Origin of the sequence: Streptomyces sp. SJL17-4 (genome assembly GCF_036826855.1) — a bacterium.
Classification (GTDB): Bacteria; Actinomycetota; Actinomycetes; order Streptomycetales; family Streptomycetaceae; genus Streptomyces.
The window spans coordinates 7,088,304-7,145,546 of record NZ_CP104578.1 but is presented as its reverse complement, the minus strand read 5'-3'; the positions used below and the strand labels follow the sequence as shown (position 1 = coordinate 7,145,546).

Below are 57,243 nucleotides of genomic sequence, written 5' to 3'. Positions count from 1 at the left end.
ACCCGCCCCTGACGGTCGACTGTCAACACCCGCTTGACCTGCGGAGACTTCCCAAAAGGCCAGGCCGGAGGGGAAGATCCGCAGGTCGGGGACAAGCGTGCGGAACGGGTGTTCCGGGTGGGACATATCCCTACATCACTCGTTCGGCCGTACGAACACCGTCTGTCCGTGCACGACCGTCCGCAGACAGACGGGGAGATCGACCCCGGGGGACAGATCGGGCAGTCCGGGCGTTCCGGAGCGCGGGTCGGTGGACCAACGGGCCACCCTGCCGTCGGGGGCCTGGACGACGAGCTCCTCGGTGCGCCAGACCGCGTAGTCGGCGGGGGCGCCCGGTACCAGCGTCCCCGCGTCGTCCCGGCCCACGGCCCGCCAGCCGCCCCGGGTGTGGGCCGTGAAGGCGGCCCGGGCGGAGATCCGGTGCTCGGGGGTGCGGTGGAACGCGGCGGCCCGGACGGTGCCCCAGGGGTCGAGCGGCGTCACCGGGCTGTCCGAGCCGAAGGCCAGCGGCACACCGGCGCGCAGCAGCGCCGCGTACGGGTTGAGGGTACGGGCCCGCTCGGCGCCGAGCCGGTCGGCGTACATGCCCTCCTCGCCGCCCCAGAGCGCGTCGAAGGCGGGCTGGACGGAGGCGGTGAGGCCGAGTTCCGCAAAGGCGGCGATCGTCTCGGGGGTGAGCATCTCGACGTGCTCGACGCGGTGCCGGGCGGCCCGGACGCGGGCGAGGCCGAGCTTCTCGGCGGCGGCCCTGACGCCCTCCACGACGGCGGATACGGCGGCGTCCCCGATGGCGTGGAAACCGGCCTGGAGGCCCGCCTCGGTGCAGGCCACGACATGGAGGGCGATCGTGGCCGCGTCCAGGTGGGCGGCGCCCGTGTGGCCGGCGTCGGCGTGGTCGGCGTACGGCTCGTGGAGGCAGGCCGTGTGCGACCCGAGGGAACCGTCGGCGAACAGGTCTCCGGCCGCGCCCAGGGCTCCGAGGGCGCGGGCGCGCTCGACGTCGAGGTCCGCCCAGTAACCGACGACACGCGGCCCCGCCTCGTCGCGGGCCAGGTCCAGGAGGCCGGTGAAGTCGTCCTCGGAGGAGATCCGGGGGCCGCCGCACTCGTGCAGGGTGCCGATGCCGAGAGAGGCGGCCCGGCTCCGGGCGGCGCGCTGCGCCTCGGTGCGCTGGCGCGCGGAGACGGCGCCGAAGGCGGCGGCCCGCACCGCGTGGTGGGCGTCACCGGTGAGCGGCCGCTGACCGTCGTGGAAGCCGTCCAGGTCACGGACGCCGGGGACGAGGTCGAGGAGGGCGGTGGTGACGACGGCCGAGTGGACGTCGATGCGGGTGAGGTAGAGCGGCCGGCCGCCGGTGAGTCCGTCGAGTTCGGCGCGGGTGAGCGGCCGGCGCTCGGGCCAGCGGGAGGCGTCCCAGCCGTGGCCGATGAGGATGCGGTCCTCGGGGCGGTCGGCGGCGTGGGCGCGGATCAGCTCCGCCGCCTCGGCGAGCGAGGCGGCGGCGGACAGGTCGAGTCCGGTGAGGGCGAAGCCGGTCGCGGTCGTGTGGACATGCGCGTCGACGAACGCCGGGGTGACGAGCGCGCCCTCCAGGTCCACCACCTCGTCCACGCCGGTGGCGAAGGCGTCGGCCGCGCCCTCCGAGCCCACCCAGGCGACGTGCCCGCGCTCCACGACCATGGCGGTGGCGAAGGGGTCGGCGGGGCTGTGGACTTCTCCACCGCGCAGCAGGACGGTGCGGTGCTCGGCGGAAGACGCAGGAGGCATGGACTCACTCATGCGACCAGGCTAGGACCTACCCGGACCCGCTTTGTCCGGCAGGTCCCCCTTGAGGGACATCCACGCGGACTGTCAGATGCGCGGCGGTCTCGCCTCGTACGGGGTGGAGAGGACGACGGTGGTGCGGCTGGAGACACCGGCCTGGGAGCGGATGCGGCTGAGCAGGTGCTCCAGCTCCAGCGGGGTGGCGACGCGGACCTTGAGGATGTAGTTCTCGTCACCGGCGACGCTGTGGCACGCCTCGATCTCCGGGATGTCGGCGAGCCGGTCGGGGGTGTCGTCGGGGGCGCTGGGGTCGAAGGGTTTGACCGAGATGAAGGCGGTCAGCGGCAGGCCGACGGCCTCCGGGTCCACGACGGCGGCGTAGCCGCGGATGACTCCGCGCTGCTCCAGACGGCGGACGCGCTGATGCACCGCCGACGTGGACAGGCCCGTGGCCTTGCCCAGGTCGGTGTAGCTCATGCGCCCGTCCTTGACGAGCAACTCGACGATCTGACGATCCAGCTCCTCCATGCGGTGACCCTATTGCTCCCTGCGGGGCGCGGCATCGCCGAGGTCGACCGCAATCGGGCGGTATGGGTCATCCCGGGGCACCTGCGGCGGGCATGTGACGAACGCCACAGGTTTGCGTCCGGCCTGGGGTACTGCCACACGATTATGCGGACGGCCGTATGGGAAGTGCTTGCTGTGGTCGAGGCCGCACAGATCCGGCCGACCCACCCGAGGGGGAGATTCTCCATGCAGGAGCCTGTTGATTCGGTCGACACGTCCGAAGAGCTCGACGCGTACGACACCTTTGAGATGTTCCGGGTCATCTGCCCGGAGTGCGTGCAGCCGATCGCGCTGCTCGCGGACGAGGACGCGCTGCCGGAGCACGCGCTCTGCCCGACGCCGTGGAACCCCTTCGTCCTGACGGTCTGCCCGGGGACGGGCCTGTCGGCGACCGAGGCCCGGCCGGCCGACGACACCCTGGAGGTCCAGGAGCAGGACACCGCCCTGCTTCTGACGCTCCCCCAGGGTCTCGACTGGCGCACGCAGCCCTTCTCGCACGTCGGCGGACCGGGCTCGCGTCCGATCCGGGTGCCGCAGATGCGGCGCGCGGCCTAGGAACTGTCCGGACGGGGCCCGCGGGCCCCTCCGCTCACCAGTAGCTTCCCCGCACCATCGCCGCCAGGGTGGCGTGGTGCAGGATCAGGCCGTCGGGGTCCGCGGGTATCTCGACCTCGCCGAAGTGCGCCTGTCGGTACGCGATCCTGAGCATCACGATCGCGTGCCGCAGTGCCGCGTAGAGGGTGTGGAACTCCATGTCGCGCGGGGTGTGTCCGGTCAGCTCCGCGTAGCGCCGCTCGACCGCGTCTCGCCGCAGGAAACCGGGCAGCCCGGGCTGGCCGAAGCCGACGGTCAGGTCCTGGAAGAAGCGGTGCAGGTAGACCGTCCAGCCGAGGTCGACCTCGCGCGGGACGCAGGCCGCCATCTCCCAGTCGAGGACGGCGGCGGGGGTGAATCCGTCGTAGACGATGTTCCCGATGCGCGCGTCTCCCCAGCCGAGGACGGCCGGGCCCTCGTCGGCCGGCCAGTGCGCCTCCAGCCAGTCGAAGGCCGACTCGATGAGCGGCGAGGGCGCGAGCCCGTCCACCACCCAGGCGTAGTACGCGCGTTGGGCGTCGACATGACGGCGCAGTGGCGTCCCCGGCCCGTCCGGCAGCAGGAACTCCGCCTCCTTCGCGGGGAACTGGTCGTGCAGCCGGGCGAGAACGGAGACGGACTCGGCCTCCAGCAGGGCGCGTTCGTCGTCGGTGGCGGCGTGCAGCCAGTTCCCCTCGTACGTGTAGGGCATGACGTCCGGCGGGACACGGCCCTCGGCTCGGGCCATCACGAAGAAGGGCGCGCCGAGCGGCTCGGGGTCCTCTTCGAGCCACAGCACACGCGGTACGGGGATGTCGGTGTGCTCGCCGACCAGGCGCATGACCCGGTGCTGGCGGGCCATGTCATAGACGGGGAAGACGGTGTACGCCGCGGGGTCGGCGGCCAGTCGCAGGGCGCAGCCGCGTACCGGTGCGTCCGGGTGGTCCAGGTCGAAGAGCAGGGTCTCGCTGGACATGCCGTTGGAGCCGGGCACGGCGAGCCCGGTGACCCGGGCGCCGGGCAGCTGCCGGTCCAGCCAGGCGGTGAGCCGGCGCCCGAGTTCCTCGGGGTCGCGGGTGGTGGTGCGGGGGCGGGGTACGGAGGTCACGGAGGGCTCCTCAGCGGGCCGTTGACGTGTGGTCGGCGAAGCCGCTGGGGTCGTGGCGGCCGAACGAGCCGTGCTCGAAGATGCCGTAGCCGGTGTGACCGTCGAGGGTGAAGCGGGCGGCGTGGTCGGTGACGCCGTACGCCGCCATGGGGTGGGCGGCGGGATCCGTGAGGTCGTAGACGCGCCGGTCGGCCCAGCCGCGGCCCTGCCACGTGCCGTGCTGCCAGTCGGTGGCGGGCGGGTAGCCGGCGCCGACGGCGAGCGGGGAGGAGGCGAGGACGTCGACGCCGATCTCCAGGGGCTTGCCGGTCGGGTCCGTGAGGTGGACGGTGGCCCGTTCCGGGTGGCGGGTGCCCGGGTGGTACGTGATCTCGGTGCGGGGCCAGCCGAGTTGGGTGTCGCGGTGGCCGTTCCGTACGAGCAGGGCCTCGTTGAGGGTGCGGTAGCCGTCGGCGTCCTCCTGGGCGATGACCATGAGGAAGCGGTCCTCGAAGCGCATCGGTATCCAGAGCCAGTGGAAGCCCTCGGGGCGGAACTCGGCGCCGCGGCCCGGCTCCTCGCCGGGGATCGGGCGGACTCCCCAGCTGCGGTCGCGGGTGCCGGTCCACTCCCCCGGCGTGACCGCGAACTCCTCGCCACCGGCCCTGATCGTGCCCGAGCAGTGGCCCGCCTGGACGAAGCGACGGCCTTCGAGGGTGAGCCGGCCGCCGTGGCGCTGGGTGTGGTGGGGCTCCCAGACGGCGGGGAAGTCGCCGGTCCAGCTCAGGTCGTACGAGAGGCCCTCTGGCTCGTCCGGGTCGGCCGCGCAGCACAGGGAGAGCCGCTTGAGGGGCTCGTCCACGGTGATGGTGAACGGGCCGACGGAGAGGTTCATCCGGTCGTCGCCGAGCGCGTCGGAGGCCCGGACGGCGTGCAGCCGGTCACCGACGCGGAGGGTGGCGTAGGCGTCGACGACCCCGGTGTTCGGGTAGACCCCGAGACCGGCGATGAGCAGGGCGCGGCCGGTGTGGTCGAAGACGTGGAAGATGCACCGGTCGTAGGCGTTGCGGTCGCCGCTGACGTGGTGCTTCATCGAGAGCGGGGCCTGGTGCACGGGGTATTCGTCGAGTGCGACGGGCCGGTCGTCGACGTGCCGGTGCACGGACATGGCTGACCTCCTGGTCGGCGAGCGCGTGTCTTCCGCGAGAGGAACCTGACGGTACGTCAGGTGCGCGCCGGGGGGCCAGAGTCGTGCACCGGGTACCGGACGAACTGCCGCTCGAATCCGCTCGGCGGTGACCACGGCCGCCGGGGCGCGTTGGTCCGGGCATGACCACGCTGTACACCACGCCCAGCGGAATCGGTCGGCACCGGCAGGCCGAGCCGCGCATTGAAGAATCGGTTCCTCACCCGATGTCGACGCCGATGTCGACGCCGGCGCCGATGCCCGCGCCGACACCTGCGCCGTCGGCCACGCCGACGGCCACGCCGGTGCATCCACAGGCGCCGGTCCCCGTCCCCGTACCGGCGCAGGTGCCCACCCCGGCCCACCTCCCCGCCGACCCGCCCATCTACAAGGCCGTGCTCTCCCTCTGGGCGAGCCAGGGACGCACCCTCCCGGGCCACCGCGACCAGGAGTGGGCGCGGCTCGCCTCGGGTCCCGTCTGGGCGGACCGCACGGTACGCGTCAGCGGGACCCTGGTCCGACCGGGCGACGGGCGATGACCAGCCACCGTATGTGACGGCAGCCAGGCGGACGAACGGTGCGCGACCAGGTGGATCCGGCCTGCCCGGCGGGTGGATCCGGCGTGCCCGGCGCGTGACCCCGGCCGGCCCGGCGCGTGGATCCGGCATGCCCCAGATGGATCCGGCCTGCCCCGCGGATCCGGCCTGCCCCGCGTGGATCCGGCCTGCCTAGCGCGCCACGCGGTAGCGGAGGTGGACGACTCGGGGGCCGAACGTGCGGGTCTCGATGAGTTCGAGGTCCACCCGGCGCTCGTTCCGGGCGAAGAACGGAATGCCACCGCCGACCAGCACCGGGTAGACCATGACCTGGTATTCGTCGATCAGGCCCAGCTCGGCCGCCTCGGCGGCGAGCGTCGCACCGCCGATCGCGATGTCGCCCTCGCCCGGCTCGGCGCGCAAGCGCTCGATCTCCTCCGCCAACCCACCGGAGGCCAGGCGGGCATGCCCCTGCACCTCCGACAGCGTGCGGGAGAACACCACCTTCGGGAGCGGGTTCCAGAGCGCGGTCCACTCGCGCCCCGCGTCGTCGAGCGACGGATCCTGGTCGGCGGTCTCCCAGTACAGCATCGTCTCGTACAGCCGTCGCCCCAACAGGTGGACGCCGACGCCTCGGATCTCGTCGATCCAGAAACGGAAGGCCTCTGCGTCGGGAGCCCCCCAGTCGAAGCCGCCGTCCGGCCCGACGATGTAGCCGTCGAGCGAGACATTCATCGAGTACGTCACGCTGCGCATCAGAAGTCCTCCTCGGGAACGGGAGCCCCGCGCGGAGATCGTCGCGAAGGCGGGTCCGGCTGCCCTGCTACTTTCCCCCCTTCAGCAGCGCTCGGCTGATCACCACGCGCTGAATCTGATTCGTGCCCTCGACGATCTGGAGCATCTTCGCCTCCCGCATGTACCGCTCCACGGGGAAGTCCGCCGTGTACCCGTATCCGCCGAGCACCTGCACGGCGTCCGTCGTGATCCGCATGGCGGCGTCCGAGCAGAACAGCTTGGCCATCGCGGCGCGGCGGCCGAAGGGCCGCCCCTCGTCCCGGAGCCTCGCCGCCTCCAGGTAGAGCGCCCTGCCCGCCTCGATCCGGGTCGCCATGTCGGCGAGGAGGAAGCGGAGCCCCTGGAAGTCGGCGATCGGCCGGCCGAACTGGCGGCGCTCCACGGCGTACGCGACGGCCACGTCCAGAGCCGCCTGGCTGAGCCCGACCGCGCAGGCGGCGATGCCCAGCCGCCCCGAGTCCAGGGCGTCGAGCGCGATGGCGAAGCCCTGCCCCTCCGCGCCGAGGCGCCGCGCGTCGGGGACCCGTACCCCGTCGAAGTGGAGCTGTGCGGTGGGCGAGCCCTTCATGCCCATCTTGCGTTCGGGCGGAGCGGCGCTCAGTCCCGGCGCGTCCCCCGGCACCAGGAAGGCGGTGATTCCTCGCGGCCCGTCCTCACCGGTCCGGGCCATGACCGTGCAGAAGTCCGCGATCCCGCCGTGGGTGATCCACGCTTTGGTGCCGTCGATCACCCAGTCGCCGCCGCCTCCGTCCCGGACGGCCCGGGTGCGGAGCGCCGCGGCGTCCGATCCGGCGGAGGGTTCGGAGAGGCAGTACGCGCCGAGGAGTCCGCCGCCCAGCATCGAGGGCAGGTGGGCGGCACGCTGCTCGTCGGTGCCGTAGCGGGCGAGGGCGTGGCAGGAGAGGCTGTGGACGCTGACGCCGAGTCCGACGGTGAGCCGGGCCGCTGCGAGCTCTTCCAGGACCTGGAGGTACACCTCGTACGGCTGACCGCCCCCGCCGTGTTCGGGGTCGTAGGGCAGTCCGAGCAGCCCGGAGCGGGACAGCAGGGTGAAGAGCTCGCGGGGGAAGTGGCCGGCGTCCTCCTCTTCGGCGGCGCGCGGGGCGATCTCCCGCCGGGCGATGTCCCGCGTCAGGGCGAGCAGCTCGCGGGCCTCGTCGGTGGGCAGCCGGCGTTCGACGCCGTCCGGGGTGCTGTCGGCCATGGCCGGGCGCTCCTCCCTGCCGGGCGCGGGCACGGGCACGGGCGTGCGGGGCGCGCGCGGGGTCGCGGGGAGTATGCCCGTTCCGTCCCGGCAGATCACACGGCCGTCCTCACATGAGGCCCGCCCGGGTGACGAAGACAGCGAGCACGACGACCAGCGTCCAGCCGAGCACGTGCTCCAGGATCTTGGGCCCGTCGCCGTCCTTCGGACCGCCCGTGCGGGCGCGGGAGAGGAAGCGGGCGTAGGTGGCTGCGGTCATGGCCACCACAGTGCGGCACGGGGGTGGCCCCTTGGTAGAGACGGGGGTCACGTCCCCCGGGGCCGCCCGGCCCGGTCGGACGGTGCCGGCGGCCGCGTGGGCCTTGCGCCGAACGGGCAACGGCCGGTCCGGGACGGAGAGGGGACGACCCCCGCTGTGCCGGAGACCACTCGGGGGCGCAGGGGTTCACCACCGCTACTTGCGGCCGACGCCCGCGTACATCGCGACATCGGCGGAGGGCGTCTCCGGCCGCCAGGCGGAGCAGGACACCACGCCGGGCGGCAGCAGTTCCAGGCCGTCGAAGTAGCGCGCGACGGCGGTCGGGGTCCGCTGGGTGAGCCTCGGAGTGCCGTGCTCGTTCCAGAACGCCACGGCAGCGTCGACATCCGGCATGTCGGGATGGGTGACCGTGTGGGACAGGACGAGGTGGCTGCCAGGGGCCAGCGCGTCCAGGAGCCGGCGGACGATCGCGTACGACTCCTCGTCGTCCTCGATGAAGATGACGACCCCGAGCAGCATCAGCGCGACAGGCTGCGAGAGGTCCAGCGTCTTCGAGGCGGCGGCCAGGACCGTGTCGACGTCCCGCAGATCGGCGTCCAGGTAGTCGGTGCAACCCTCGGGCGTCCCGACCAGCAGGGCACGGGCGTGCGCGAGGACGAGCGGGTCGTTGTCCACGTACACGACCCGCGCGTCGGGGGCGACGCGCTGGGCGACCTCGTGGGTGTTGTCGGCGCTCGGCAGTCCCGTCCCGATGTCCAGGAACTGCCGGATGCCCTCCTGTTCGGCCAGGTGGCGCACCGCCCGCCCGAGGAACAGCCGGTCCGCCTTCGCGTACTCCCCGATCCCGGGATGCAGGTCCCGGATCCGGTCGCCGGCCTCCCGGTCAACGGGGTAATTGTCCTTCCCGCCGGTCCAATAGTTCCAGATCCGGGCGGTGTGGGGCCGCGAGGTGTCGATGCGCGATGCTATGTCGGTCACTCCCGCAACGTAGCGCAGCGCTCCGTCAACTCCCGCGGGGAGATGACACATTGCACCCGCCGTTCACCTTGTTCACACCCTGGGCTCCCCACTCCCGCACGGCGAGAGCGGCGCCTTCCGCGCGAGCCCGGATCTTGGCGAGCACTGCTCACACCAGACCGAGCGACCGCAGCACCCGGAGCCGGCTCCCCGACGGCTTGCCGGCCCAGGAGAGACAGCAGACACCACCCGTACCGCTCCCCGTGCCTGCCTGTGTCCCGGTCTCATGCTGCAGTGGTGCGCCGGCCTGGGATCGGCACACGAACCCCTATTGGGTGACGTCGGAAACCGGGCCTTCGAGATCGAAGATCGGGATTCTTCGCTCATCACCCGAACTCGAAATCGACAACAGCCATTCCCCGTAAGGGAAGTCGCTGAAGATTTCCAGGACTCGCCCTTCGCGGGTCACCACGTACAAGTCCTGCCTGAATTTGACCCCTTGGATGCCAACGTCGACCACTTCATCACCCACGAGATCTTCAAGGCCGTGGAACAACGACCCTTCTCTCGCCAGACTCGGCGAAATGGTGATCTGGCCGCCTTCAGTCACCCGCCAGGCGGTATTGATGCGCAGCCGCCAACGATCCCCTTGAAGGCAAATTCCATCGGTATCTGCTTCGACTACGGTGACACCGAGCGGAAGAAACCGCCGGATCTCCTCCAGTACCGACTCCATCACGGCCCCAATTCGACATGTGTACGCTCGCGGACGTACTGCTTAGGATTGACACCGCGGGGCGGTTGGACGGGCTTTCCAGTGAATGGACTGACAGGTGCATCCGAGCTGTTCGTAAATGACGCCCGAAGGCCGGCATTTCCATTGGCAGAGGGCTGCATGATGCGCACCCTGCTACCATCCGGCAGCTCGTATCCGACACCTGCCGAACGAGTCGGGAACGTACTGAATCCAGGCTCTCCGGAGTTGACCGCGGACTGCAAACCGGATTCCAATCTTGATGCGCTGGTAGGTACGGCGGTTCCGTTCGAGGCCACAACGAAGTCGCAATTGTGCACCAGGACCGACGTTGTCCCCGCCAGCACATAGTACGTATGCAGGTCATCGACCGTGAGGTTGTGGACCCGCTCGTGCTGGGTCCAAGTGCGCACAGCGCTCACCTGGGTGTAGGCGCCACTGCCGGTCCGCAGCAGCGTCCCGGGGACGATCTCCTTGGCGTACAGCCACTTGCCGAGTACGGGCGCCCAGAACGGGTGATTGTCCGTCGCGACGACCTTGCCCGGATTTCCGCCGGGGTTGGTGACGGTGATCTCGACCAGGTTCTTCTCACCTTCACCGGTGATGAGCGCGGTGACCGTGCGGGGGCCGGTTTCTCCGGTCACCGGGTCGGTGGCGGTGACCTTGTCGCCGATGCGCACCTGGCCTATGGGCTTGTTGCTGCCGTCGGCCATCACGACCATGGTGTCCGGGGTGAAGCTGTTGCCGGTGCCGCAGCTCCCTGCCCCGTTGTCGGCAGCCTTGGGGGCGGATCCGCTGTCGGCCGGTTTGGGGGCGGGAGGGCTGTCCGCCGCCTTCGGTACGGGTGCGGTGTCGGCCGCTTTGGCCGTGGTTGCCGCATCGGCGGCGTTGTCGGCGTTCTTGGCGGACTGTGCGGCGTCGAGTGCCTTGTTGCCGTACTTGGCGGCGTTCGCCGCGTAGCCCGCGCCCGGGATGGCCGAGGCGGCGGAGAGGCCTGCGTTGACGTAGTCGCCTTCCGCGGCGTACCAGCCCGCGTTGGCCAGGTCGCCGACCTCGCCGACGACCGGGACCATGCCGACGACGTCGAGGGTGGTGTGGCCGATCGTCTTCCACGACGGCATCTTCGGCCACTTGCCGGTCGGGTCGGTGAGCTTGACCGGGTTGTTGTGGGTGTAGGTGTAGGCGGCGAGGTTGCGCGGCTCGGCGATGCCGCCCGCCATGCCCCTGTCGAGATAGTCGGGCAGCGCCGGGTCGGCGCTCGCCCAGAGCTGGGTCCGCGGGTTGTAGTAGCGGGCTCCGTAGTAGTAGAGCCCGGTCTCCGCGTCGAGTTCCTTGCCGGTGAACTGGTAGGGCGTGTCCGCCTGTCCGGTCCTCTCCTCCACCCAGGTCTCCCCGTACGGGAAGTACTCCAGGTGCTCGGTGACCTTGCCCTGCTGGTCGGTGACGTAGCCGGAGGAGCCGATGTGGTCGGCGTGGAAGAACTGCTGAGCGTCCTCGGCACCGGTGGTCGCGACGGTCTTGGTCGTCACGCGGCTGTCGCCGACGAAGACGTGCTTGTAGCCGGTGGTGTCCCGTTCGCTGTAGTAGCGGTTCGGGTACAGCGAGAGCCCGTCCTCGCTCCGCTTGACGAGGCGGTCGCCCTTGTCGTCGTAGACGTAGGAGACGGTGGCGCCGGCGCAGCCGCTCGGGTCCTGCGTGAGGGTGCCGGTCGCTGCGTCCTGGTTGCAGACGAGGCGGTTCTCCTCGTCCCACACGTACTGCCGGCGCTTGTCGGTGGCGGCTGTGTTGACCGTGCCTGTCAGGTTGCCGTTGGCGTCGTAGGCATGGCTGACCGGACCGACCTTGGTCGGGGCGTGCGGTGCGGCGCCGTCGTAGGCGTACGTGTAGGCGTAGGTCGTCCGGTCCTGGACGTCGCTCGGGTTGGACGGGTCCTCGACCGGTTCGATCGGTCCGGCTCCGCCGCCTCCGACCGGGAAGGCCGGGGTGCCGCCGGTGACCTCGTGGGTCTGCGACTTGCTCGTGGTGTTGTGGATCGAGTCGTAGCCCAGACTCAGCGTGTACGAGTTGACCGCGTTGTTCTTGTCCGTGTACCGGCCGGATGCGGAGGTGAGCCGGTACTGGTCGTCGTATCCGTAGGTCTGGCTGCTCGGACCGCCGATGTCCCCGCCCTGCGCCGCGTTGTTCGCCAGCGAGGTGATGTTGCCGATCTTGTCGTACGTGTAGCCCAGGTCCTGGAACGCGGTTCCGCCCGGCGCCACGGACTTCAGTGCTCCGAGTCGGCGGTCCTCGGTGTCGTAGGTGTAGGTGGTGCGGACCCCGTTGCCGGTCTGCTGGAGGATCTTCTGCCCGAATTTGTCGTAGTCGACCCGGTCCAGGTACGTGTAGCTGGTGCCGTTCTTGGATCCGGTGGCCCGGCCGACCTGGCCGCCCGAGTCGTAGTCGTAGGTCAGGACCTCGCCGTCGGGATAGGTCATCTGCAGCACGCGGTTGAAGGCGTCGTAGCGCCAGGCGGTGGTGTAGGTGCGCGGGGCGTCGCGGACCGCGGTGATCGTGCGGGTCTCCTTGATCACCTCGCCCAGCGCCCCGTAGGCGCGCTTCACCGTTCCCGCCGCGTCGCGGACCTCGGTGACGCGCGAGGCCGCGTTGTCCGGTGCGCCGGGGGCTCCGTACGCGTAGGAGACGTTGTTCTCCGGGAACGTCGGGTAGCGGACGGCCTTCAGCCGCGAGTACTCGTAGTCGTACTCGACGGCCTTGTCCGCTGCCCGCAGGTTCGCGGTGATCTTCGACGTGACGTTCCCGGCGAGGTCGTAGCGGGTCTCGGAGCGCCCGGCATCCGGGCTGTCGAACGAAATGCGGCGTCCCAGTGCGTCGTAGCCGGCGCGCGTGACGTTGTTCTTGTCGTCGGTGATCGTCGTGACCTGACCTGTGGGGTCGTACGCGTAGCTGGTCCAGATCTCCGAGGAGCCGTTGAACTCCTTCACCGAGGTGGTGGCACCCCGGACGTCGGTGTAGGTGCGGCGCTCCTTGCCGTTGCCGTCGGTCGCCGTCCGCTCGAAGCGGGTCGTGCCCGACCGGTCCTCGCCGAAGCCGTATCGCGTGCTGGTGGTGACGCCGTCCGGTTGCACGGTCCTGACCGAGCGGTCCAGGACGTCAAAGGTGTCCTTCGTGGGTGCCACGGAGTCGAAGGAGGCGTGGAACGTGGTGTTCGCGGCGCCCTTGTCCTCGGTCACCGGGTAGTACTTCTCCACGGCGCGGCCGAGGTGGTCGAACTTCAGCCGGCCGGAGACCGTCATCACCTGGGTGGGCGTGGCCCCGGGCGAGGCGGACACCGAGGCGTCCTTCTTGGTCTGCAGGACACGCTTGAGGCCGTCGGTGAAGGTGACGGTGTCGATGGTGTCGTCGCGTACGCCCGAGGCGGCACGGTCGAGGTGCTTGGTCGTGGCGTACGGGACGGTCGCCTCGGGGTGGTACCCGAAGGTGATCGTTGCCTGGTCGCCGTCCTTCTCGTAGGGCCCGATCACCTTGTCGAGTCGGCCGACGCTGTCGTAGGACATCCGGAGCGGCTGGTCGTTGTGGTCGGTGTTCCGCTCGGGCCGGCCGTATTTGAGGTTGTACGCCGTGGACGAGCGGTAGCCGAAGCTGTCCTCGATGGACTCGACGTGTACGCCGACGGTGGTGTCGTAGCCGTACTCCAGCTTGTAGCGCTGCCCTTGTGCGTTGGCCGGACCGGTCACCGATCTCAGGTTCCCGTCCGGGTGGTACGTCAGGTCGGAGACGGCCGGGGTGTCGTCGTCGAGGTACTCGCGTGTCTGGCGTACGGCGCCGGTGGCGCAGTCGACGGTGGATTCGCGGTGGCGCAGGAGTGTGCCGGTGGCCGCGGCCTTCTGCCATATCGCGTGGGCGATGCCGACGAGGTGCTGGTCGCGGCACTGCGCGTCGGAGCCGCTGTAGGCGAAGACGGTCTCCAGGTCGTCCGCGGTGCCCTCGTCACCCGCCTCGAAGGTGCGGATGACGTTGCCGTACTCGTCGTAGGAAAGGTCCGTGAAGGTGGACTTTCCTGCGGCGGCCGAGCCTTCGTAGTGCTTTTCCTCGACGCGGGTGAGCTGCGGGAAGACGGTGGCGGTCCGGCTCTTCGGGTCGGCTTCCTGGTCCGTGGAGGTGTCGAGCAGCCGGTAGGTGTTGAGTGTCTCGCGGTACGGGCGGCCGGCGCCGTCCTCGGTCAGCGTGCGCGTGAGCAGGCCGCGGCTCACGTATCCGTCGGTGCGGTACTCGTCGGTCACCGTGCGGCGAACGGCGTCGTCCGTACCGGGGTCGCGGTCCTCGGTCACGACGCGGCCGAAGCCGAGGAACTCGCGCTCCAGGCGGTCGTGGCGGCCCTGCTCGTAGCGGAAGGTGGTCAGACGCGTGTCGGCACCATCACCCGCGAGCCCGTCGAACACCGAGGTGCGGGACAGCACCCAGCGGCTCTCCTGCATGTCCCTGGTGTTGCCCGATCGGGTGTAGTCCAGGTCGATACGGGCGCCCATCGGCCGGCTGACGGAGCGCAGCAGGTTGGTGCGACCGGTCTTGTTGACCGCGACGAGGAGTTCGTCGTCCCGGGTGGACTTGACGTGGTCGGCGAGGCCGTCGCCGTTGACGTCCCGCAGGCTGGTTTCGGCCCGGCTGATGCCGGTGGACGCGTTGACGCCGGGGTTGAAGACGAAGACGCCGACGGGAGTGGGCAGGCCGACGGTGAAGTAGACGCCCCCGCCGAGACTGGCGTTCTTGTCGACGGCGATCTGGGGGAAGCTGCCGCGGAAGGGGGCGGGCGTGGTGAAGCCGGTGCCGGTGTTGACCGCGACCTTGATCGGGTTGGCCCCGTCGGTGAACACCCGGTCGGTGAGGCCGTCGCCGTTGACGTCCGTCATGCTCGCGTGGGTGAACGAGGTTCCCAGCTCGGCGGAGACCCCGCCCGCGAAGCCGTAGCGGTCGACGTTGAACCCGAGGTTGACGCCGACGTTCCGGGTGGACGCGTCGTTGATCGGCCCGGCCGACCAGGGTTCACGGGCGGCGAAGGAGTATCCGAGGTTCAACTGGACGTCGCCATTGCCGAACACCTTGTCCGGCAAGCCGTCCCCGTTGATGTCGATCAGGTCGACGCGGACGTCGGACTCGCCGCCGCCGAGGCTGCCGCCGATGCCGAGCGACGGTTGGACCGCGCCGGTGGTGGCGGTGTTGGCGCTGGTGCCCGCGTCGGGCGCGGCCATGCCCAGTGCGCTGGCGATGGTGGCGGTCTCGCTGCCCGCGGAGAGCGACACGTTGCCGGAGACGTTGTCCGCCTCGCGGACGTTGCCGCCGAGGGTGCCGCGCGTGGCGCCGAGCGCGCCGGTCATGTCGGAGAACTGGATCTCCTTGGCGCCCACGACGTCGGGGTAGCCGTCGCCGTTGAGGTCGATGTAGTCGACCGAACCCGCGGTGATCCCGCCGACCACGGTGCCGCCGAACGGGCCCGCCGCGAGGGTGGCCGACACCTGGCCGGTGACACCGCGGCGCATCACCGCCCGGTCGCCCGCCACGTCGGCGTCGGTGACGATGTCGATGGTGTCCGCGCCGAGGCGGGAACTCGTCGCCATCGCGGCGGTGACCCAGGAGGACTCGTCCTGAGCGGCCCAGCCGCCCTTGGCGGGAACGGGGGCGAACACCGCGAGCCGCGGCATGGTGAGCCGGGGCTTCGCGGCGAACACCGGGACGTCCGCTTCCTTGGGCTCCTTGGGAAGCGCGTCCTTGAAGCTCTGGTCCAGCGTGAGTTCGGCCTGCTTGAGCGGTTGGGTGGCGCGGTCGCGGTTGCCCTGGTAGCCGATCACACCCCAGCCGCGGTAGGGCTGGGCGAAGGCGCCCTGCCCGACGGAACCGTGCATGGCGCTGGGCGCCGGGGTGAAGGTCGGCCAGCTGGAGGTCACGTCATAGGTGACCGACGCGGACTGCTCGACGAGCAGGCCGAGCAGTCCGGTATCCGTCGTGGAGTAGTCGATGTAGAGCTCGTCGCCGGCGGTGACCGGCACGGTCAGATCCAGGTTCGGGCCACCGAAGTAGGTGTCCTTGGCCTGGAAGATCCGTTTGCCGATCAGCTGCCCATCGCGCTTCTTCACCGTGAACGCGATCTTGGCGTCACCGAAGAGCCCGAAGTTGAGGGACACCTTCGGCCGCACCTTCAACTGGCCGGTCCTGGTCGCCTTGTAGGTCTGCTGCGGCGCGGTGAGGGTGTTCGCCGGGTACATGGTCATGTCGTACGGCGGAGTGATCACCAGCGTGGGATCGCCCGCGGCGTCGACGACCGACTCGACGCCCTGCGCGGTCGTGTAGTGCGCCTTCGGCGCCCAGCTCACCGCCGAGGCGTCGACCGGGGAGTCGGTCTTCAGCTTCCACGACATCTTCTCGAACATGCGGACCGGAATGCTCACGTCGATCGCGATGGTGCCGGTCGACGCGGCGGGCAGGACCTTGCGGAACACCTCCGCGCCGGGGTGGACGCCGTCGCCCTTCTCGATCACGACGGTCACGTCGTCAGAGGTCGCCTTGTTCTTGACCACGTCACCGGTCAGCCGCAACGTGCCGTTCACCGGCACGGTCACCAAGGACGGCCTGCCGCCGAAGGTGAAGTCGGCCGACGCGCGGAACACGGTGTTCGCCAACCCGTTGGCGTCCGTGCCGGCCGGCAGGTCGGTGTAGGTGATCGCCGGGTCCCAGGCGACGGTGTCGTAGTTGCCGTCCAGAATGGACTGGGTGCGGAAGTAGAGCGCGTCGCCCTTCTTCACCGGAATCGACGCCACATTGCCCGGGGTGAACTCGGTGTGGTCGTCGGGGCCGATCCGCTGCGCCCAGAGTTCGGTGTCCTTGTGCTGGATGGTGACCCGCACGCCGTCGGCCTTGGTGTAGGCCGCCCGCGCCGGGGAGGGATCCTGGGTCAGCTGCACGCGGCCGTCCACGCGGACGTTGCCGTCGAACGGCGCGACCCAGCGGCGCACCGTGTCGAGGAGAGGCGAGTTGTCCACCTGCTGGTTGAACTGCGCGGTCTGGTCGCCGACGATCTCGCCGGTCACCGCGCCGCCCCCGATCGGCACCGGGGTGCGGGTGGAGTCCGCGCTGTAGGCGGGTTGGCCATTCGCGTCGAGGTAGCCGAACAGCACGCCGCCGTTGTTCACCAGGTCGGCTATGCCGTCGCCGTTGACGTCGCTGAAGAACCGGTCCGAGGTGGTCGTGGTGCCCACGAAGTCCAGCTGGGCGGAGGTGGTGAGGACGTACGACTCGACGCCGATGGTGCCGGACAGCGTGCGCTCCGTCGAGATTCCCGGGAGGCCGGTGAGCTTGATCGGCGTGTCGCCGAACTTCGGCTCACCACCTGGTGTGGCCAGATTGGGCCGGTAGAACACGTCCTTGTTCTTGCGGAACACCTTGTCCGGCAGGTTGTCGCCGTTCACATCGGTCAGCGTCGACAGGCCATCGGACTGGCCCGCGCTGAACCCGACCTTCAACCCGACGGCACCCTCCTTGGTCGTCAGCCCCTGCACGTTGTAGCCCGCGAACAGGTGCGCGCCGAAGCCGGCCGACGTGTTCGCCGAGATCGCGCTGGCCTCGCCTTCGCGGATGTTCACGCCGAGATCGTCATCCGGCACCGACCAACCCGCCGCGTCGGCGAAGGCGTTGTAGTTGCCCGACTGGTCGCGCACATCGTCGAAGTAGTCGAACGTGTGGGTGTTGAAAAGCTGGTTGCTCTCGCTGAACTGCGACACCGAGGTGAGCAGCGTCTTGGCGAACGCGCCGGTCCGGTAGTTCAGCTCGTAGGCGCGGATCAGCTGGTCGTCCAGCTTGACCTCGACGCGCCGCAGCAGGTCGGCGGTGACCTTCTTGAACCCGTACGTGGCGTCGATCCGCACGTCCGCCCGGCGGGGCTCGCCACGCTCACGGTCCCGGATGAACGTCACCGAGTACCTGCCGTCGGTGTCGCCGCGGCCGGTATAGGTGATCTTCTGCGGGTACAGGTCGCTGCCCGGAACCGCGGAGCCCGCCGTGCCGCCGTCAGCCACCTTGGCGTACCGGTAGCGCAGGACGTTGTCGTTGCCGTCGCGGATCTCCCGCGCCGCCCAGGTCGCGACCCGCCCCTTGCCGTCGGCCAGCGTGCTGTCGTCCGTGCCGCCGAAGAGCGTCCGGACACCCTGCTTGTCGGTGACCTCCCACCAGTAGTTCGTGGGGCTGTCGCCGTGGCGCACGATCCGGTCGAACGAGCCCTCCACCCGGGAGTGGAACACCTTCTCCGCAGTGCGCGCCTGTAACGCGCTCCGGTGCGCCACCGGGGTCAGCTGCTCACCGTTGAGCAGGTAGGTCTCGGTCTCCAGTCCGGCGTCGTAGCGCGGCACACCCCACCGTGTGTCGACCGTGACCATCGGGGTGGCGAGGTCCCACCCGACGCCGAGCCACCCGTTCGTCCCCGAGGAGTTGTAGGTGACGGCCAGATTCGGCTCCAGGCCCGCGCGGCCCTTCGGCACCTCCAGCGGGTACGACAACCGCGCGTCGCCGCTGCTGTTCGCCGAGGGCGCCTCGACCAGGTTCACCCCGGAGCCGGGGTCGGCCGCCTTGATGTCCTTGATCTGGTTCGGGTTGAACGACGTGCCCTCCGGCCCCTCCGGCCCGGTGACCGCCGACCCGGCGTCCGGCACCGTCGCGGCGGCACTGCGCAGCAGTTCGGGCGAGGTCAGCCCGGACATGGTGAGCACCATGGCCAGGATGATGATCACGCCCGGCCGGCCTCGGACCACGCGCTGGACAGTCATCAAAGAGCCCCCGTACCGCCGGTCGTCCCCCGGAGCACGAGTCATACGACGACCGCCGCCCCCTGTTACCGCCGAACGGTAGTTCGCGAGTCGGGTCGTTCGTACAGGCTTTCTGGACAAGCCCCGCCCGCGTGGTCACGATCCGGCAACGGGCGTTCTGACCGGTGCGAGGGGGCCCTACGGCGCCGTCAGGTCGTCGAGACGACCATCGGGCCGCACATGCTCACAGCAGGCCGAGCGCCTGCAGTGCGCGGTGCTGACGTGGTGCCGGCTTGACCGGCCAGAAGAGGTAGCAGACACCGCCCGTACCGCCTCTGACCTTGCCGTTTGCGTCGTAGCGCTTCGTACGGAGCCAGATGTTCTCCCACTCGCGCCGCTGGTAGACCCGGCGGACGGCCTCGTTGCTCGGCGAGGCGGGGTCGTTCGCGATGACGTCGCCGGCCGCCGTGAAGCCGATGACGGTCATGAGGTGGCCGGAGGTGCCGTACCCGGCTCCGGTCAGCTCCTCCGGGCGGAAGGACTGGGACGTTATGGCCGGGATGCCGGCCCGGATCAGGGTCTCCAGTTCGGTGAGCGAGCGCAGCCGGGTGACCACGGCGTTCATGTCGGGGTACGTGGCCCCGTAGGCGGCGTTGAAGGGCCAGTTGCCGCAGCCCTCGTACTGGTGGTCGAAGGTGAAGCGGGCCGCGTGGCAGACCTGGGGGTCGGCGAAGGCCGGGTTCACCCAGGCCAGTTCCTCGGCCGACGGCCGGCGGCCCCAGTACTCGACGATCATCTGGGAGGAGGTCGGGCTGCACCAGGCCTCGCCGCCGTTGTCGTACTCGGGGTACTGGCCGACGTGGGTGTTCTGCGAGTAGCGCGGCACGGTCAGCTCGTGCGCGAGGCCCGGCACGGAGGCCGGGACCGTGAAGCGGTCCGGGATGTCCGAGGCCATCGCGCCGAGCCGCCAGACCGTGGGGGTGAGACCGCTGCCCGGGGCGCGGTACAGCGTCAGACGCAGCCGGTACGAGGTCAGCCGCAGCCCGCTCGTCGCGTCGTCGATCGCGAAGGTGTCGGTCCAGACGGTGCTCCGGCCGTCGGTCTGGTCGTCGACCGAGGTCCGCCGGATGTCGCCGTCGCCCGAGGCCCAGCGGCCCAGGACGTACCAGGGGGTGGCGGTCGCGTCGGTGTACGTGCCGGACAGCTCGACCTGGAGCCAGGTGCCGGGCGGGGTGTGGGCGTTCCAGGAGGCGATGACCTCGGTGGCGGGCACGGTCGGGGTGTGCACCGGCGAGGTCCAGCTCGCGTACTCCCAGGCGGAGGTCCGCCCGGTGTGCGGGTCGGTGTAATCGGTGCGTCCGGCGGGGGTGGCGAGGACGAGGCCAGGGCGGTGTCCGGCGACCGCCTTCGTACCGGCCGTACTGCCGCACCTCCAGTCGGTGTACGAGGACCAGAAGCGGTTGTCGACGAGGCCGGGCGCGGGAGCATGGCCCCGCCCGGCGCCCTCGGCGGAGACCGGGCCGGCGCCCTCGGCGGCGGGCGGGCCGTCGGCGGCGCGTTCGGGAACGGCGGCCACGGCGGGAGCGGCGGTGGCCGCCGTTCCGGCGGCCGCGAGGGCCGCTGCGAGAAGGGTTCTGCGCGGGGTGGAACTGGTCATGGACGGTGACCCCCAGTCGAGAACGGTGGGCGTACGGACCTCCGGGCGCCGTACGCCCATGGGCCGCGCGGACGCGCCCGCGCGCCCCACTATCGCGGCTTCCGCCACGCCTCCGCCAGCACTTCGCCTCGCGTCGCCGCACCAATATTGGTCTCTACCACTGACGGCGTTACCTCCCTGACCTGCGACGGTCCCCCGCTCCCCTACCCTGGGCCCATGAACGACCTCGATCACGCGGCCCAAGCGCTGCTCCGGCTGCCGCCCTCCTGCGGACCGGTCCGGCTGGTCGCGGTCGACGGCCACGCGGGCTCCGGCAAGTCCACGCTCGCCGCCCGGCTCTCCACCGCGCTGGGCGGCGCCCCCGTCCTCCACCTCGACGACCTCGCCACACACGAGGAGCTCTTCGAGTGGACCGAGCGGCTGCGGGAGCAGGTCCTCGATCCCCTCGCGCGCGGCGAGAGCGCGTCGTACCGCCCGTACGACTGGAATCTCCGCCGCTTCGGCGAGGCGCGCGAGCTCCCGTCGGCCCCGGTCGTCCTCGTCGAGGGCGTCGGCGCGGGCCGGGCGGTGGTGCGGCCGTTCCTGGCGTGGCTGTTGTGGATGGAGCGTGGCCCCGAGGAGTCCTGGGCGCGGGGCCGACACCGGGACGGTCCGGACCAGGCCGCTTTCTGGGACGGCTGGACCGTGGCGGAGACTCGCCATTTCGCCGGGGACCCCTCCCGGCCCTTCGCCGACACCCTGGTACGCGAGTGCCACGAGGGGTACGACTGGCTCCCAGGGCCGGGTGTGACAGCGGGCGCGGACCAGATCATCACGTACCGTGACGGCTTCATGTCCGCGAACTGAGGGGCCGAAAGTCCGCTTCCGCAAGTGCCTCAACTCCGCTTGACCCAAGGGGCGTACAGGTCTTACGTTCTGAATGTGCGGCTTTTCGGAGCCGCCGCGGACGCGAAGCCCCCGGTTGTTCCCCCGTGATCGGGGGCTTCGTTCCGCCCCTGAGGGCCCCCTGGCGGCCCCCTTCGGGCCCCTTCACGAGCCCTGATGCTCACCCAGGGTCACCGCTTCCGGATCATGCGCTTCTCCTTAAGCGCGCACCCCCTGCGCAGGTACGATGCCCCCAGGTGCGGTCAAATCCCGTCCATGCGAAGACGGTTGTGGGGGACCCGATGGACATCGGCACGCAGGGCGCGCAGGCCCCGGCCGAGCTCGCCTGGCTGCGCGGAATCGACGCCTACACGATGGGCGCGTATCCGCAGGCGGAGGACGAGTTCCGGACGGCGGTAAGGATCGACCCCGGGATGGCGGACGCCTGGCTCGGGCTGCACGCGCTCCGGGTCGACACCACGACCGCGCTGCTGCGCATGTACCGCAACCGCGACCGCTTCGGCGAGCAGCGGACCCGGTACCGGCGCACCCTGAACTCCTGGTACTGGCTGGGCTGGTGGGTGCAGCCGGTCCTGGAGAGCCCGCGCGACCTGCTGCTCGCGCACGCCTCCCACTGGCTCGACGGACGCCATGTGCCGGAGCTCGACCGGGCCCTCGCGGGACTCCCCCCGGTCGACACCGACCCGCAGGTGCGCTTTCTGCACGCCTGCCGCGCCTACCTCGTCAAGGACTGGGACCAGCTGGTCCGGCACACCGAGACCCTCGTCGACGACCCGCTGCTCGGCATCGAGGCCGGGCTCTTCGGCGGCATGGCCCGGGTGCGCCTGGAGATGTACGGGCAGGCCGAACCGCTGCTGTCGGCCTCACTCATGCGCTGCCGCAGCGAGCAGCCGCAGCGCAAGGAGCTGCGCTACTGGCTGGCCCGCGCCCACGAGGGCACCGGGCGCAGCGCGGCCGCCCTGCCGCTCTACCGGGCCGTGCACCGGATCGACCCCACGTTCATGGACACGGCCGCCCGGCTCGCGGCGATCGCCGAGTACGACGGCTTCGAGGGGTACGACGGGGTCGACGACCCGGCCGGGCTCGCGTCGGTCGCCCTGGGCACCGTCGGCGGTGGTCTCGGCCAGGACGCCGTGGACACCGTGCCGGGCGCCGAGCCCGACCCGGCGGCCGGCCCGCTGGGCGACGGAGTGCGGCTCGCACCCGATCCCGTACCGCCGGCGGCACCGGTCACGCCGCCGGAGACCGTACGCCAGAAGGCGCCGCTGCCGTCCCAGCCGGCGCCGCCGCGCTTCCCGGCGGGCCCCACCGATCCGGTGCTGCTCGCGGAGGCGCTCGCCGAACTGGAGGGCATGGTCGGCCTGGAACCGGTGAAGCGGCAGGTCAAGGCGTTGTCGGCGCAGCTGGAGATGGCGCGGCTCCGCGCCGGTCAGGGCCTTCCGGTCCAGCCGCCCAAACGCCACTTCGTCTTCTCGGGTCCCTCGGGCACCGGGAAGACCACCGTCGCGCGGATCCTCGGCCGGGTCTTCTACGCCCTCGGGCTGCTCGGCGGCGACCATCTCGTGGAGGCCCAACGGGCCGACCTCGTGGGCGAGTTCCTCGGGCAGACCGCGGTCAAGGCCAACGAGCTGATCGACTCGGCCGTCGGCGGGGTGCTCTTCGTGGACGAGGCGTACGCGCTCTCCAACACCGGCTACAGCAAGGGCGACGCCTACGGGGACGAGGCCCTCCAGGTGCTCCTCAAGCGGGCCGAGGACAACCGCGACCACCTCGTGGTCATCCTGGCCGGCTACCCGGAGGGCATGGACCGGCTGCTGAACACCAACCCCGGTCTCTCCTCCCGGTTCACCACCCGGGTCGACTTCCCCTCGTACCGGCCGCTGGAGCTGACCGCCATCGGCGAGGTCCTCGCGGCGGCCAACGGCGACGGCTGGGACGACGAGGCCCGCGAAGAGCTGCGCTCGATCAGCGGACACGTCGTCGAGCAGGGCTGGATCGACGAGCTGGGCAACGGCCGCTTCCTGCGCACCCTGTACGAGAAGTCCTGCGCGTACCGCGACCTGCGGCTCTCCGGCTACGCCGGCACCCCGACCCGCGACGATCTGGCGACCCTCCGGCTCGGCGACCTCATGCAGGCGTACGGCGAGGTCCTGTCGGGCCGCGGTCCGGTCGACCGCGGCCCTCAGCAGGAGCCCCCGGGGTACTAGCCGCGCACTGCGGTGGCCCCGGGGTACTAGCCGCGCACGGCGGTGGTGACCGTGGGCGCCGTCCTCACCCGGTGCGCGGGGTCGCGGACCTCGCCCACCAGCATCTCCAGGACGTCCTCCAGGGCGACCAGTCCGAGCACCCGGCCCGAGCCGTCCGCGACCTGCGCCAGATGGGTCGCGGCGCGGCGCATCACGGTGAGGGCGTCGTCGAGGGGCAGTTCGGCGCGGATCGTGGCCATCGGCCGCCACAGCCGCTGGGGCACCGCCCGCTCCCGTTCGTCCAGGTCGAGGACGTCCTTCACGTGCACGAAGCCCATGAAGGTGGTGCCCGCCTCGGCGCGGACCGGGAAGCGCGAGTACCCGGTGCGTACGGTCAGCTCCTCGATCTCGCGCGGGGTGACCGTCGGCGGGACCGTGACCAGGGAGGACGGGGCGATGAGGACGTCCGTCACCGGGCGGGTGCCCAGTTCGAGGGCGTCCTCGAGGCGCTCCTGCTCGGCCGGGTCGAGCAGTCCGGCCAGGCCGGCGTCCTCGACGAGGCGGCCGAGCTGGACGCTGGTGAAGACCGCCTCCACCTCGTCCTTCGGCTCGACCTTGAACGCCCGCAGGACCAGCCGGGCGCAGGCGCCGAGCGCGGCCGTCACGGGCCGGCAGAGCCGGGCGAAGCCGACCAGGCCGGGGGCGAGCCAGAGCGCGGTCCGCTCGGGCGCGGCCATCGCCAGGTTCTTCGGCACCATCTCACCGATGACGAGGTGGAGGAAGACGACCGCGGCGAGGGCGATCACATAGCCGAGCGGGTGGATGAGCCCCTCCGGGACCCCGACCGTGTGGAAGACGGGTTCGAGGAGACGGGCCACGGTCGGCTCGGCGACGGCACCGAGCGTCAGCGAGCAGACGGTGATGCCGAACTGGGCGGCCGCCATCATCTGCGGCAGGTTCTCCAGACCGTGCAGGACCTGCTTGGCACGGGCGCCGCCGAGCGGCTCGATCTGGCTGCGGCGCACGGAGACGAGCGCGAACTCGGCCCCGACGAAGAAGCCGTTGGCCAGGACGAGGAGGACGGCGAACAGCAGCGGAAGGGTGCTCATCGGACCGCCTCCGCCGCCACGGGAACGGGCGCGTCATGGTGGCCGGGAACCTGATCGGGCAGCGGGTCCGTCCGGACGATCCGTACGCGCTCGGCGCGGTAGCGGTCGACCTGGCGCACCGAGAGCCGCCAGCCGGGCAGTTCGGCCCGGTCGCCGGGGGCGGGGATGCGGCCCAGGAGATCGGCGACGAGCCCGGCGACGGTCTCGTACGGCCCGTCGGGCACGTCGAGGCCTATCCGGCGCAGGATGTGGACCCGGCAGGAGCCGTCGGCCTCCCAGGCGGGCCGCCCGTCCTCGGCGGGAGCGGCGGCCAGCTCGGGCCGTCCGTCGGCCACCGTGTCGTGCTCGTCGCGGACCTCGCCGACGAGTTCCTCGACGATGTCCTCCAGGGTGACGACGCCGGCCGTGCCGCCGTACTCGTCGACGACGACCGCGATCGGCTGCTCCCGGCGCAGCCGCTCCAGGAGGATCTGCGCGGGCAGTGTCTCGGGCACGAGGAGCGGCGGGACCGCGATCCGGCCGACGGGGGTGCGCAGCCGGGCGTGCGGCGAGACGGCGAGCGCGTCCTTGAGGTGGACCATGCCGACGATCTCGTCGATGCGGTCGCGGTAGACGGGGAAGCGCGAAAGGCCGGTGGCCCGGGTGAGGTTGAGGACGTCGGCCGCGGTGGCGTCCCACTGGAGGGCGCTCACCTTCACGCGCGGGGTCATGACCTGCTCGGCGGTGAGGCCGCCGAGGGACAGGGTCCGTACGAAGAGGTCGGCGGTGTCCTGTTCGAGGGCGCCGGCCAGGGCGGAGTGCCGGGCCAGGGAGACCAGTTCGCCGGGGGTGCGGACGGAGTCCAGCTCCTCGGTGGGCTCGACGCCCAGGAGTCGTACGAGCCGGTTCGCGACCCGGTTGAGCAGGGAGATCACCGGCCGGAAGAGGGCGGAGAAGTACCGCTGCGGGGTGGCGACGAAGCGGGCCACCTGGAGGGGCCGGGAGACCGCCCAGTTCTTCGGGACGAGCTCGCCGACCACCATCTGGACGGCGGAGGCGAGCAGCATGCCGATCACCACCGCGATCCCGGAGACGGCCCCGGCGGGCAGTCCGGTCACGGTGAGCGGTCCGTGCAGCAGTCCGGCGAGCGCGGGCTGGGCGAGCATGCCGACGACGAGGGAGGTGATGGTGATGCCCAGCTGGGTGCCGGAGAGCTGGAAGGACAGCTCGCGCAGGGCGGTGACGACGGTGCGGGCGCGCCGGTCGCCGGCGGCCGCGGCCCGCTCGGCCTCGGCGCGCTCGACGGTCACGAGACCGAACTCGGCGGCCACGAAGAAGCCGTTGGCGAGGATCAGGACGAAGGCCGCGACGAGCAGCAGAAGGGAGACGATCATGCCGCCGCCTCCAGGGAGGGGGCGGCGCAGGTACTACCGGACGATCCGTCCATTGCTGGAGGGAGTCACTCCTCGGGTCGAAGGGTGGCCTCGCGGGCCGTGCGTACGGCCCTGCACATGCGAGGCGGTGGTGCGCTCGGCACCACCGCCTCCAGAGTAATCACGCGAAGGCCCCGAGGGGCAGGGGGTCGGCCCCGGATGGGGGACAGCCCCCGGCCGTCAGGCCGTCCGCTCCGCGCTCGTGCCGTGGCTGTCGGCCAGGGCCCGCAGGGCGCGGGCGTCCCGGATGGCCGACTCCTTGGCGATGCCGGGCTGGATGCCCAGCGCCGGCAGGCTGGTGCCGTCGCTCAGGTCGAGGAAGACCCAGGGGTCGCCGGGGCGCAGGTTGACCTTGAGGATCTCCGCCCAGGCCAGCCGCCGGGTGCGGGTGATGTTGACGACCGTGACGCCCTCGTCGTCGGCGACGACCTTGGGGCGGCTCAGCAGGACGAGGATCCCGAGGAGCAGCGCGGCGGTGAAGACGAAGCTGACGCGCTCCCCCGGTCCGAGCCGCTCCAGCATCAGCGCGACGACGGTGACGACGGCGAACATCACGACGCCCAGGGTCAGCAGGACGGCCCGGGTGCGCCCGGGACGGAAGGTGACCGGCAGGGCGGGCGTCTGTGCTTCGGACATCGGGAGTTCCTCGGGGCCTTCGGTGCGGGCGGGCCGTGCCGTCAGAGGCGGCAGGCGTGGATGGCGGTGGTGAGGATGGCGCGGGCACCGATCTCGTACAGGTCGTCCATGATCCGCTGCGCCTCCTTGGCGGGGACCATCGCACGGACGGCGACCCAGCCCTCGTTGTGCAGCGGGGAGACGGTGGGCGACTCCAGGCCCGGGGTGAGGGCGACGGCCTGCTCCAGGTGCTCGGCGCGGCAGTCGTAGTCCATCATCACGTACGAGCGGGCGACGAGGACGCCCTGGAGGCGGCGCATGAACTGCTGGACCTGCGGGTTGTCGTCGGTGGCGCCGTGGCGGCGGATCACGACGGCCTCGGAGGTCAGGATCGGCTCGCCGATGACCTCCAGTCCGGCGTTGCGCAGGCTGGTGCCGGTCTCGACGACGTCCGCGATGATCTGGGCGACGCCCAGCTGGATCGCGGTCTCGACGGCGCCGTCGAGGTGGACGACGGAGGCGTCGATGCCCTGGTCGGCGAGGTGCTTGGCGACGATGCCCTCGTAGGAGGTGGCGATCGTCATGCCGCCGAAGTCCTCGGGGCCGTTCGCGGTGCCCGGGCGGGTGGCGTACCGGAAGGTGGAACGGCCGAAGTTCAGCGCGAGGATCTCCTCGGCGCTGGCGCCGGAGTCCAGGAGCAGGTCACGGCCGGTGATGCCGATGTCCAGCTTCCCGGAGGCGACGTAGATCGCGATGTCCTTCGGGCGCAGGTAGAAGAACTCGACCTCGTTGTCGGGGTCGATGACGACGAGCTCCTTGGACTCCTTGCGCTGGCGGTAGCCGGCCTCATGGAGCATTGCCGACGCAGGTCCGGAGAGGGAACCCTTGTTGGGAACGGCGATGCGCAGCATGGGGTGAGCTTCCTTTGCCTGGGAGTGGTGGGGAGTCCGGGGGCGGCACGCGCCCGGAGGTGGTGTGCTCAGAGGTGGGCGTAGACGTCGTCGAGCGAGATCCCGCGGGCGACCATCATCACCTGGACGTGGTACAGCAGCTGCGAGATCTCCTCGGCGGCCGCTTCCTTGCCCTCGTACTCGGCGGCCATCCAGACCTCGGCGGCCTCTTCGACGACCTTCTTGCCGATGGCATGGACGCCCTTGTCCACCAGTTCCGCGGTGCGGGAGGTGGCCGGGTCGCCGGTCTCGGCCTTGAGCTTGAGCTCGGCGAAGAGCTCTTCGAAGCTTTTCCGGGTTTCGTTCGCCATGATGGTCCTAAGAGTACGGGGTAAGGGTCGCGTCACTAGCGCCAGGGTTCGCTGACCGTGCGCAGCGTCGTCGCGGTGGCGACGGCGGCGGTGACGGCCTCGTGGCCCTTGTCCTCGCTGGATCCCTCGAGGCCGGCCCGGTCGAGGGCCTGCTCCTCGGTGTCGACGGTGAGGACACCGAATCCGACGGGTACGCCGGTGTCGATCGAGACCTGGGTGAGGCCGTGGGTGACGCCCTGGCACACGTACTCGAAGTGCGGCGTTCCGCCGCGGATGACGACGCCGAGCGCCACGATGGCATCGTAGCCGCGCCCGGCGAGGACCTTCGCCACGACCGGGAGCTCGAAGCTGCCGGGAACGCGGAGCAGGGTGGGCTCGTCGATGCCGAGCTCGCTGAGGGCGCGAAGGGCGCCGTCGACGAGACCGTCCATGATCTTCTCGTGCCACTGCGCCGCGATGACCGCGACCCGCAGGTCGCCGCAGTTCTTCACGCTGAGGACGGGTGCGCCCTTGCCGCTCATGATTCTCCTTGCCGGTGGAAACGGTGGATACGTACGTGGTTACTGGTTGCCGCAGGTGGGGGCCGGGGAGCCGTCCAGCCAGGGCAGGTCGTGGCCCATCCGGTCCCGCTTGGTGGTCAGGTACCGGAGGTTGTGCTCGCCGGCCGTGACCGGCATCGGCTCGCGGCCCTCGACCCTGAGGCCGTGCCGGGTCAGGGCGTCGATCTTGTCGGGGTTGTTGGTCATCAGACGCAGGCTCCGGACGCCGAGGTCGACGAGGATCTGCGCGCCGGCCCCGTAGTCACGGGCGTCCGCGGGCAGCCCGAGCTCCAGGTTGGCGTCGAGGGTGTCGCGGCCTCGCTCCTGGAGCTCGTACGCGCGGAGCTTGGACAGCAGGCCGATGCCGCGGCCCTCGTGGCCGCGGAGGTAGACCACGACGCCGCGGCCGGCCTCGGTGACGCGGTCCATGGAGGCCTCCAGCTGCGGGCCGCAGTCGCAGCGCAGCGAGTGGAAGATGTCGCCGGTCAGGCACTCGGAGTGGACCCGGACCAGGATGTCCTCGCCGTCGCCGATCTCCCCGTGGACGAGGGCGACGTGCTCGACGCCGTCCACGGTGGAGCGGTAGCCGTACGCGGTGAAGTCGCCGTGCGCGGTGGGGAGCCGGACCTCGGCCTCGCGGCGGACGGTCGGCTCGGCGGAGCGCCGGTAGGCGATCAGGTCCTCGATGGAGATGATCGTGAGGCCGTGCTTGCGGGCGAAGGGGACCAGCTCGGGCAGGCGCAGCATGACGCCGTCCTCGCCGGCGATCTCGACGATCGCGCCGGCCGGGCGGAGGCCCGCGAGGCGGGCGAGGTCGACGGCTGCCTCGGTGTGGCCGTTGCGGGCCAGGACGCCGCCGGGCTTGGCGCGGAGCGGGAAGATGTGGCCGGGCCGTACGAAGTCGGAGGGCTCGTGGCTGCCGCTCGCGAGCATCCGCAGGGTGGTGGCGCGGTCGGCGGCGGAGATGCCCGTGGTGACGCCGTGGGCGGGGGCCGCGTCGACGGAGACCGTGAAGGCCGTGCGCATCGACTCGGTGTTGTGCTCGACCATCTGCGGGAGCTGGAGGCGCTCCAGCTCGTCGTTCTCCATGGGCGCGCAGATCAGGCCGCGGCACTCGCTCATCATGAAGGCGACGACCTCGGGGGTGGCCTTCTCGGCGGCGATGACGAGGTCGCCCTCGTTCTCGCGGTCCTCGTCGTCGACGACGACGACGGGGCGGCCGGCGGCGATGTCGCGGATGGCCTGCTCGACGGGGTCGAGGGCGAGGTCGGTGGTGTCCCAGATCGGCAGCGCGCTCATGCGTGGGCTCCTTCCAGAGCGGTGGCGGAGGTCGTGCGCGTACGGAGCCACCAGTCGCGCATGCCCCAGACGACGAGGGCGAAGTAGATGACGTAGACCAGGCCGGAGAAGGCGAGGCCGCTGTTGAAGGCGAGCGGGACGCCGACCAGGTCCACGAGGAGCCAGGCGAACCAGAACTCGACCAGGCCGCGGGCCTGGGCGACCATCGCGACGAGGGTGCCGACGAAGATGTACGCGTCGGCCCACGGGCTCCAGGAGAGCGACGGGTAGAGGGTGAACAGGCCCCCGACGGCGAGGGTGCCGACGACCGCGCCGGCGAGGAGCAGTCCGCGCTCCTTCCAGGTGGCGAAGCGGACGGCGATGGAGCCGTCCTGGGCCTGCTGCCTGCCCCGGTTCCACTGCCACCAGCCCCAGGCGGCGACGCCGATGACGAGGAGCTGCTTGCCGACGCCGCCGGAGAGGTGGGCGGAGGCGTAGGCGCCGACGAGGATCAGGCCGGAGAGCAGCTGGGCGGGCCAGGTGAGGATGGAGCGGCGCCAGCCGAGCGCGAGGGCTATGAGTCCGATCGTGTTGCCGATCATGTCGGACCACATGATGTGCTGACCGAAGGCGCTGAAGGCCTCGGAGTTGAGCCAGCTCACTTGTCGCTCTCCTTGGCGTTCGGGCCGAGCAGCCGCTCGACGTACTTGGCGATGACGTCCACTTCGAGGTTGACCGGGTCGCCGGACTGCTTGATGCCGAGGGTGGTCAGGTCGAGGGTGGTGGGGATGAGGCTGATGGTGAACCAGTCGTCGGTGACCTCGACGACGGTGAGGCTGACGCCGTCGACCGTGATCGAGCCCTTCTCGACGACGTACCGGGAGAGGTGGGCGGGCAGGCCGACCTTGACGAGCTCCCAGTGCTCGGACGGGGTGCGCTCCAGGATCGTGCCGGTGCCGTCCACGTGGCCCTGGACGATGTGACCGCCGAGGCGGCCGCCGACGGCCATGGGCCGCTCCAGGTTGACGCGGGAGCCGACCTCCAGGGCGCCGAGGCTGGACCGCTTGAGGGTCTCGGCCATGACGTCGGCGGTGAACTCGCCGTCGCCGAACTCGACGACCGTGAGACAGACACCGTTGACGGCGATGGAGTCGCCGTGCTGGGCGCCTTCCGTGACCAGGGGACCGCGCAGGCGGAAGCGGGAGGCGTCCTCCAGCTGCTCGACGGCGGTGACCTCGCCCAGTTCTTCGACGATTCCGGTGAACACGGTCAGGCTCCCTTGAGGGTGGCGGTGATGCGGATATCGGATCCGATATCCGAGATATCGGTGATGTCGAGCCGCAACGCTTCGGTGATGGTGCTGATTCCGGCGCCGGCGAGGGCCGCGGGCCCCGCGCCGAGGAGGACCGGGGCGAGATAGCCGACGACCTGGTCGACGGCGCCCGCGGCGACGAAGGCGCCCGCGAGGGTGGGGCCGCCTTCGAGGAGGACGGAGCGGACACCGCGCGCGTGGAGGGCGTCCAGGAGGGCCGGTACGGACAGGCCGCGCTCGGCCCTGGGGAGGCGTACGAGGTCGGCGCCGTCGAGGGAGGTCTCGGCGTCCTCCGCGATCGCGATCAGGGTCGGGGCCGCGTCGTCCAGGACCCGGGCGCCGGGCTTCACCGCGGTCGCCTCGGTGTCGATGACGACCCGGAGCGGCTGGACGGCCCCTTCGATGCCGCGTACGGCCAGGTGGGGGTCGTCCGCGCGGGCGGTGCCGGAGCCGACCACGACGGCGTCGGCCTCGGCGCGCAGCCGGTGGACGTCGGCGCGGGACTCGGCGGAGGTGATCCAGCGGGAGGTGCCGTCGGCGGCGGCGATCCGGCCGTCGAGGGTGGCGGCGTACTTCCAGCGGACGAAGGGACGGCCGTGGCGTACGGAGGTGAGCCAGGCGATGTTGCCCGCCTCGGCCTCGGCCTCCAGGAGGCCCTGCCCGACCTCTGTCCCGGCGGCGCGCAGGGTGTCGGCACCGCCGGTGGCCTGCGGGTTCGGGTCGCCGACCGCGTACACGACCCGGCTGACCCCGGCCTCGATCAGGGCCTGGGCGCAGGGGCCGGTGCGGCCGGTGTGGTTGCAGGGTTCGAGCGTGACGTAGGCGGTTCCGCCGCGGGCGAGGGCGCCTGCCTCGCGCAGGGCGTGGACCTCGGCGTGGGGGCCGCCGGCGCGCTGGTGCCAGCCCTCGCCGACCACGTGTCCGGAGGCGTCGGTGATGACGCACCCGACGACCGGGTTGGGGCTGGTGGCGCCGAGACCGCGTGCGGCGAGTTCGACGGCGCGTCGCATGGCGGTGATGTCGGCCTGCTGGGCCACCGGGTCCTCCTGCCTCTTCGGGCACGGACTCCGGGGCCTGTCGATGACGACAGAGAGCGGAACGACGTCTCACACAGGGTGCGCCGGGGCCGCGTCCTGCGGGTACGCCGATCGATGTCGATACGGCGACCAGCGGACGTACGGCCGGCACACCCCTGTCAGGGGTCGCCCGCCGCGCACTGCCTCCCATCCGGACTTTCACCGTCGGTCCAGGAATTTCACCTGGTCAACCGGCCGCTGGCTTGCGGACGGGTCGCGGACTATACCGCCGGTTCGGAATTACACCGACCCCGGAGTGCGCTGCTGCTGATACAGGGCCAGTGTGCCACGACCCGCGAGGGGCGTTGTGGCCGAGTTCCTGTGGTCTGGCTCACAGACTCCCACAGAACTCTTCTATGGTCCAGACCTATTGACGCACTGGTCTAGTCCTCTTAATCTCCGTGTCACCTCCGAGGAACGGTCCGGCGGGGTGCGCACTCCACGGGCCCAACACGACCCACCCCCTTGTTCGTTGTGTTTGTCCGCTCCCCCTACGCCGTGAGGGCGTGGAGGGATCCCCTCCCCAGGAGGAACCGATCGTGTTGTCCCCCACCACGAAGAGAGCCTCGCTGCTCGCTTCCGGCGCGGCCGTCGCCGGTCTGCTGCTGAGCTCCCTTTCCGGCGGCGTCTCGTACGCGGCCGACAACGAGAGCTGTCGCCCCGACGGGCTCTACAAGACCCCCGGCGTCGACGTCCCCTACTGCTCGGTCTACGACACCGAGGGCCGCGAGAAGATGGGCGCGGACCACCAGCGCCGGGTCATCGGCTACTTCACCGGCTGGCGCGATGGCAAGAACGGCCAGCCCGCCTACCTGGCCAAGGACATCCCGTGGGAGAAGATCACCCACATCAACTACGCCTTCGGCCACATCGGCGGGGACAACAAGCTCTCCGTCGGCGCGGACGGTCCGAACAACGCGGCCACCGGGATGACCTGGCCCGGTGTCGCGGGCGCCGAGATGGACCCCGCGTACGCCTACAAGGGCCACTTCAACCTGCTCAACAAGTTCAAGAAGCAGCACCCGAACGTGAAGACGCTGATCTCGGTCGGCGGCTGGGCCGAGACCGGCGGATACTTCGCGGACAACGGTGACCGGGTCAACTCGGGCGGCTTCTACTCGATGGCCACCAACGCCGACGGTTCGGTCAACCAGGCCGGGATCGACACCTTCGCCGCCTCGTCCGTCGACTTCATCCGCAAGTACGGCTTCAACGGCGTCGACATCGACTACGAGTACCCGACGACCATGAAGGACGCCGGCAACCCGCTCGACTGGCAGTTCGCCAACGCGCGCCGCGCCGGACTCGTGCAGGGCTACGCGGCCCTCATGAAGTCCCTGCGCGAGAAGCTGGACGCGGCGGGCGCCGCCGACGGCAAGCACTACCTGCTGACGGTCGCCGCCCCCTCCTCCGGCTACCTGCTGCGGGGCATGGAGACCTTCCAGATGCAGAAGTATCTGGACTACGTCAACATCATGTCCTACGACCTGCACGGCGCCTGGAACGAGTACGTCGGGCCCAACGCCTCCCTCTTCGACGACGGGAAGGACGGCGAGCTCGCCGCCGCCAACGTCTACGGCTCGGCGCAGTACGGCAACATCGGGTACCTCAACACCGACTGGGCGTACCACTACTTCCGCGGCTCGATGCCGGCCGGCCGGATCAACATCGGCCTGCCCTACTACACCCGCGGTCACAAGAACGTGCAGGGCGGCACCGACGGTCTGTGGGGCAAGGCCTCCGCGACCACCTGCCCGGCCGGAGCCGGCCTGACCAAGTGCGGTGACGGCGCCACCGGCATCGACAACCTGTGGCACGACAAGGACACCAACGGTGTCGAGTCGCCCGCCGGCTCCAACCCGATGTGGCACGCCAAGAACCTCGAGAAGGGGATCGTCGGCGACTACGTCACCCAGTACGGCTTCCCGGCGAACACCACCCTGACCGGCACCTACGCCCGCAAGTACGACTCGACGCTGGTCGCGCCGTGGCTGTGGAACGCGCAGAAGAAGGTCTTCCTCTCCACCGAGGACGAGCAGTCGGTGGCCGCCAAGGCCGACTACGTGGTCGACAAGGGCATCGGCGGCACGATGGTCTGGGAGATGGCCGGCGACTACGCCTGGAACGCCGCCAAGGGCCAGTACGAGATGGGCTCGACGCTCACCTCGCTGATGTACGACAAGTTCAAGGCGGCCACCCCGTACGGCGCGAAGAAGTCGAACAAGGCGCTGCCGACCCAGGCCGTGAAGATCGACGCGCAGTTCACCGAGTTCAAGCTGGGTGACTCGAACTACCCGATCACCCCGAAGATCAAGATCACCAACAACACGGCGGCCACCCTCCCGGGCGGCACGGAGTTCCAGTTCGACTACGGGACCTCGGCCCCGGCCAACGCCTCCGACCAGTCGGGCTTCGGCACGAAGGTGATCAGCAGCGACCACACGGGCAGCAACGTGGGCGGTCTGAAGGGCGACTTCCACCGTGTCTCCCTGAAGCTCCCGGCCTGGCAGTCGCTGGCCCCGGGCGCCACGGTCGACCTGGCGTTCAACTACTACCTGCCGGTGTCCACCCCCTCCAACTGGACGGTGAACATCAACGGCACGACGTACGCCCTCGCCGGTGACCTGGCGCGCGGCACGACGGTGGTGGAGCCCGGCACGACGACCCCGCCGACCACCCCGCCGACGACGCCGCCCACCACTCCGCCGACGACCCCGCCGACCACTCCCCCGACCACGCCTCCGACGACGCCGCCCACGGGCTGCGGCACGGTCCCGGCGTACGTGGCCGGCACGGTCTACAACGCGGGCAACGAGGTCTCCCACAACGGCCGCAAGTACAAGGCCCAGTGGTGGACCCAGAACGAGACGCCGGGCACGACCGGCGAGTGGGGTGTCTGGAAGGACCTCGGTCCCTGCTGACCCACCCCCTCCGAGACCCCCGGCGGCGGAACATCACGGCCCTTGCCGCCGCCGGGCTCCCCCTGCGCCGCGCCCCCCTGTCCGGGGCGCGGCGCGTCCGCGTGTGCGGAGGAAGCCGAGTCCGCGTGTGCGGAGGGGGCCGAGGGCGGTCGGCCTTGAGGACATGAGCACGATCCTGGTGACCGGCGGCACGGGAACCCTCGGCCGGCCCGTCTGTGAGCGGCTGCGCCCGGACGGCCACGAGGTGCGGGTCCTCAACAGGCACTCACCGCCGTACGCGGTCGACCTGCGCCAGGGCGGGCCGCTCCTCGACCGGGCTGTTCCGCCCGGAGCCCCCTTCTAGAGCCCCGCCGTCGGCATCCCGAAGAGCGCGTCCTGCGCCGCGTCCCGGGCGAGGAGCAGGGCGCCGCGCAGCACCGCCGCGTCGCCCAGGGCCGTCGCACGGACCTCCGTACGGAGCGGGGAGAGGGCGGCGAGTTCGGCCTCCACGCGCGCGGCGAGCGCGGCGCCGCCCTGGTGGCCGGTCTCCCCGGCGAGGACCACACAGCCGGGATCCAGGACCGAGGCGACGGCGGCGGCACCGATGGCGAGGCGGCGGGCCAGGGCGTCGAGGAAGGGGGCGTGCCCCGCGGCGAGCGCCTCCGCCGCCGTGAGGCCGTGGGCGGCGGCCAGGCATGCGACGGCCGCCGCGCAGGCCAGCTCGTGGAAGCCGCCGTCGCAGCCGGTGGCCGAGGGGAGTCCCGAGGTGCCGGGCACGGGCAGGAAGCCGATCTCGCCCGCGCCGCCCGAGGCCCCGCGGCGCAGTCGTCCGCCGAGGACGACAGCCGCGCCGACGCCCTGGCCGAGCCAGAGCAGGACGAAGTCCTCGCGGTCGCGGGCCGCGCCCTCGCGCAGTTCGGCGACGGCGGCGAGGTTGGTCTCGTTCTCGACGAGGACGTGCGCGGGCAGGCGTTCCTGGAGGACGCCGACGAGCCGTCGGTGCCAGGCGGGCAGTCCCGAGGAGTCGCGGAGTTCACCGGTGGCCGGGTCGATGAGGCCGGGGGCGCCGACGGCCACGCTGTGCAGCCGGTCGGCGCCCGCCTCCTTCACGGTCCGCTCCAGGAGCGCGACCGCCTTCTCGACGGCGGGTCCGGTGTCGCTGTCGTCGCCGACGGGCACGGAGGCCTCGGCGAGGGTGGTGCCGAGCAGGTCGGCGACGGTGACGGAGACCGACCGGGTCCGTACGTCGAGGGCGGCGAGGTGCGCGCGATCGGCGACGAGCCCGTACAGCTTGGCGTTGGGTCCCCGGCGTTCGGCTCCGGACTCCCCGACGACATGGACGAGCCCGGAGCCCTGGAGCCGCTCGACGAGGTCGGCGACGGTGGGCCGGGAGAGTCCGGTGAGGGTCTTGAGCTGAGTGGCCGTCAACGGGCCTTCGTCCTGGAGCAGTCGCAGGGCGAACCGGTCGTTGATGGCTCGTGCGGTGCTCGGGGATGCGGCCATGCGGCGATCCTCTCAGAAGCGCTCGGGTGCGGATGCCGTCCTGCAGTCTATTTATCAGGCAGGGTTCCTGATAGTTTACGGCCGCACCACCCGACACCACGCCACACCAGCACCCAGGGAGGGCCCATGGCGGCGGAGACCGTCTCCAGCACCGATCGCCTGCGGCGGGCACGTTTCGCCATCGCCGCAGTCTTCTGCGTCCACGGCTCCGTCACCGGCAGTTTCGCGACCCGCATCCCCTGGATCCAGGAGCACGCGGGTGTGAGCGCGGGGCAGCTCGGACTCGCGCTCGCCTTCCCGGCCCTCGGCGCCTCCGTCGCGATGCCGCTGGCCGGGGCCGTGTCCCACCGGTTCGGCGCCCGCACGGCGCTGCGCGGCCTGCTCAGTCTATGGACGCTCGCCCTGACGCTGCCCGCGCTCGCCCCGAACATCTGGGGCCTGTGCGCCGCGCTCTTCGTGTTCGGCGCGACCGCCGGCATGTCCGACGTGGCGATGAACGCGCTCGGCGTCGAGACCGAGAACCGGCTCGGCAAGTCCATCATGTCGAGCCTGCACGGCATGTGGAGCGGGGGCGCCCTCATCGGCTCCGCCGCCGGCACGGTCGCCGCCCACCTCGGCGGCGACGCCCGCCTCCACCACCTGATCGCGGCCCTGGTCCTCACCGCCCTCGGCCTGCTCTTCTGCCAGGGCGTCCTGGACATGCGCAGCACACCGGACGAGGAGCCGCCGCCACGCTTCTCGCTGCCGCCGAAGTCCGCGCTGGTCATCGGCGCGATCGGCTTCTGCGCGGTGTTCGCGGAGGGCGCCAGCCTCGACTGGTCGGCCGTCTACCTCCGCGACGAGCTGGGCAGCTCCGCCGGGCTCGCGGCCGCCTCCACGACCGCCTTCGCGCTGACGATGACCGTCGCGCGCCTGGCCGGCGACCGCGTCGTGGACCGCTTCGGGGCGGTCCGTACGGTACGGGTCGGGGGCGCCGTCGCCACCCTCGGCGGAGTCCTGGTCGTCGTCGCCCCGCACGCCGCCGTCGCCATGGCCGGTTTCGGTCTCATCGGGCTCGGGGTCGCGGTCGTCGTCCCGCTCGCCTTCGCCGCGGCCGGGCGCAGCGGCCCGAACCCGAGCCAGGCCATCGCGGGCGTCGCCACCATCACGTACACCTCGGGGCTCATCGCCCCCTCGGCGATCGGCGGCATCGCCGACGCGACCTCGCTGGTCTTCTCGTTCGGCCTGGTCACCCTGCTCGCGCTGGGGCTCGTCGTGGGCGCGGGCGTCCTCAGGTCCGGCGGGCGGGAGTCCACTCCGACGAAGCCCGCTCCGGAGAAGACCCCGGGCCCCGTCGGGTAGCGGGCCCGGGCCCGGACGAGCGGTCCCGGGCCCGGACGGACGGCGGGGCCCGACCCGGCGTACGTCCTCGGCGCACATCCCCGGCCTCCGGCGGCGCATACCATGTGGCTGATCTTTTGCGGTCGCGACACGACCGCCGGAACCGGAGAACGGGAGCCACCTCATGAACCTCGGCGTGCGCTGGACCTTGCACGGCGACGGGAAGACACCCGCTCCCGGAGCCGTCGTCCGCCCGGACGAACGGCTCTCCTGGCCCCGTACGGTCGGCCTCGGAGCCCAGCACGTGGTCGCCATGTTCGGGGCATCGTTCGTCGCCCCGGTCCTCATGGGTCTGGACCCGAACCTCGCGATCATGATGTCCGGTTTCGCGACCGCGATCTTCCTCCTCGCGACCCGTGGCACCGTCCCCTCGTACCTGGGCTGCTCGCTCTCGTTCGTCGGTGTCGCCGCCGCGATCCGGGCCTCCGGCGGCAGCAGCGCCACCGTGACCGGCGCGGTCCTGGTCGTCGGCGCGGTGCTCTTCCTCGCCGGTCTCGCGGTCAGGAAGTTCGGCGCGCGGATCATCCACGCGGCGATGCCGCCCATCGTGACCGGCGCCGTCGTCATGCTGATCGGCTTCAACCTGGCCCCGGTCACCGCGGCGACGTACTGGCCGCAGGACCAGTGGACGGCCCTCCTCGTGATGCTGTTCACCGGTCTCGCCGTCGTCTGTCTGCGCGGCTTCTGGTCGCGGATCGCGATCTTCCTCGGCCTGATCTTCGGCTATGGCATCTCGTGGATCTTCGACCTTGTCTTCGGCAAGATCCACTCGATGTCGGCGAGCGGCCAGGTCACCGACCACTGGCGCCTCGACCTCTCCGGTGTCTCCAAGGCCGACTGGGTCGGCCTGCCGTCGTTCCACGGCCCGAGCTTCGAGTGGTCCGCGATCCTGGTCGCACTGCCCGTCGTCATCGCCCTGATCGCCGAGAACGCCGGACACGTCAAGGCCGTCGGCGAGATGACCGGCAAGCCGCTGGACGACCAGCTCGGCACCGCGATCGCCGCCGACGGCGCCGCCTCGATGCTGTCGACGGCCGTGGGCGGCCCGCCGAACACCACGTACTCCGAGAACATCGGTGTCATGGCCGCCACCCGCGTCTACTCGACGGCCGCCTACTGGGCCGCCGCCGGCTTCGCCCTGCTCTTCGGTCTCTGCCCGAAGTTCGGCGCGGTCGTCGCCGCCATCCCCGGCGGTGTCCTCGGCGGCATCACCGTGATCCTGTACGGCATGATCGGCCTGCTCGGCGCCCAGATCTGGATCAACGCCAAGGTCGACCTGCGCAACCCGCTCAACCTGGTCCCGGCCGCCGCGGGCATCATCATCGGCGTCGGCGGGGTGAAGCTGACCTTCACGGACACCTTCGAGCTGGGCGGCATCGCGCTCGGCACGATCGTCGTCATCACCGGCTACCACGTGCTGCGGGCCTTCGCCCCGGCCCACCTCAAGCAGCAGGAGCCGCTGCTCGACTCCGGCACCAGCTCGTACGAGAGCACGTCGGGTGAGAGCACCGCCCGTGAGAGCGCGGCCCGTGAGAGCACGTCCGGCGACGAGCCGCTGTCGAAGAGCTGAGGGATTCGCCCGTTCTGGGGAAGCCGGGCCGGAGGAGTTCCCTCCCGGGCCCGGCGGCTGGGAGCCTGCCCGCATGGCGCAGACCCAGCAGATCGGGCAGAGCGAACAGACACAGCGGGTCGGGCGGCCGCCCGGCCCGTTCCTCGCGGTCGACCCCGTGGTGGAACGGATGCGGGCCTTCCGCTCGGCCTGGCATCCGGCCGACGGGGTGGCCGTCTTCAACCGGGTCTATCTGACCGTCACCGAGGAGATCGGCCACGCGATCGAGGCGGGCGGCTTCGCCGACCGGCGTGCCGCCGCCACCCTCGACGTACGGTTCGCCGAGCGGTATCTGACCGCGGTCGACGCGGCCGCGACCGGCCTGCCCTCCCCCGCCTGCTGGCGGCCCCTGTTCCGCTACCGCCGTCATCCCGGCGTACGGCCGCTGCAGTTCGCGCTGGCCGGGATCAACGCCCACATCGGCCACGACCTGGCCCTCGCGGTGGTCGACACCTGCCGGGACCTGGAGTGCGCGCCCGCCGACCTGGAGGACGAGTTCGACCGGGTCGGCGACGTCCTGGACCTCCTGGAGGAGCGCATCCGGGAGGAACTGATGCCGGGCCCGGACCTCCTGGAGATCGCGGACCCGCTGACCCATCTGCTCGGCTGCTGGAGCCTGGACCGGGCCCGCGACGGGGCCTGGCTGGCGGCGCGCTCGCTGTGGCAACTGCGCGGCCTGCCCGAGCTGGCCGAGGAGTTCACGGAACGCCTCGACCGCTCGGTGGGCCTGGTCGGACGGATGCTCCTCACGCCCCTGACCAGGCCCTGACCCGGTCGCTCAACAAGGGACCGGGTCCCTGACCGTACGGCTCAGTCCTCCGGCAGCTCGACCGGGGCGATCTCGTCGTACACGTCGCCCGGACCCGGGTTGGTGGCGTCGGTGCCGCCGCCGAAGTGGTGCATCACGCCCCACACCGCGTTGAGCGCCGTCTGCACCGCGCCCTCGGCCCAGCCGGCCGTCCAGGAGATGTCGTCGCCCGCGAGGAAGATGCCCCGCTTGTCCTCGGGCAGCCGGTCCTGCATGAAGTGGGTGAACAGGCGGCGCTGGTAGCGGTAGTGGCCGGGCAGGTTCGCCTTGAACGCGCCCATGAAGTAGGGCTCGTTCTCCCAGGAGACCGTCACCGGGTTGCCGATGATGTGCTTCCGGATGTCGACCTTCGGGTAGATCTCGCCGAGCGACTTCAGCATGACCTCCATCCGCTCGTTCGCGGACAGCGGCAGCCACTTCAGGCTGTCGTCGCACCAGGTGTACGACAGGCAGATCGTGGCCGGCTTGTCCGGGCCGTCGTCCAGGAGGTAGGTGCCGCGGGTCATCCGGTCGGTCAGCGTCATCGACATGACGTCCCGGCCGGTCGGATTTCCCCTGTCGTCGACGGCCTTGTCCAGCCAGAACGGCCGGTCCACCGGCACGAAGAGCTTCGAGCTCTCCATGTAGTGGGTGCGCTCGATCGCCGTCCAGTGGTCGATCGGGAAGAGCGAGTCGTCACAGGCGATCTTGGAGAGCAGCATCCAGGACTGGGCGGTGAAGATCGCCGCCTGGTACGTACGGATGTCGCCGGAGGCGTCGGTGACGGTGATCCGGTTGCCCGCGGTCCGGTTCAGCCGGGTCACGGCCGGCTTCGGGGCGCCCTCGTGCAGGGAGCTGAGCGAGGTGCCCTGCGCCCAGTGCACGATCTTCTCCGGCTCGCGCTCCCACAGGCGCAGCGGCAGCTGCTGCGAGCCGCCGACGATGCCGCGGTGGTGGTCGTCGGCCTCGGTGTAGACGACGCGGAGGATCTCCAGGATGGAGTTCGGGAAGTCGGTGTCCCAGCCGCCGGTGCCGAAGCCGACCTGGCCGAAGATCTCACGGTGCCGGAAGGACTTGAAGGACTCCGAGTCGCAGAGGAAGCCGTAGAAGGTCTGGTTGTCGAGCTTCTCGACGAGCTTCGCCCAGATCTCGCGGATGCGCGGGACGTCGCGCTCGCGCATGGCCTGGTTCATGTCGGAGAAGTCGGCGCCCTCGTCGAGGCAGGCGTTCCACGCGTTCATCACGTCGCGGTAGACCTGCGGGAGGTCGTCGACGGTGGTGGCGTAGTGCGACTCGCCCTTGAGGTCGACGACGGTCGAGGGGGTCGTCTCGGCCAGCGGGTTCGGGAAGGGCGTGGTCTCCAGGCCGACCAGGTCGATGTAGTGCTGGAGCGCGGTCGAGGAGGGCGGGAAGCGCATGGCGCCCATCTCGGCGGTGAGGCCCTCGGTGGCGGTGCCCTCGAAGCCGACGGTACGCAGTCGGCCGCCGATCTGGTCGGCCTCGTAGACGACGGGCTTGAGGCCCATCTTCATCAGCTCGTACGCGGCGATGATGCCGGAGAGTCCGCCGCCGATGACGGCGACCTCGGTGCCGTGCTCGGTCGCCGGTATCTGGCCGAGCCCGGCCGGGTGGGCCAGGAAGTCGTCGTAGGCGTACGGGAAGTCCGGACCGAACATGGTGATCGGCGGCTGGCCGTCGGCGTGGGGGACGGCGGTCGTGGGCACCGTGGACGTCATGGGGTACGGACTCCTTGCGCGGAAAAAGGGTGAGGCCGGGCGACTCGGCGGGGGCGGGAGGGGGCGGTTCAGACGAGCGGGCCGTAGAGGCCCGGGCGCCGGTCGCGGAGGTAGGGGTTCTCCTCGCGGGAGGCCGCGAGGAGGGCCGGGTCGACATCGCCGAGGACGAGGTCCTCGCCGCGCCCGGCGCGGGCGCGGGCGGTGCCGTCGGGACCCGCGAGGGTGGAGAGGCCGACGAACTCGAACGCGCCCTCCGGGCCGGTCCGGTTGGCGTACGCGATGTAGAGCTGGTTCTCGAAGGCCCGGACGGGCACCACGGACAGCGGCACGACCTCGGCGGGGTGCATGAGCGCGGTCGGCACGAGGAGGAGGTCCGTACCGGCCAGCGCGTGCGCCCGCACGTTCTCGGGGAACTCGACGTCGTAGCAGATCATCATGCCGACGGTGAGTCCGTCGAGCTCCGCCTGCACGACGGCCAGGTCACCGGGGGTGAACCACTTCAGCTCGAAGTCGCCGAAGAGGTGGGTCTTCCGGTACCGCACGAGCGGGACGCCGTCGGCGCCGATGAGCTGCGCGGAGTTGTACAGGACGCCGTGCCGCTCGGTGTCCCGCTCCGGGTAGCCGTAGCCGATGGCCAGGCCGTGGCGCACGGCCAGGGCCGCTACGGCGCGGGCGGAGGGGCCGTCGGCCGGTTCGGCCAGCCGCGCCATGTCGGCGCCGATGGCGTACCCGGTGAGGAAGAGCTCGGGGGCGAGCAGCAGTCCCGCTCCGGCGGCCGCGGCCCGGCCGGCGGCCTCGTCGAGGATCTTGAGGTTGGCGGCCACGTCACCGAGTTCGCCGGAGCTCTGGAGCAGGGCGGTGCGCAGCGCGGGCATGCGTGATCCTCAGGGGGTCGGAGTACAGGGGGAAGACGTCAAAAACGGTACGGTTTCGCGCTCGGTCGGGACAAGACGGCAGCGTTGCGGACCGACCGTCGAACCATTGCGCGATCGGCCGGCCGGGCGGCGATTCGTTGCGTACGCCTCCGCCCGGGGTCGCGGTGCCTCTCCGCCGCGCGGCGGAGACGGAACCGTCCTGCGGCGCGACGCCGGGCGGCGGGCGGCGCGGAAGAGTGGTGGTCGTTCCGGTCGACCGGCCGGACGACCTGCCGAGAGGACCGGGGAACCATGAACCGTCGTACGAAGACCGTCGCCGTCGCCGCCGCGATTCTGCTGACGTTGGGGGCCGGGGGGATCGCCGTGGCTTCGACGGACGAGGCTCCCGCCCCGGCCGCCGTCTCGGCCGCCGCCCCGGAGGCCGCCGCGCTGACCGGCACCGCGAAGCTGTACCGGCCGGCCGGTGACGACATCACGTTCTCCTTCGACGCGCACCTGGCGGAGAAGGACCGGCAGGATCCGATGAAGGCCACCGGCACCTTCCGCTTCAGCCACTACAAGGGCGACTGGGGCGGGTACGCGAAGGTCAAGGTGGACTGCCTCACCACCGGCGGCAAGGTGGCCGTCGTGTCGGGCGTCGTCGTCGAGACGGACGTGAAGGAGTTCCGGAAGGCGCGCGTCGGCGTCACGGTGCACGACGACGCCGGCGGCGACCGGCTCGGCTACACCTGGATGACCGCCGACCCGCAGAAGGACAAGGTGCCGCCGTGCCTCAGCGGCGCGCCGTTCGAGAAGGTCGAGAAGGGGACGGGCGACTTCGAGGTCGTGCCCTGGGAGTTCGTCTACCCGACCGAGTAGTCCGCCCCACGGGGGTGGGCGGGCGAAGGGCGGTGCGGGTACCACGGCCCGCACCGCCCCGACAGCCGGCGTCCCCGCAGGGCTACGCGGGCGAACCCGAGGAGAAGCGGCGCAGGAGCGGCGACAGCACCAGGACGGACTTGGTGCGCTCCACGAAGGGCTCGCCCGCGATCCGCTCCAGGACCCGCTCGAAGTGGCGCATGTCCGAGGCGAAGACCTGGACGACGGCGTCCGCGTCACCGGTGACGGTCGACGCGGACACCACCTCGGGATACCGCTCCAGACCTCGCCGGATGTCGTCCGGCGAGGTGTTGTGGCGACAGTAGATCTCGACGAACCCCTCGGTCTCCCAGCCGAGCGCCGCCGGGTCCACCCGTACGGTGAATCCGGTGATGGCGCCCTCGGCGCGGAGCCGGTCCACACGCCGCTTCACGGCGGGGGCGGAGAGTCCGACGAGCGAGCCGATGTCGGCGTAGCTGCGGCGGGCGTCTTCCGCGAGGGCGTGGACGATGCGTTCGTCGAGGTCGTTGAGTCGCACTACGGGTGGATCACTTCTCTGCTGAGGTCTCTGCCACGGCCGGCGCGATGGCCAGTCGGGAGCGGCGCATGCCGTACAGGAAGTAGAACACGAGGCCCGCGGCCATCCAGCAACCGAAGACCACCCAGGTGATCGAGTCCAGGCTGAACATGTTGTACACGCAGAACAGGAAGCCCAGGATCGGGAAGGTCCAGCCGAGCGGCACGCGGAAGGTGCGGTCCATGGTCGGGCGGGTGCGGCGCAGCACGATCACCGCGATGTTGACCAGGCCGAAGGCGAACAGGGTGCCGATGCTGGTGGCGTCGACGAGCTTGCCCAGCGGGATGACGGAGGCGAGGGCGCCGCAGAACAGCGACACGATCACGGTGTTGACGCGGGGGGTGCCGGTCTTGCCGTCGACCTTGCCGAAGACCTTGGGCACGAGGCCGTCGCGGGACATCGCGAAGAGCACGCGGGTCTGGCCGTAGAGGACGGTGAGCACGACGCTGGCGATCGAGATGACGGCGCCGGCGGCGAGCAGGGTGCCCCAGAACTTCTGGCCGCTGACGTCGTTCATGATCGCGGCGAGCGAGGCCTCGGAACCCTCGAAGTCCTTCCAGTTCCACGCGCCGACGGCGACGGCCGCGACCAGGACGTAGAGCACGGTGACGATCAGCAGCGAGAGCATGATCGCGCGGGGCAGGTCACGCTTCGGGTCCTTCGCCTCCTCACCGGCGGTGGAGGCGGCGTCGAAGCCGATGTACGAGAAGAAGAGGCTGGCTCCGGCGGCGCTGACGCCGGCCATCCCGAGCGGCATGAAGTCGGCGTAGTTGCCGGACTTGAAGCCCATGAAGCCGATGGCGCAGAAGAGCACGAGCGCGGCGATCTTCACGAAGACCATGATGGTGTTGACGACGGCGGACTCGCGGGCGCCGCCGAGGAGGAAGACCATCGCGAGCAGGACGACGATCAGACCCGGCAGGTTGATGAAACCGCCCTCGCCGGGGGCCGAGGAGAGCGCCGCGGGGAGCGTGACGCCGATCGTGCCGTCGAGCAGCTCGTTGAGGTACTCGCCCCAGCCGACGGCCACGGCGGCGACCGAAACGCCGTACTCCAGGACCAGGCACCAGCCGCAGACCCAGGCGACGAGTTCACCCATCGTTGCGTACGCGTACGAGTAGGAGGAGCCCGCGACCGGTATGGATCCGGCCAGCTCGGCGTACGAGAGGGCGGAGAAGAGGGCCGTGAGGCCGGCGATGACGAAGGCGATGGTGACCGCGGGGCCGGCCTTCGGAACGGCGTCGCCGAGGACGACGAAGATGCCCGTGCCGAGCGTGGCACCGATGCTGATCATGGTCAGCTGCCACATGGAGAGCGAGCGGCGGAGATTGCCACCCTCGCCCTGCCCACCCTCTGCGACCAGCTGTTCCACCGGCTTGCGCCGGGTCAGTGCGCCGAGAGCGGAGGTCTTGCGGGTGGTCGATTCCTCGACCGGTGGGGCTGCGCCGTGGTCCAGCACTGCGGAGGCTCCTTATCGCTGCCTGTCGTCGTGACGTGGGACCGCAGCGGTACGTGGGCGTGCCGAAAAAGGCCCACGGGGGAGGGGAACCGCCGAGCAGGCGGTCCGCGCCACTCCTGGTACGAGGCACGAGCCTAAGGGGCAGAGCTTCGCACTCGTAATGCAGGGTTGTTGCGCACTGCCAGATGATCATTGCGCGCTTGGGGCGCAGACGGGGAAACATTGCGCTCCCCCGCATGAATCCACACATTGGGGGTGTGAACCGGTCTCCTGCGAGCATTGACTCCTCGTGCCCCGTGACCCACGCTGCGAGGCCACGACGACCCCCCGATCGGAGGCCCAGGTGGGCTGGCTCGACCCGGCGCCGTTCCTGCGCGGTACGGCCTGGCTGGACGGGAACCGGCCGGTGCGCGCCGACCCCGAGGACCTGGAACGGCTGCCGTGGGACATCGCCGAGCGGGCCGCGCTGCCCATCGGCGTACGGCTGGAGTTCACGGCCGCCCCCGGCACGCGCGCGGTGCTGCTGCGCTACCGGGCGGCCGTCCCGGAACCCGACGACGCGCTCGCCGCGCTCCGCCACTGCTTCGCCCTCTGGAGCGGTACGCGGCTCGTCGGCGAGGCCTGCGCCGCCCCGGCCCCCGAGGCCACCGTCACGCTCCCGCTGCCCCCGGGCGGCGGCGTCTTCACCGTCCACCTCCCCGAGGGCCAGGCGCCGGTGCCGCTCGCCCTGCGGGCCCTCGGCGGGGCCCTCTCCCCCGCTCCCGCGCAGCCCCGCTGGCTGGTCCACGGCGACTCGATCACCGAGGGCTGGTGGTCGACCCGCCCGGCCCACTCCTGGCCCGCCACGGCGGGACGGCTCCTCGGTCTCGACGCGGTGAACCTCGGGTACGCGGGCGGGGCACGCGGCGAACTCCCGCTCGCCGAACACCTGGCGCGGCTCCCCGGCGAGGTGATCACCCTCGCGTTCGGCACCAACTGCTGGTCCACGGTGCCCGCGACGGCCGACTGGCTCTACGCCACCGTCCGGGCCTTCGTGGGCCTGGTCCGCCGGGGCCACCCGGACACCCCGCTGCTGATCGTCTCGCCCGTGCTGCGCCCGGAGGCCGAGCACACCCGCAACGTCCTCGGAGCGACCCTCACAGAGCTGCGCAGGGCCATGGAGCGGGCCGGCCGGGACCTGGCGGCCGAGGGCGACGCCCGCCTCCTGGTCCTGTCGGGACGGCCCCTGCTCGGCCCTGAGCACCTGGCGGACGGCCTGCACCCGGACGACCGGGGCCACGCCAGGATCGCCACGGCGGTCGCGGAGGCCCTGGGAGGCGTCCTGGAGCCTCCGCTCAGGCGTCGGACGCCGTGAGGTCCCTGACCAGGAAGGTGCAGGGATCGGCCTCGTCGTGCGTGCGCCCGTCCGCGTCCGTCCAGCTCCAGCGGTCCGTGTAGGCGACGACGGGCGCGTACCCGAGCCGCGTGTACAGCGCCGCCGCTCGCGGGTTGTCGTGCCCCACCCCGAGCCCCAGGACGCCTCCACCGCGCTCCCGCGCCAGCTCCTCGGCCGCGCGGACCAGGGCCGTGCCGATGCCCTGCCCCCGGAGCTCCGCCCGTACGTCGAGGCCGTTGAACTCCGGGCACTCCCCGGCCGCGGCCCGCACCTCGGGGGCCGCGCAGCCGTCCCAGCGGACCTGCCCGTGGCCGACGGGGACCCCGCCCCGCCAGGCGAGGAGGTACGTGCCCGTCCCGGCCTCCTGGCGCGCGAAGCGGTCCGCGTGGCGCGTCGGCGCCCCGGGCGCGGGGAGGTGCCGGTCGAGCAGGGGCAGGTCGGCGGCGCGGCAGGGCCGGATCTCCGTACGGTCCACATGATCCATGCGGCGACCGTACGGGACGACAGCGGGCCCCCGGGAAGGATTTCCCGGGGGCCCGCTCAAGTCACCACGTGACGGGACTAGCTCCAGCTGGCGTGCAGCGGCTTGCCCTCGGCGTAGCCCGCGGCGGACTGGATGCCGATCACGGCCTTCTCCTCGAACTCGGCGAGCGAGCCGGCACCGGCGTAGGTGCAGGAGGAGCGGACGCCCGCGATGATCGAGTCGATCAGGTCCTCGACACCCGGACGGGACGGGTCGAGGAACATCCGCGAGGTGGAGATGCCCTCCTCGAAGAGACCCTTGCGGGCGCGGTCGTAGGCCGACTCCTCGCTCGTGCGGTTCTGCACGGCGCGGGCCGAGGCCATGCCGAAGGACTCCTTGTACGGGCGGCCGTCGGCGGTGTGCTGGAGGTCGCCCGGGGACTCGTACGTCCCGGCGAACCAGGAGCCGATCATCACGTTGGACGCGCCGGCGGCGAGCGCCATGGCGACATCGCGCGGGTGCCGGACGCCACCGTCGGCCCAGACGTGCTTGCCGAACTTCTTGGCCTCGGCGGCGCACTCCAGGACTGCGGAGAACTGCGGGCGGCCGACGCCGGTCATCATGCGCGTGGTGCACATGGCGCCGGGGCCCACACCGACCTTGATGATGTCCGCGCCGGCCTCGATGAGGTCGCGCACACCCTCGGCGGCGACGATGTTGCCGGCGACGATCGGGACGTGCGGGTCGAGGGCGCGCACGGCCTTGATCGCGGCGATCATCGACTCCTGGTGGCCGTGCGCCGTGTCGATGACGAGCGTGTCGACGCCCGCGTCGAGCAGCTGCTTGGCCTTGCCCACGAAGTCGCCGTTGATGCCGACGGCGGCGGCGATGCGCAGCTTGCCGTCGGCGTCGGTGGCCGGGGTGTACAGCGTCGCGCGGAGCGCGCCCTTGCGGGTCAGGATGCCGACCAGACGGCCGTCCTTGTCCACGGCCGGGGCGTAGCGGCGGTTGGCGTGGTCGAGCCTGTTGAACGCGTCGCGCGGCTCGATGTCGGCGTCGAGGAGCAGCAGGTCCTTCGACATGACCTCGGAGAGCTGCGTGAAGCGGTCCACCCCGGACAGGTCGGCGTCGGTGACGACACCGACCGGACGACGGTCCTCGTCGACGACGACGGCGGCGTCGTGCGCCCGCTTGGGCAGCAGCGAGAGCGCGTCGGCGACGGTCTGGTGCGGGGTCAGGACGATCGGGGTGTCGAGCACGTGGTGACGGCTCTTGACCCACGAGATGACGTCGGTGACGACCTCGATCGGGATGTCCTGCGGGATGACGACCAGTCCGCCCCGGCGGGCGACGGTCTCGGCCATACGGCGGCCGGCGATGGCGGTCATGTTGGCCACGACCAGCGGGATCGTGGTCCCGGTTCCGTCCGGCGAGGAGAGGTCCACCGCCTGGCGGGAACCGACGGCCGAGCGGCTCGGCACCATGAACACATCGTCGTACGTCAGGTCGTAGGGCGGCTTGACGTCATTGAGGAAACGCACGTGCTGACATCCCAGTCGTTCGGATCGGCCCCTAGGCATTTCAGCCAGGGGAAAAAGCACGTAGTTCATTGTCCCACGCCCGTACGCATACCAGCCCCGGGCGAATCATCCGAGGCTTGCGGCAGAGGCTTCGTCGGATCCTCCGAAAGCCTCCCCCAGGGCGACGAGGACCGTGAGGTGGGTGGGGCGTTCGTCCACGGCTGTGGCGAAGACGTCCTGGGCGGTCCGCCACTCGCGCGGGTGTGCCTCGGCGTACTCCCGCCAGCCGGTGACGACCAGGGTGACCGGCTCCGGCAGGTCGCCGAGGCAGTCGGCGAGGGCGTCCCAGTTCCGGCCGAACCAGTCGGGCAGGGCGAGGACGGTGGCGCACCGGTCCATGAGTCCGGCCTTGTCCCTGACACCGGTCAGGTCGAGGACGACGGGATCGTCAATTGTCATCCGTGATCACCTCCCGGAAGCTCTCGTAGTGATCGTCGGTCCAGTAGATCTCGCCGTCCCGCCCGGTGACGATCCGGCGCGCCCCGCGGTCGCGTTCGCCGGGGGTCTTCACGGTGTACTCGCGGTAGTAGCCGCGTTGTTCGCGGGGCAGGATCCGCTCGAAGTTCGAGAAGACGGCGCCGTCCTTGGCGTACGGGAAGGGGCCACCGCGCGCGATGAGGCCGAGGGTCTGCCGCGCCTCGGGCGGCAGGTCGGCGGCCCGCACGGTGGGCAGTCCGGAGGTTCCGGTGGGTGCGGCGGCCGGGGCCGTGGCGGTGGTGCGAGCGGGAGCGGCCGGAGCGCCGCCGCCGCTCGACGAGGAACACCCGGCCAGGAGGACACAGAGGACGAGCGCGAGGAGCATGCGCGAGGGCCGGAGCGACATGTCCCGAACATACCGTTACGGGATGGCTCCGGCCCTCGATCGACTCGGCTGACGGCGGCCTCGCTCAGACGCCGTCCGGGTCCGTCCGGTCGAGCGCCGGGTGCGTACCCGGGCTGGACTCGGTGAGCAGGTAGTCCGCCGCGGCGCGGTCGGTGACCAGGCTGGTGACGAGGCCGGAGCGGAGCACCGCGCCGATCGCCGCCGCCTTGCGCTGGCCGCCCGCGATGGCCACGACCTCGGGGATCCGGCGCAGCCGGTCCGCCTCGACGGTGATGCAGCGCTCGCCCAGATCGCGGCCGACCCGGCGCCCCTCGGCGTCGAAGAGGTGCGCGGACATCTCGGCGGCGACGCCGAGCGAGGCGTAGTGGGCGCGCTCCTCGTCCGAGAGCATGTCGTGGACGGTCGAGATGCCCGGCTCCCAGGAGCCGATGGAGACGCAGGCGACGGTCACCTTGTCGAAGTACTCGAAGGCCCGCGCGATACCGGTCTGGCTGCGCAGCGCGGCCGCCGTCGCCGGGTCGGGCAGCAGCATGGGCGCGTAGATCGGGTGCGCCTCGCCGCCGGAGACCTGGGCGGCACGGCGTACGGCCTCGACGGAGCCGCGTTCGGCGGTCCCTGCGTCGTACACACCGGTGAGCTGGACGACGGTGCACGGGGGCAGCCGGTCGAGCGCCGCCGCCATGTGGATGGTGGAGCGTCCCCAGGCCAGGCCCAGGACGTCGCCCTCGGTGACCAGCTCGCCGAGCAGGTCGGCCGCGACCTCGCCGAGGTTCTCCGGGTCGGGCGACTCGTCCTCGCCCTCCGCCGGGGACTCGACGACGACGGCGTGGCGGAGCCCGTAGCGGGCACGGAGCGCGTCGGAGCGCTCGGCGTCCAGCTCGGCCGGTACGCGGATCTCGATGCGTACGAGATCGCGCTCCAGGGCGGTCTCCAGGACCCGGGCCACCTTGAAGCGGCTCACGCCGAACTCCTCGGCGATCTGGATCTTGGACTTGCCCTCGAGGTAGAAGCGACGGGCCATGGCCGCCGCCTGCACCAGCTCCGCGGGGCCCATCCGCAGGGCTGACCGTCCCGCCGACATACCCGCCACCGCGATCTCCTCACCTGTTCACGTACCGCTGTTCACGTACCGACGTTCATGTACCGCTGTTCGCGTACCGCTGTCGTTCACACTCTGGACTCGCCGTCCATCCTGTCAGATACGGCGGGCCTTGATCAGTCCTGTCGACGGCCCGACGGACCGCGTTCATCAGCCGGAGGCTCAGTGGCCACACGCCCACGGGGCGGTCGCCGTCACGGCCTCCGCGCGGGCCCGCAGCGAGGCGACGGCGGCGGCCGGGTCGGCCGCGCCGTAGACCGCGGACCCCGCCACGAAGACATCGGCGCCGGCCTCCGCGCACCGCTCGATCGTGGACTCGGCGACCCCGCCGTCGACCTGGAGCCACAGCTCCAGGCCGTGCTTGGAGATCAGCTCACGGGTACGACGGATCTTGGGCAGCATGATGTCGAGGAAGGCCTGGCCGCCGAAGCCGGGCTCGACGGTCATGATCAGCAGCATGTCGAGCTCGGGGAGCAGGTCCTCGTACGGCTCGATGGGCGTGCCCGGCTTGAGCGCCATCGAGGCGCGCGCGCCCTTGGCCCGGATCTCGCGCGCGAGACGGACGGGCGCGGCGGCCGCCTCGACGTGGAAGGTGACCGAACCGGCGCCCGCCTCGACGTACTGGGGCGCCCAGCGGTCGGGGTCCTCGATCATCAGGTGGCAGTCGAGGGGGGTGTCGGTCGCGCGGGCGAGCGACTCCACGATCGGCACACCCAGGGTCAGGTTGGGCACGAAGTGGTTGTCCATCACGTCGACGTGGAGCCAGTCGGCCCCGTCGACGGCCTTCGCCTCATCGGCGAGCCGGGCGAAGTCCGCGGACAGGATGCTGGGGTTGATCTGCGCCATGTGCCAAGCCTCCCACGTTCTTGGGTACTTCTTTGCCGCCGAGCGGTTTCGGATGCGGTCCAGACCATTTTCGGTGCGAAGTGACGAGCCGGGACCGGCGCAGACCGGGAGATTACGGTCAGGCGATCGAAGGGTCGGACGAACCCGGCGTCACGCGGTGCGGCGGATGAGCGCCAGATACATGGCGTCCGTGCCGTGCAGATGCGGCCAGAGCTGGATGTCCGGTCCGTCGCCGATCGCCGGTACCCCCGGCAGCAGCGGGCGGGCGTCGATCAGCTCGGCGCCGCCGACCTTCTTCAGGACGTCGTCGACGACCACCCGGGTCTCGGCCAGGTGCGGCGAGCAGGTCGCGTACCCCACGACACCGCCGACGCGGACCGCGCTCAGCGCCTCCGTGAGCAGGGCGCGCTGGAGCGGGGCGAAGCCGTCCAGGTCCTCGGGGCGACGGCGCCAGCGGGCCTCGGGGCGACGGCGGAGCGCGCCGAGGCCCGAACAGGGCACGTCCATGAGGACCCGGTCGAAGGAGCCGGGGCGCCACGGCGGGCGGGTGCCGTCGGCGGCGATCACCTGGTACGGGCCGGGGTTGCCGGCCAGGGCGCGCTCGACGAGGCGCGCGCGGTGCGGCTGCTTCTCGGAGGCGAGCAGGGCGGCGCCGCGCTCGGAGGCGAGGGCGGCGAGGAGGGCGGCCTTGCCGCCGGGCCCGGCGCATCCGTCGAGCCACCGGGCGTCGCTGCCCTCGACGGGCGCGTTCGCGAGGGCGATCGCGACGAGCTGGCTGCCCTCGTCCTGGACGCCGGCCCGGCCGTCCTTGACCGCCTCGATGGCGCCGGGCTCGCCGCCCTCGGCCATCCGGACGGCGTACGGCGACCAGCGGCCCGGCAGGGTCTCGGTGGCCTCGGCGAGCTCGCCGGTGGTGGAGCGGCCGGGACGGGCGACGAGGGTGACCTCGGGGCGCTCGTTGTCGGCCTCCAGGAGGTCCTCGATCCCGGCGCGGCCGCCGCCGAGGGAGTCCCAGAGCGCCGAGACGACCCAGCGGGGGTGCGAGTGGACGACGGCGAGGTGGTCCTCGGGGTCGGCGTCGTACGGCGGGGCGACCTGCGCCACCCAGGCGTCGAGGTCCTGCTGCGAGATCTTCCGCAGGACGGCGTTCACGAACTTGGCCCGCCCGTCGCCCAGCACGACCCTCGCCAGCTCGACGCTGGCGGAGACGGCGGCGTGAGTGGGGATGCGGGTGCCGAGCAGCTGGTGGGCGCCGAGCGCGAGCACGTCGAGGACGGGCGGGTCGACCTCGCGCAGCGGCCGGTCGATGCAGGCGGCGATGATCGCGTCGTACGTGCCCTGGCGGCGCAGCGTCCCGTAGACCAGCTCGGTCGCGAGCGCCGCGTCCCGCCCGTCGAAGTTCCCGCCCTCGCGGGCCTTCTTGAGGAGCGGCGGCAGCACCAGGTTCGCGTAGGCGTCCCGCTCGTCCACCGCCCTCAGCGCCTCGAAGGCGAGCATCCGGACGGGGTCCTTCTGGGGCCGCCGGTAGGGCTTGTGGGGACGGCGACGTGCCTGCTCGCTCAAAGGTGCTCCGCGTGACGAAATGACGAGGTCGAACCCCCCAAGCCTACGTCTGCCGACGCCTGCCGGGGAAAACGCCCCTGGCGGATCGCCCAGGCCTCGGCCGCGATCAGGCACACCGCCGGTTCCGTGCCGCCGCCGTCCGCCTCGAAGGCGACGAGCACGGGCGGCTCGTCGCCGACGAGACGGGCGACCTCCGCGCGCTCCTCCGGAGTGGGAGCGCGGAACTCCGGATCCATGAAGTCCATCGGGCACCGGACGTAGAGGGTGTCCGTGAAGACGACCTCGAGCCCGTGGTGGTACGAGAGGTCGTGGCCGGCGACCAGTGTGAGCCGACTGCCGTCGTAGTGGCGGACCGTCCAGTCCCACCAGGGCCCTTCGGGGATCGGCAGCAGCACGGTCAGACCCCGAGGACCTCGCCCGGTGCGATCCGGACGCCGCGCGCCCAGTCGGCCGCCTTCATCGGCTTCTTGCCCTGGGGCTGGACCCAGAGGAGCTCCACGGCGTACGAGCCGGTGCCCGCGTAGACGTTGTTCTTGCCCGCGGCGAGCTGCCCCGGGGCCAGATCGGTGTGGTCGGGCAGCGGGGTGACCTGGATCAGCTTGAGGCGCTCGCCGCGGAAGACCGTCCAGGCACCGGGGGCCGGCGTGCAGCCGCGGACCACGCGGTCCACCCGGAGAGCGGGCGCGGCGAAGTCGACATGGGCGTCCTCGACCTGGATCTTCGGGGCGAGGGTGATGCCCTCGATCGGCTGCGGGACCGCCTTGAGCGTGCCGTCCTCGATGCCGTCCATGGTCGCGGCGAGCAGCCCGGCACCCGCGAACGCGAGCCGGGTGAGCAGGTCGCCGCTGGTGTCGGTCGGCCGGATGTCCTCGGTGACGACGCCGTAGACCGGGCCCGAGTCCAGACCCTCCTCGATCAGGAACGTCGACGCGCCCGTCACCTGGTCGCCCGCCATCAGCGAGTGCTGCACGGGCGCCGCGCCCCGCCAGGCCGGCAGCAGCGAGAAGTGCAGGTTGACCCAGCCCCGGGCGGGGATGTCGAGGGCGACCTTGGGCAGCAGCGCGCCGTAGGCGACGACCGGGCAGCAGTCCGGGGCGATCTCCCGCAGGCGGGCGAGGAACTCCTCGTCGCGGGGCCTGGCCGGCTTCAGGACCTCGATCCCCGCCTCCTCCGCCCGCTGGGCGACCGGGCTGGCGACGAGCCGCCGGCCGCGCCCCGCCGGGGCGTCCGGCCGGGTGACGACAGCGGCCACCTCGTGCCGGCCGGAGGCGAGCAGGGCGTCCAGGGCGGGAACGGCGACCTCGGGGGTGCCTGCGAAGACGAGCTTCATGAGTGTCGACTGCCTGTCTCTCCGGGGGCTTTACGGGCAGCGCACCAGTCTAGGGCGCGCCCGGCCGCTCCGCGCCGGGGCCCTGAACAGCCGGACAACACCCTGGGCGCCCCTGACGGAGGGGGCGTACGGAAGGACGAGCGCCCCGCGCATATGCGTGTACGCCCCCGCAGCGTGACCCAACCCCGGGTGGCGCGTTGGTCAAGAGAGATTGACCGAATCGGGTCGCCGTTCCCCCCTGCGGCCCTTCCCCTTACATGCCGGTTCGAGAGGCTTTCACATGGCCGACCACGCAACCCACGACGCCCAGGCTCGGGCGAGTCTGCACCTCTTGGTGCGGGACATCGAGCGGGTCCGGCGGCAGGTGGACGCACTGCGCACGCTCACGGCCCAGCTGGGCAATGTCTACCGCCCTCGCCGCTCCGGCCCGTCCACGGGCTTCGTCGTCTACGGGCGGGCCCCCGCCCCCACCGTCCGTCTCGCCCAGGAGCTGCGGGACAGCGTCGAGACCCTGGTGACCGCCGCGGTCGACTTCGACCGCTCGCTCGGCTTCTCCTGGGACGCGGTGGGCTCCGCGCTCGGAGTCACCAAGCAGGCCGTCCACCGCCGTTACGGCGCCCGGCGCGCCCCTCAGCCGGGCGTCGGCATCGACCAGGACCCGATCGTGGAGCCGAGCGCGGCCCGCACGCTCCCCTCGGTGCCCGCCGCCCGCTCGATGCCCCCGCAGCCGACCTCGGGCAGCGCATCGCTCCGCGAGGAGCCGCGGACATCGGCCTTCCCCGGCCCGCGCAACGGCTGACCCGCGCACGGCTGACCTGCAACGGCTGCCCGCGGGCGCGCCGTACGGCCGTCCGTCCCCATCAGGGGCGGGCGGCCGTCCCATGTGCCGCGCACGCGAAGGCCTCAGCCGATGTCCGGCGGGTCCACCCGGATCCGTACCGGGTCCCCGCCGCCCCGCGTCAGCCGGGCCGCCCTGGCCTGTTTGAGCGCGGTCGCCAGAGCCGCACCGCTGCCCGGCGGGACGCGGACCAGGGCACGCTCCCACTGCTCGCCCGGCGGCGGGTCGCCCGGCCTCCGGGGCCCGCCGGGGCGGACCACCGGCAGCGGCACCGGGCCGAGCACCTCGGCGTCGGCGGGCAGCCCGGCCGCCGCCAGGAGGCCTTCGACGGCCTCCGGCGGGCCGGTGACCGCCGCCATCCGGGAGACGGGCGGAAAGCCCAGCTCGGCCCGTTCGGCCAGCTCGCGCTGGGCGTGCCCGACCGGGTCCCAGCGGACGAGCGCCTGGACGGGCCGGAGCGTCGGCTCGGCGACCACGACCACGGTGCCGCCGTCGGGCTGGCCCCGTACGAGCGAGGCCGCGTCGATCCAGCGGCGCAGGGCCTCCTCGCCCGCGCGGAGATCCGGCCGGCCGAGCATGGCCCAGCCGTCGAGGAGCAACGCGGCCGCGTAGCCGCCCTCGGCGACCGGCTCGGCGCCGGGGGTGCAGACGACGAGCGCGGGGCGCCCGGGCACGGTGTCCAGGATGTGGTCCCGTCCCGAGGTCCTGACCGGCACCGCCGGGAACGCCCGGCCGAGCTCCTCCGCCGTCCGGCGCGCGCCGACCACCTGGGCCCGCAGCCTGGTCGAGCCGCACTCCACGCAGTGCCAGTCGGAGGCGCCGCGCCCGCACCAGCCGCAGTGCAGTTCCTGCTGCTCGGGGGCCTCCAGGGGCCCGGCGCAGTGGCGGCAGCGGGCGGGCGTCCGGCACCGCTCGCAGGCGAGCCTCGGGACGTACCCCCGGCGGGGCACCTGGACGAGGACGGGCCCGGTCTTGAGTCCTTCGCGTACGGTCTGCCAGGCCAGCGACGGCAGCCGGGCGGCGCGCGCGGCCTCGTCGCGGGCCAGTTCGCCGTCGCCCACGGTCCGGATCAGCGGCGCGGCCCTGCGGACCTGCTCGCGTCCGGCGAACAGCGCCTTGGCCCAGCCGGACTCGACGAGCTGGGCGGCCTCGACGGTGCAGCCGGTGCTGCCGAGGAGGAAGGCGCAGCGGTCGTGGGCGGCGCGGAGCAGCAGGACCTCGCGCGCGTGGGGCTGCGGGGCGTGCGGCTCGCTGTGGCTGCCGTCGCCGTCGTCCCAGATCACGACGAGGCCGAGGTCCCGGACGGGGGCGAACATCGCGGCCCGGGTGCCGACGACGGCCCGTACCGCGCCGCGCCGCACGGCGAGCCACTGCGCGTACCGCTTCTCGGGGCCCGCCTCGGCGGTGAGCAGGGCGTGCCGCCCCTCCCCCAGGACCGTGGTCAGCGCCGTGTCGACCCGCCCCGCCGCACGACCGTCGGGCACGACGACGAGGGCGCCCCGGCCGGAGGCCAGGGTGGCGCCGACGGCGCGGGCGATCTCGTCGGCCCAGTGCGGCCCCGGGAGCGCGTTCCACACGGCCCGGGGTGTCCCCCCGCGCGCGAGGGAGTCGAGGAACGCGGGCCCCCGCTCGTACCGCGTCCAGCTCTCCGGCTCCGGCGCGGCGGGCGGCGGCAGCGGCTCCGGCGAGGGCCGCCCCTCTGCTCGGGCGCTGCGCGGCGGCACGGCGAGCTGGAGAACGTCGGCGAGGCTTCCGGCGTACCGGTCGGCGACGGCGCGGGCGAGTCCGAGCAGGTCGGGGCCGAGGACCGGTTCCGGTGAGACGACGTCGGCGAGCGCGGCCAG

48 protein-coding genes, 1 pseudogene and 1 riboswitch (1 of these 50 cut by a window edge) are annotated in these 57,243 nt (G+C 71.7%); of the genes and pseudogenes, 12 read left to right on the top strand and 37 right to left on the bottom strand.

Annotation, left to right across the window (positions count from 1 at the left end; genetic code table 11):
- Positions 1-135: 135 nt before the first annotated feature.
- Positions 136-1,779, bottom strand: a complete 1,644-nt coding sequence (locus N5875_RS32205) for an amidohydrolase (protein ID WP_338497719.1) — start codon at positions 1,777-1,779, stop codon at positions 136-138.
- 72 nt (positions 1,780-1,851) lie between these two features.
- A complete protein-coding gene (locus tag N5875_RS32200; RefSeq protein ID WP_017242178.1) occupies positions 1,852-2,292 on the bottom strand; it encodes an Lrp/AsnC family transcriptional regulator in 441 nt (146 codons plus the stop codon).
- A 225-nt stretch (positions 2,293-2,517) separates the two neighbouring features.
- On the opposite strand from N5875_RS32200, the gene N5875_RS32195 reads away from it, so the two are divergent.
- Positions 2,518-2,886 (top strand): hypothetical protein, encoded by a 369-nt coding sequence (locus N5875_RS32195; RefSeq protein ID WP_266963850.1) that lies wholly within the window; start codon positions 2,518-2,520, stop codon positions 2,884-2,886.
- 34 nt (positions 2,887-2,920) lie between these two features.
- Here the strand turns inward: N5875_RS32195 and N5875_RS32190 are convergent, their stop codons facing one another.
- The 3 genes from N5875_RS32190 to N5875_RS32180 form a co-directional block, all read right to left on the bottom strand.
- Positions 2,921-4,012: a phosphotransferase family protein gene (locus N5875_RS32190; protein WP_318206727.1), complete on the bottom strand. Its 1,092-nt coding sequence runs from the start codon at positions 4,010-4,012 to the stop codon at positions 2,921-2,923.
- Between the two features lie 10 nt (positions 4,013-4,022).
- A complete protein-coding gene (locus tag N5875_RS32185; RefSeq protein ID WP_338497715.1) occupies positions 4,023-5,159 on the bottom strand; it encodes a hypothetical protein in 1,137 nt (378 codons plus the stop codon).
- A 238-nt stretch (positions 5,160-5,397) separates the two neighbouring features.
- Positions 5,398-5,532 (bottom strand): hypothetical protein, encoded by a 135-nt coding sequence (locus tag N5875_RS32180; RefSeq protein WP_338497714.1) that lies wholly within the window; start codon positions 5,530-5,532, stop codon positions 5,398-5,400.
- Between N5875_RS32180 and N5875_RS32175 the strand changes: the two genes are divergently transcribed.
- Positions 5,525-5,716 carry a hypothetical protein gene (locus tag N5875_RS32175; protein ID WP_338497713.1) on the top strand — a complete coding sequence of 64 codons (192 nt, stop codon included), beginning with the start codon at positions 5,525-5,527 and terminating at the stop codon, positions 5,714-5,716. The genes N5875_RS32180 and N5875_RS32175 overlap by 8 nt on opposite strands.
- A 189-nt stretch (positions 5,717-5,905) precedes the next feature.
- On the opposite strand, the gene N5875_RS32170 is transcribed toward N5875_RS32175, so the two are convergent.
- The 7 genes from N5875_RS32170 to N5875_RS32140 all read right to left on the bottom strand — a co-directional run bounded on the left by N5875_RS32170 (position 5,906) and on the right by N5875_RS32140 (position 20,125).
- Positions 5,906-6,469, bottom strand: a complete 564-nt coding sequence (locus N5875_RS32170) for a dihydrofolate reductase family protein (RefSeq protein WP_318206730.1) — start codon at positions 6,467-6,469, stop codon at positions 5,906-5,908.
- Between the two features lie 67 nt (positions 6,470-6,536).
- Entirely contained in the window at positions 6,537-7,712 is a 1,176-nt protein-coding gene (locus N5875_RS32165) for an acyl-CoA dehydrogenase family protein (RefSeq protein ID WP_338497711.1), read from the bottom strand.
- A gap of 109 nt (positions 7,713-7,821) precedes the next feature.
- Entirely contained in the window at positions 7,822-7,971 is a 150-nt protein-coding gene (locus tag N5875_RS32160) for an SCO1431 family membrane protein (RefSeq protein WP_338497708.1), read from the bottom strand.
- Between the two features lie 195 nt (positions 7,972-8,166).
- The gene (locus tag N5875_RS32155) at positions 8,167-8,949 is read right to left on the bottom strand and encodes an SAM-dependent methyltransferase (RefSeq protein ID WP_338497706.1); all 783 of its coding nucleotides are present in this window, start codon (positions 8,947-8,949) and stop codon (positions 8,167-8,169) included.
- A gap of 307 nt (positions 8,950-9,256) precedes the next feature.
- Positions 9,257-9,667, bottom strand: coding sequence for a hypothetical protein (locus N5875_RS32150; RefSeq protein ID WP_318206734.1), 411 nt, complete (start codon positions 9,665-9,667; stop codon positions 9,257-9,259).
- Positions 9,664-18,489, bottom strand: coding sequence for a SpvB/TcaC N-terminal domain-containing protein (locus N5875_RS32145; RefSeq protein WP_338497704.1), 8,826 nt, complete (start codon positions 18,487-18,489; stop codon positions 9,664-9,666). The genes N5875_RS32150 and N5875_RS32145 overlap by 4 nt, the downstream gene beginning before the upstream one ends.
- A gap of 223 nt (positions 18,490-18,712) precedes the next feature.
- Positions 18,713-20,125, bottom strand: coding sequence for a peptidase C39 family protein (locus N5875_RS32140; RefSeq protein WP_338497703.1), 1,413 nt, complete (start codon positions 20,123-20,125; stop codon positions 18,713-18,715).
- A 216-nt stretch (positions 20,126-20,341) separates the two neighbouring features.
- On the opposite strand from N5875_RS32140, the gene N5875_RS32135 reads away from it, so the two are divergent.
- Together N5875_RS32135 and N5875_RS32130 are read left to right on the top strand one after the other, a co-directional pair.
- Positions 20,342-20,971, top strand: a complete 630-nt coding sequence (locus N5875_RS32135) for a hypothetical protein (RefSeq protein WP_338497701.1) — start codon at positions 20,342-20,344, stop codon at positions 20,969-20,971.
- A 320-nt stretch (positions 20,972-21,291) separates the two neighbouring features.
- Complete coding sequence (locus tag N5875_RS32130) at positions 21,292-23,217, top strand: AAA family ATPase (protein WP_318206738.1); 1,926 nt, start codon at positions 21,292-21,294, stop codon at positions 23,215-23,217.
- 26 nt (positions 23,218-23,243) lie between these two features.
- On the opposite strand, the gene N5875_RS32125 is transcribed toward N5875_RS32130, so the two are convergent.
- From N5875_RS32125 to ribD, 10 genes are all read right to left on the bottom strand, one after another.
- Positions 23,244-24,305: a hemolysin family protein gene (locus tag N5875_RS32125; RefSeq protein WP_318206739.1), complete on the bottom strand. Its 1,062-nt coding sequence runs from the start codon at positions 24,303-24,305 to the stop codon at positions 23,244-23,246.
- The gene (locus N5875_RS32120) at positions 24,302-25,678 is read right to left on the bottom strand and encodes a hemolysin family protein (RefSeq protein WP_338497700.1); all 1,377 of its coding nucleotides are present in this window, start codon (positions 25,676-25,678) and stop codon (positions 24,302-24,304) included. Before N5875_RS32120 ends, N5875_RS32125 begins: the two co-directional genes overlap by 4 nt.
- Positions 25,679-25,897: 219 nt before the next feature.
- Positions 25,898-26,353: a PH domain-containing protein gene (locus N5875_RS32115; RefSeq protein WP_318206741.1), complete on the bottom strand. Its 456-nt coding sequence runs from the start codon at positions 26,351-26,353 to the stop codon at positions 25,898-25,900.
- A 41-nt stretch (positions 26,354-26,394) separates the two neighbouring features.
- Positions 26,395-27,243 (bottom strand): ATP phosphoribosyltransferase, encoded by an 849-nt coding sequence (gene hisG / locus N5875_RS32110; RefSeq protein ID WP_030316372.1) that lies wholly within the window; start codon positions 27,241-27,243, stop codon positions 26,395-26,397.
- Between the two features lie 68 nt (positions 27,244-27,311).
- Entirely contained in the window at positions 27,312-27,593 is a 282-nt protein-coding gene (locus tag N5875_RS32105) for a phosphoribosyl-ATP diphosphatase (RefSeq protein ID WP_309049467.1), read from the bottom strand.
- Between the two features lie 35 nt (positions 27,594-27,628).
- Positions 27,629-28,114: a 6,7-dimethyl-8-ribityllumazine synthase gene (gene ribH, locus N5875_RS32100; protein ID WP_125665105.1), complete on the bottom strand. Its 486-nt coding sequence runs from the start codon at positions 28,112-28,114 to the stop codon at positions 27,629-27,631.
- 39 nt (positions 28,115-28,153) lie between these two features.
- Positions 28,154-29,431 (bottom strand): bifunctional 3,4-dihydroxy-2-butanone-4-phosphate synthase/GTP cyclohydrolase II, encoded by a 1,278-nt coding sequence (locus tag N5875_RS32095; protein WP_318206742.1) that lies wholly within the window; start codon positions 29,429-29,431, stop codon positions 28,154-28,156.
- Entirely contained in the window at positions 29,428-30,024 is a 597-nt protein-coding gene (locus N5875_RS32090) for a nicotinamide mononucleotide transporter family protein (protein WP_318207356.1), read from the bottom strand. The genes N5875_RS32095 and N5875_RS32090 overlap by 4 nt, the downstream gene beginning before the upstream one ends.
- A 44-nt stretch (positions 30,025-30,068) precedes the next feature.
- Complete coding sequence (locus N5875_RS32085; protein WP_030316363.1) at positions 30,069-30,677, bottom strand: riboflavin synthase; 609 nt, start codon at positions 30,675-30,677, stop codon at positions 30,069-30,071.
- 2 nt (positions 30,678-30,679) lie between these two features.
- Complete coding sequence (ribD, locus tag N5875_RS32080; protein WP_318206743.1) at positions 30,680-31,759, bottom strand: bifunctional diaminohydroxyphosphoribosylaminopyrimidine deaminase/5-amino-6-(5-phosphoribosylamino)uracil reductase RibD; 1,080 nt, start codon at positions 31,757-31,759, stop codon at positions 30,680-30,682.
- A gap of 172 nt (positions 31,760-31,931) precedes the next feature.
- Positions 31,932-32,062: riboswitch (FMN riboswitch) on the bottom strand.
- Between the two features lie 275 nt (positions 32,063-32,337).
- Between ribD and N5875_RS32075 the strand changes: the two genes are divergently transcribed.
- Together N5875_RS32075 and N5875_RS32070 are read left to right on the top strand one after the other, a co-directional pair.
- Positions 32,338-34,719 (top strand): chitinase C-terminal domain-containing protein, encoded by a 2,382-nt coding sequence (locus tag N5875_RS32075; RefSeq protein WP_318206744.1) that lies wholly within the window; start codon positions 32,338-32,340, stop codon positions 34,717-34,719.
- 163 nt (positions 34,720-34,882) lie between these two features.
- Positions 34,883-35,041 (top strand): annotated as a pseudogene (locus N5875_RS32070) (NAD-dependent epimerase/dehydratase family protein); the annotation flags it as partial.
- Between the two features lie 17 nt (positions 35,042-35,058).
- Here the strand turns inward: N5875_RS32070 and N5875_RS32065 are convergent.
- Positions 35,059-36,201, bottom strand: a complete 1,143-nt coding sequence (locus N5875_RS32065) for an ROK family transcriptional regulator (protein ID WP_338497693.1) — start codon at positions 36,199-36,201, stop codon at positions 35,059-35,061.
- Between the two features lie 126 nt (positions 36,202-36,327).
- Here N5875_RS32065 and N5875_RS32060 point away from each other — a divergent pair, with 126 nt between their 5' ends.
- The 3 genes from N5875_RS32060 to N5875_RS32050 all read left to right on the top strand — a co-directional run bounded on the left by N5875_RS32060 (position 36,328) and on the right by N5875_RS32050 (position 39,959).
- Positions 36,328-37,542: an MFS transporter gene (locus N5875_RS32060; protein WP_338497691.1), complete on the top strand. Its 1,215-nt coding sequence runs from the start codon at positions 36,328-36,330 to the stop codon at positions 37,540-37,542.
- A gap of 163 nt (positions 37,543-37,705) precedes the next feature.
- Entirely contained in the window at positions 37,706-39,151 is a 1,446-nt protein-coding gene (locus N5875_RS32055) for a solute carrier family 23 protein (RefSeq protein WP_318206747.1), read from the top strand.
- A 73-nt stretch (positions 39,152-39,224) separates the two neighbouring features.
- Positions 39,225-39,959, top strand: a complete 735-nt coding sequence (locus tag N5875_RS32050) for a DUF5995 family protein (protein ID WP_318206748.1) — start codon at positions 39,225-39,227, stop codon at positions 39,957-39,959.
- Between the two features lie 41 nt (positions 39,960-40,000).
- Here the strand turns inward: N5875_RS32050 and N5875_RS32045 are convergent, their stop codons facing one another.
- Complete coding sequence (locus tag N5875_RS32045) at positions 40,001-41,713, bottom strand: NAD(P)/FAD-dependent oxidoreductase (protein ID WP_318206749.1); 1,713 nt, start codon at positions 41,711-41,713, stop codon at positions 40,001-40,003.
- A gap of 68 nt (positions 41,714-41,781) precedes the next feature.
- Complete coding sequence (locus N5875_RS32040; RefSeq protein WP_338497687.1) at positions 41,782-42,588, bottom strand: carbon-nitrogen hydrolase family protein; 807 nt, start codon at positions 42,586-42,588, stop codon at positions 41,782-41,784.
- 291 nt (positions 42,589-42,879) lie between these two features.
- Here N5875_RS32040 and N5875_RS32035 point away from each other — a divergent pair, with 291 nt between their 5' ends.
- The gene (locus tag N5875_RS32035) at positions 42,880-43,446 is read left to right on the top strand and encodes a Repetin (protein WP_318206751.1); all 567 of its coding nucleotides are present in this window, start codon (positions 42,880-42,882) and stop codon (positions 43,444-43,446) included.
- Between the two features lie 82 nt (positions 43,447-43,528).
- Here the strand turns inward: N5875_RS32035 and N5875_RS32030 are convergent, their stop codons facing one another.
- Both N5875_RS32030 and N5875_RS32025 read right to left on the bottom strand, forming a co-directional pair.
- Positions 43,529-43,984 (bottom strand): Lrp/AsnC family transcriptional regulator, encoded by a 456-nt coding sequence (locus N5875_RS32030; RefSeq protein ID WP_015032260.1) that lies wholly within the window; start codon positions 43,982-43,984, stop codon positions 43,529-43,531.
- Positions 43,985-43,994: 10 nt separating this feature from the next.
- Positions 43,995-45,482, bottom strand: coding sequence for an amino acid permease (locus N5875_RS32025; protein ID WP_338497677.1), 1,488 nt, complete (start codon positions 45,480-45,482; stop codon positions 43,995-43,997).
- Positions 45,483-45,825: 343 nt separating this feature from the next.
- Between N5875_RS32025 and N5875_RS32020 the strand changes: the two genes are divergently transcribed.
- Positions 45,826-46,836, top strand: coding sequence for a GDSL-type esterase/lipase family protein (locus tag N5875_RS32020; RefSeq protein ID WP_318207358.1), 1,011 nt, complete (start codon positions 45,826-45,828; stop codon positions 46,834-46,836).
- On the opposite strand, the gene N5875_RS32015 is transcribed toward N5875_RS32020, so the two are convergent.
- From N5875_RS32015 to fmt, 9 genes are all read right to left on the bottom strand, one after another.
- Positions 46,817-47,341: a GNAT family N-acetyltransferase gene (locus N5875_RS32015; RefSeq protein WP_318206752.1), complete on the bottom strand. Its 525-nt coding sequence runs from the start codon at positions 47,339-47,341 to the stop codon at positions 46,817-46,819. The genes N5875_RS32020 and N5875_RS32015 overlap by 20 nt on opposite strands.
- Before the next feature lie 77 nt (positions 47,342-47,418).
- Positions 47,419-48,861, bottom strand: coding sequence for a GuaB1 family IMP dehydrogenase-related protein (locus tag N5875_RS32010; protein WP_338497675.1), 1,443 nt, complete (start codon positions 48,859-48,861; stop codon positions 47,419-47,421).
- 105 nt (positions 48,862-48,966) lie between these two features.
- Entirely contained in the window at positions 48,967-49,299 is a 333-nt protein-coding gene (locus N5875_RS32005) for a barstar family protein (RefSeq protein ID WP_318206754.1), read from the bottom strand.
- On the bottom strand, positions 49,289-49,723 hold the full coding sequence (locus N5875_RS32000) for a ribonuclease domain-containing protein (RefSeq protein ID WP_318206755.1): 435 nt from the start codon (positions 49,721-49,723) through the stop codon (positions 49,289-49,291). The genes N5875_RS32005 and N5875_RS32000 overlap by 11 nt, the downstream gene beginning before the upstream one ends.
- Before the next feature lie 64 nt (positions 49,724-49,787).
- Entirely contained in the window at positions 49,788-50,804 is a 1,017-nt protein-coding gene (locus tag N5875_RS31995; RefSeq protein WP_030316333.1) for a sugar-binding domain-containing protein, read from the bottom strand.
- Positions 50,805-50,984: 180 nt separating this feature from the next.
- The gene (gene rpe / locus N5875_RS31990) at positions 50,985-51,668 is read right to left on the bottom strand and encodes a ribulose-phosphate 3-epimerase (RefSeq protein ID WP_318206756.1); all 684 of its coding nucleotides are present in this window, start codon (positions 51,666-51,668) and stop codon (positions 50,985-50,987) included.
- Positions 51,669-51,818: 150 nt separating this feature from the next.
- A complete protein-coding gene (locus tag N5875_RS31985; RefSeq protein WP_318206757.1) occupies positions 51,819-53,231 on the bottom strand; it encodes a transcription antitermination factor NusB in 1,413 nt (470 codons plus the stop codon).
- The gene (locus N5875_RS31980) at positions 53,228-53,626 is read right to left on the bottom strand and encodes a hypothetical protein (protein ID WP_338497672.1); all 399 of its coding nucleotides are present in this window, start codon (positions 53,624-53,626) and stop codon (positions 53,228-53,230) included. Before N5875_RS31980 ends, N5875_RS31985 begins: the two co-directional genes overlap by 4 nt.
- Positions 53,627-53,628: 2 nt before the next feature.
- Positions 53,629-54,561, bottom strand: coding sequence for a methionyl-tRNA formyltransferase (gene fmt / locus N5875_RS31975; protein ID WP_338497670.1), 933 nt, complete (start codon positions 54,559-54,561; stop codon positions 53,629-53,631).
- A 280-nt stretch (positions 54,562-54,841) separates the two neighbouring features.
- On the opposite strand from fmt, the gene N5875_RS31970 reads away from it, so the two are divergent.
- Positions 54,842-55,360, top strand: coding sequence for a hypothetical protein (locus N5875_RS31970; protein ID WP_318206760.1), 519 nt, complete (start codon positions 54,842-54,844; stop codon positions 55,358-55,360).
- Positions 55,361-55,464: 104 nt separating this feature from the next.
- On the opposite strand, the gene N5875_RS31965 is transcribed toward N5875_RS31970, so the two are convergent.
- Positions 55,465-57,243, bottom strand: partial view of a primosomal protein N' gene (locus tag N5875_RS31965; protein ID WP_318206761.1) — the 3' portion only. It continues 360 nt past the right edge of the window; only the last 1,779 of its 2,139 coding nucleotides appear in the window; its start codon lies beyond the right edge, outside the window; it ends in the stop codon at positions 55,465-55,467.

What these genes read in the sequence shown, in the direction of transcription:
- N5875_RS32205 (WP_338497719.1), bottom strand. Translation starts at nt 1,779, where the DNA reads ATGAGTGAGTCCATGCCTCCTGCGTCTTCCGCCGAGCACCGCACCGTC.
- N5875_RS32200 (WP_017242178.1), bottom strand. Translation starts at nt 2,292, where the DNA reads ATGGAGGAGCTGGATCGTCAGATCGTCGAGTTGCTCGTCAAGGACGGG.
- N5875_RS32195 (WP_266963850.1), top strand. Translation starts at nt 2,518, where the DNA reads ATGCAGGAGCCTGTTGATTCGGTCGACACGTCCGAAGAGCTCGACGCG.
- N5875_RS32185 (WP_338497715.1), bottom strand. Translation starts at nt 5,159, where the DNA reads ATGTCCGTGCACCGGCACGTCGACGACCGGCCCGTCGCACTCGACGAA.
- N5875_RS32170 (WP_318206730.1), bottom strand. Translation starts at nt 6,469, where the DNA reads ATGCGCAGCGTGACGTACTCGATGAATGTCTCGCTCGACGGCTACATC.
- N5875_RS32165 (WP_338497711.1), bottom strand. Translation starts at nt 7,712, where the DNA reads ATGGCCGACAGCACCCCGGACGGCGTCGAACGCCGGCTGCCCACCGAC.
- N5875_RS32160 (WP_338497708.1), bottom strand. Translation starts at nt 7,971, where the DNA reads ATGACCGCAGCCACCTACGCCCGCTTCCTCTCCCGCGCCCGCACGGGC.
- N5875_RS32145 (WP_338497704.1), bottom strand. Translation starts at nt 18,489, where the DNA reads ATGACTGTCCAGCGCGTGGTCCGAGGCCGGCCGGGCGTGATCATCATC.
- N5875_RS32140 (WP_338497703.1), bottom strand. Translation starts at nt 20,125, where the DNA reads ATGACCAGTTCCACCCCGCGCAGAACCCTTCTCGCAGCGGCCCTCGCG.
- N5875_RS32135 (WP_338497701.1), top strand. Translation starts at nt 20,342, where the DNA reads ATGAACGACCTCGATCACGCGGCCCAAGCGCTGCTCCGGCTGCCGCCC.
- N5875_RS32130 (WP_318206738.1), top strand. Translation starts at nt 21,292, where the DNA reads ATGGACATCGGCACGCAGGGCGCGCAGGCCCCGGCCGAGCTCGCCTGG.
- N5875_RS32125 (WP_318206739.1), bottom strand. Translation starts at nt 24,305, where the DNA reads ATGAGCACCCTTCCGCTGCTGTTCGCCGTCCTCCTCGTCCTGGCCAAC.
- N5875_RS32120 (WP_338497700.1), bottom strand. Translation starts at nt 25,678, where the DNA reads ATGATCGTCTCCCTTCTGCTGCTCGTCGCGGCCTTCGTCCTGATCCTC.
- N5875_RS32115 (WP_318206741.1), bottom strand. Translation starts at nt 26,353, where the DNA reads ATGTCCGAAGCACAGACGCCCGCCCTGCCGGTCACCTTCCGTCCCGGG.
- hisG (WP_030316372.1), bottom strand. Translation starts at nt 27,243, where the DNA reads ATGCTGCGCATCGCCGTTCCCAACAAGGGTTCCCTCTCCGGACCTGCG.
- N5875_RS32105 (WP_309049467.1), bottom strand. Translation starts at nt 27,593, where the DNA reads ATGGCGAACGAAACCCGGAAAAGCTTCGAAGAGCTCTTCGCCGAGCTC.
- ribH (WP_125665105.1), bottom strand. Translation starts at nt 28,114, where the DNA reads ATGAGCGGCAAGGGCGCACCCGTCCTCAGCGTGAAGAACTGCGGCGAC.
- N5875_RS32095 (WP_318206742.1), bottom strand. Translation starts at nt 29,431, where the DNA reads ATGAGCGCGCTGCCGATCTGGGACACCACCGACCTCGCCCTCGACCCC.
- N5875_RS32090 (WP_318207356.1), bottom strand. Translation starts at nt 30,024, where the DNA reads ATGTGGTCCGACATGATCGGCAACACGATCGGACTCATAGCCCTCGCG.
- N5875_RS32065 (WP_338497693.1), bottom strand. Translation starts at nt 36,201, where the DNA reads ATGGCCGCATCCCCGAGCACCGCACGAGCCATCAACGACCGGTTCGCC.
- N5875_RS32060 (WP_338497691.1), top strand. Translation starts at nt 36,328, where the DNA reads ATGGCGGCGGAGACCGTCTCCAGCACCGATCGCCTGCGGCGGGCACGT.
- N5875_RS32055 (WP_318206747.1), top strand. Translation starts at nt 37,706, where the DNA reads ATGAACCTCGGCGTGCGCTGGACCTTGCACGGCGACGGGAAGACACCC.
- N5875_RS32050 (WP_318206748.1), top strand. Translation starts at nt 39,225, where the DNA reads ATGGCGCAGACCCAGCAGATCGGGCAGAGCGAACAGACACAGCGGGTC.
- N5875_RS32045 (WP_318206749.1), bottom strand. Translation starts at nt 41,713, where the DNA reads ATGACGTCCACGGTGCCCACGACCGCCGTCCCCCACGCCGACGGCCAG.
- N5875_RS32040 (WP_338497687.1), bottom strand. Translation starts at nt 42,588, where the DNA reads ATGCCCGCGCTGCGCACCGCCCTGCTCCAGAGCTCCGGCGAACTCGGT.
- N5875_RS32035 (WP_318206751.1), top strand. Translation starts at nt 42,880, where the DNA reads ATGAACCGTCGTACGAAGACCGTCGCCGTCGCCGCCGCGATTCTGCTG.
- N5875_RS32015 (WP_318206752.1), bottom strand. Translation starts at nt 47,341, where the DNA reads ATGGATCATGTGGACCGTACGGAGATCCGGCCCTGCCGCGCCGCCGAC.
- N5875_RS32005 (WP_318206754.1), bottom strand. Translation starts at nt 49,299, where the DNA reads ATGACAATTGACGATCCCGTCGTCCTCGACCTGACCGGTGTCAGGGAC.
- N5875_RS32000 (WP_318206755.1), bottom strand. Translation starts at nt 49,723, where the DNA reads ATGTCGCTCCGGCCCTCGCGCATGCTCCTCGCGCTCGTCCTCTGTGTC.
- N5875_RS31995 (WP_030316333.1), bottom strand. Translation starts at nt 50,804, where the DNA reads ATGTCGGCGGGACGGTCAGCCCTGCGGATGGGCCCCGCGGAGCTGGTG.
- rpe (WP_318206756.1), bottom strand. Translation starts at nt 51,668, where the DNA reads ATGGCGCAGATCAACCCCAGCATCCTGTCCGCGGACTTCGCCCGGCTC.
- fmt (WP_338497670.1), bottom strand. Translation starts at nt 54,561, where the DNA reads ATGAAGCTCGTCTTCGCAGGCACCCCCGAGGTCGCCGTTCCCGCCCTG.
- N5875_RS31970 (WP_318206760.1), top strand. Translation starts at nt 54,842, where the DNA reads ATGGCCGACCACGCAACCCACGACGCCCAGGCTCGGGCGAGTCTGCAC.